This window comes from Streptomyces sp. NPDC090077 (assembly GCF_044747545.1).
Taxonomy (GTDB): Bacteria; Actinomycetota; Actinomycetes; order Streptomycetales; family Streptomycetaceae; genus Streptomyces.
Genome location: NZ_JBIVEG010000010.1, coordinates 1 through 54,715, shown reverse-complemented (window position 1 = coordinate 54,715; position 54,715 = coordinate 1). Strand labels below are relative to the sequence as shown.

General features: G+C 72.7%; 50 protein-coding genes and 1 tRNA gene (1 of these 51 cut by a window edge). 17 read left to right on the top strand and 34 right to left on the bottom strand.

Features of this window, described 5'->3' with window-relative positions:
- Together ACIPW5_RS18620 and ACIPW5_RS18615 are read left to right on the top strand one after the other, a co-directional pair.
- On the top strand, positions 1–737 hold the 3' portion of the coding sequence (locus ACIPW5_RS18620; protein WP_401245893.1) for a PTS transporter subunit EIIC. 565 nt of this gene lie to the left of the window's left edge; only the last 737 of its 1,302 coding nucleotides appear in the window; its start codon lies beyond the left edge, outside the window; it ends in the stop codon at positions 735–737.
- Between the two features lie 243 nt (positions 738–980).
- Positions 981–2,237 carry a PTS transporter subunit EIIC gene (locus tag ACIPW5_RS18615; protein WP_401245891.1) on the top strand — a complete coding sequence of 419 codons (1,257 nt, stop codon included), beginning with the start codon at positions 981–983 and terminating at the stop codon, positions 2,235–2,237.
- 95 nt (positions 2,238–2,332) lie between these two features.
- Here the strand turns inward: ACIPW5_RS18615 and ACIPW5_RS18610 are convergent, their stop codons facing one another.
- Positions 2,333–3,085, bottom strand: a complete 753-nt coding sequence (locus tag ACIPW5_RS18610) for an MBL fold metallo-hydrolase (protein WP_401245889.1) — start codon at positions 3,083–3,085, stop codon at positions 2,333–2,335.
- Positions 3,086–3,279: 194 nt separating this feature from the next.
- Here ACIPW5_RS18610 and ACIPW5_RS18605 point away from each other — a divergent pair, with 194 nt between their 5' ends.
- Together ACIPW5_RS18605 and ACIPW5_RS18600 are read left to right on the top strand one after the other, a co-directional pair.
- Positions 3,280–3,696 carry a hypothetical protein gene (locus tag ACIPW5_RS18605; RefSeq protein ID WP_401245887.1) on the top strand — a complete coding sequence of 139 codons (417 nt, stop codon included), beginning with the start codon at positions 3,280–3,282 and terminating at the stop codon, positions 3,694–3,696.
- Positions 3,693–4,061, top strand: a complete 369-nt coding sequence (locus ACIPW5_RS18600) for a DUF488 domain-containing protein (RefSeq protein WP_401245886.1) — start codon at positions 3,693–3,695, stop codon at positions 4,059–4,061. The genes ACIPW5_RS18605 and ACIPW5_RS18600 overlap by 4 nt, the downstream gene beginning before the upstream one ends.
- A 137-nt stretch (positions 4,062–4,198) precedes the next feature.
- Here ACIPW5_RS18600 and ACIPW5_RS18595 read toward each other — a convergent pair whose 3' ends face one another.
- The 8 genes from ACIPW5_RS18595 to clpS all read right to left on the bottom strand — a co-directional run bounded on the left by ACIPW5_RS18595 (position 4,199) and on the right by clpS (position 9,521).
- Positions 4,199–4,639, bottom strand: coding sequence for a hypothetical protein (locus tag ACIPW5_RS18595; RefSeq protein WP_401245884.1), 441 nt, complete (start codon positions 4,637–4,639; stop codon positions 4,199–4,201).
- A gap of 185 nt (positions 4,640–4,824) precedes the next feature.
- Positions 4,825–5,775: a PLP-dependent cysteine synthase family protein gene (locus ACIPW5_RS18590; protein WP_401245883.1), complete on the bottom strand. Its 951-nt coding sequence runs from the start codon at positions 5,773–5,775 to the stop codon at positions 4,825–4,827.
- Entirely contained in the window at positions 5,775–6,053 is a 279-nt protein-coding gene (locus tag ACIPW5_RS18585; protein ID WP_007264347.1) for a MoaD/ThiS family protein, read from the bottom strand. The genes ACIPW5_RS18590 and ACIPW5_RS18585 overlap by 1 nt, the downstream gene beginning before the upstream one ends.
- 81 nt (positions 6,054–6,134) lie before the next feature.
- Entirely contained in the window at positions 6,135–6,242 is a 108-nt protein-coding gene (locus ACIPW5_RS18580; RefSeq protein WP_312847437.1) for a putative leader peptide, read from the bottom strand.
- 77 nt (positions 6,243–6,319) lie between these two features.
- Positions 6,320–6,742: a Mov34/MPN/PAD-1 family protein gene (locus tag ACIPW5_RS18575; RefSeq protein ID WP_007264348.1), complete on the bottom strand. Its 423-nt coding sequence runs from the start codon at positions 6,740–6,742 to the stop codon at positions 6,320–6,322.
- 82 nt (positions 6,743–6,824) lie between these two features.
- Positions 6,825–8,282, bottom strand: coding sequence for an amino acid permease (locus tag ACIPW5_RS18570; protein WP_401245880.1), 1,458 nt, complete (start codon positions 8,280–8,282; stop codon positions 6,825–6,827).
- 319 nt (positions 8,283–8,601) lie between these two features.
- Positions 8,602–9,207 carry a DUF2017 domain-containing protein gene (locus ACIPW5_RS18565; RefSeq protein ID WP_401245878.1) on the bottom strand — a complete coding sequence of 202 codons (606 nt, stop codon included), beginning with the start codon at positions 9,205–9,207 and terminating at the stop codon, positions 8,602–8,604.
- Positions 9,207–9,521, bottom strand: a complete 315-nt coding sequence (clpS, locus tag ACIPW5_RS18560) for an ATP-dependent Clp protease adapter ClpS (RefSeq protein WP_362470342.1) — start codon at positions 9,519–9,521, stop codon at positions 9,207–9,209. Before clpS ends, ACIPW5_RS18565 begins: the two co-directional genes overlap by 1 nt.
- An 81-nt stretch (positions 9,522–9,602) precedes the next feature.
- On the opposite strand from clpS, the gene ACIPW5_RS18555 reads away from it, so the two are divergent.
- Positions 9,603–10,934: a nicotinate phosphoribosyltransferase gene (locus tag ACIPW5_RS18555; protein ID WP_401245876.1), complete on the top strand. Its 1,332-nt coding sequence runs from the start codon at positions 9,603–9,605 to the stop codon at positions 10,932–10,934.
- 310 nt (positions 10,935–11,244) lie between these two features.
- Positions 11,245–11,829 (top strand): nicotinamidase, encoded by a 585-nt coding sequence (locus ACIPW5_RS18550; protein WP_401245874.1) that lies wholly within the window; start codon positions 11,245–11,247, stop codon positions 11,827–11,829.
- Positions 11,830–11,845: 16 nt separating this feature from the next.
- Here ACIPW5_RS18550 and ACIPW5_RS18545 read toward each other — a convergent pair whose 3' ends face one another.
- Together ACIPW5_RS18545 and ACIPW5_RS18540 are read right to left on the bottom strand one after the other, a co-directional pair.
- Entirely contained in the window at positions 11,846–12,148 is a 303-nt protein-coding gene (locus tag ACIPW5_RS18545; RefSeq protein ID WP_042800953.1) for a hypothetical protein, read from the bottom strand.
- Between the two features lie 112 nt (positions 12,149–12,260).
- Positions 12,261–14,669, bottom strand: coding sequence for an immune inhibitor A domain-containing protein (locus ACIPW5_RS18540; protein WP_401245872.1), 2,409 nt, complete (start codon positions 14,667–14,669; stop codon positions 12,261–12,263).
- Positions 14,670–15,064: 395 nt separating this feature from the next.
- On the opposite strand from ACIPW5_RS18540, the gene ACIPW5_RS18535 reads away from it, so the two are divergent.
- Positions 15,065–15,406, top strand: a complete 342-nt coding sequence (locus ACIPW5_RS18535; protein ID WP_401245870.1) for a hypothetical protein — start codon at positions 15,065–15,067, stop codon at positions 15,404–15,406.
- A gap of 71 nt (positions 15,407–15,477) precedes the next feature.
- On the opposite strand, the gene ACIPW5_RS18530 is transcribed toward ACIPW5_RS18535, so the two are convergent.
- Together ACIPW5_RS18530 and ACIPW5_RS18525 are read right to left on the bottom strand one after the other, a co-directional pair.
- The gene (locus ACIPW5_RS18530; protein ID WP_401245868.1) at positions 15,478–16,212 is read right to left on the bottom strand and encodes an RDD family protein; all 735 of its coding nucleotides are present in this window, start codon (positions 16,210–16,212) and stop codon (positions 15,478–15,480) included.
- An 88-nt stretch (positions 16,213–16,300) separates the two neighbouring features.
- On the bottom strand, positions 16,301–17,770 hold the full coding sequence (locus ACIPW5_RS18525) for an RDD family protein (RefSeq protein WP_401245866.1): 1,470 nt from the start codon (positions 17,768–17,770) through the stop codon (positions 16,301–16,303).
- Between the two features lie 301 nt (positions 17,771–18,071).
- On the opposite strand from ACIPW5_RS18525, the gene ACIPW5_RS18520 reads away from it, so the two are divergent.
- On the top strand, positions 18,072–18,551 hold the full coding sequence (locus ACIPW5_RS18520) for an SsgA family sporulation/cell division regulator (protein WP_401245865.1): 480 nt from the start codon (positions 18,072–18,074) through the stop codon (positions 18,549–18,551).
- A gap of 23 nt (positions 18,552–18,574) precedes the next feature.
- Here ACIPW5_RS18520 and ACIPW5_RS18515 read toward each other — a convergent pair whose 3' ends face one another.
- Positions 18,575–19,945: an FAD-binding oxidoreductase gene (locus ACIPW5_RS18515; RefSeq protein WP_401245863.1), complete on the bottom strand. Its 1,371-nt coding sequence runs from the start codon at positions 19,943–19,945 to the stop codon at positions 18,575–18,577.
- A gap of 96 nt (positions 19,946–20,041) precedes the next feature.
- On the opposite strand from ACIPW5_RS18515, the gene ACIPW5_RS18510 reads away from it, so the two are divergent.
- Positions 20,042–21,589 (top strand): tetratricopeptide repeat protein, encoded by a 1,548-nt coding sequence (locus tag ACIPW5_RS18510; protein WP_401245861.1) that lies wholly within the window; start codon positions 20,042–20,044, stop codon positions 21,587–21,589.
- A gap of 134 nt (positions 21,590–21,723) precedes the next feature.
- On the opposite strand, the gene hppD is transcribed toward ACIPW5_RS18510, so the two are convergent.
- Positions 21,724–22,869 (bottom strand): 4-hydroxyphenylpyruvate dioxygenase, encoded by a 1,146-nt coding sequence (gene hppD, locus ACIPW5_RS18505; protein WP_401245860.1) that lies wholly within the window; start codon positions 22,867–22,869, stop codon positions 21,724–21,726.
- 129 nt (positions 22,870–22,998) lie between these two features.
- Between hppD and ACIPW5_RS18500 the strand changes: the two genes are divergently transcribed.
- The 4 genes from ACIPW5_RS18500 to ACIPW5_RS18485 all read left to right on the top strand — a co-directional run bounded on the left by ACIPW5_RS18500 (position 22,999) and on the right by ACIPW5_RS18485 (position 25,723).
- A complete protein-coding gene (locus ACIPW5_RS18500) occupies positions 22,999–23,469 on the top strand; it encodes an Lrp/AsnC family transcriptional regulator (protein ID WP_401245858.1) in 471 nt (156 codons plus the stop codon).
- An 88-nt stretch (positions 23,470–23,557) separates the two neighbouring features.
- Positions 23,558–24,184: an ArsR/SmtB family transcription factor gene (locus ACIPW5_RS18495; protein ID WP_401245856.1), complete on the top strand. Its 627-nt coding sequence runs from the start codon at positions 23,558–23,560 to the stop codon at positions 24,182–24,184.
- Between the two features lie 40 nt (positions 24,185–24,224).
- The gene (locus ACIPW5_RS18490; protein ID WP_401245854.1) at positions 24,225–24,431 is read left to right on the top strand and encodes a hypothetical protein; all 207 of its coding nucleotides are present in this window, start codon (positions 24,225–24,227) and stop codon (positions 24,429–24,431) included.
- On the top strand, positions 24,428–25,723 hold the full coding sequence (locus ACIPW5_RS18485) for an MFS transporter (RefSeq protein ID WP_401245852.1): 1,296 nt from the start codon (positions 24,428–24,430) through the stop codon (positions 25,721–25,723). Before ACIPW5_RS18490 ends, ACIPW5_RS18485 begins: the two co-directional genes overlap by 4 nt.
- Here ACIPW5_RS18485 and ACIPW5_RS18480 read toward each other — a convergent pair.
- Positions 25,653–26,450, bottom strand: a complete 798-nt coding sequence (locus tag ACIPW5_RS18480; RefSeq protein WP_401245850.1) for a S16 family serine protease — start codon at positions 26,448–26,450, stop codon at positions 25,653–25,655. The genes ACIPW5_RS18485 and ACIPW5_RS18480 overlap by 71 nt on opposite strands.
- A gap of 140 nt (positions 26,451–26,590) precedes the next feature.
- Complete coding sequence (locus tag ACIPW5_RS18475; RefSeq protein WP_007264382.1) at positions 26,591–27,232, bottom strand: IclR family transcriptional regulator; 642 nt, start codon at positions 27,230–27,232, stop codon at positions 26,591–26,593.
- Between the two features lie 369 nt (positions 27,233–27,601).
- Between ACIPW5_RS18475 and ACIPW5_RS18470 the strand changes: the two genes are divergently transcribed.
- Positions 27,602–28,606 carry a hypothetical protein gene (locus tag ACIPW5_RS18470; protein ID WP_401245848.1) on the top strand — a complete coding sequence of 335 codons (1,005 nt, stop codon included), beginning with the start codon at positions 27,602–27,604 and terminating at the stop codon, positions 28,604–28,606.
- Positions 28,607–28,685: 79 nt separating this feature from the next.
- Here the strand turns inward: ACIPW5_RS18470 and ACIPW5_RS18465 are convergent, their stop codons facing one another.
- From ACIPW5_RS18465 to ACIPW5_RS18450, 4 genes are all read right to left on the bottom strand, one after another.
- A complete protein-coding gene (locus ACIPW5_RS18465) occupies positions 28,686–30,473 on the bottom strand; it encodes a DEAD/DEAH box helicase (protein ID WP_401245846.1) in 1,788 nt (595 codons plus the stop codon).
- Positions 30,474–30,659: 186 nt separating this feature from the next.
- Positions 30,660–31,055 carry a type II toxin-antitoxin system death-on-curing family toxin gene (locus tag ACIPW5_RS18460; protein ID WP_401245844.1) on the bottom strand — a complete coding sequence of 132 codons (396 nt, stop codon included), beginning with the start codon at positions 31,053–31,055 and terminating at the stop codon, positions 30,660–30,662.
- Entirely contained in the window at positions 31,052–31,258 is a 207-nt protein-coding gene (locus ACIPW5_RS18455) for a hypothetical protein (RefSeq protein ID WP_401245842.1), read from the bottom strand. The genes ACIPW5_RS18460 and ACIPW5_RS18455 overlap by 4 nt, the downstream gene beginning before the upstream one ends.
- Before the next feature lie 60 nt (positions 31,259–31,318).
- Positions 31,319–32,785: an MFS transporter gene (locus tag ACIPW5_RS18450; RefSeq protein WP_401245840.1), complete on the bottom strand. Its 1,467-nt coding sequence runs from the start codon at positions 32,783–32,785 to the stop codon at positions 31,319–31,321.
- Between the two features lie 183 nt (positions 32,786–32,968).
- Between ACIPW5_RS18450 and ACIPW5_RS18445 the strand changes: the two genes are divergently transcribed.
- A tRNA-Cys gene (locus ACIPW5_RS18445) sits at positions 32,969–33,040 on the top strand.
- Between the two features lie 56 nt (positions 33,041–33,096).
- Here the strand turns inward: ACIPW5_RS18445 and ACIPW5_RS18440 are convergent.
- The 3 genes from ACIPW5_RS18440 to mycP are packed head-to-tail and all read right to left on the bottom strand — an operon-like array spanning position 33,097 to position 36,994.
- Complete coding sequence (locus ACIPW5_RS18440; RefSeq protein ID WP_401245838.1) at positions 33,097–35,448, bottom strand: hypothetical protein; 2,352 nt, start codon at positions 35,446–35,448, stop codon at positions 33,097–33,099.
- Between the two features lie 19 nt (positions 35,449–35,467).
- A complete protein-coding gene (locus ACIPW5_RS18435) occupies positions 35,468–35,881 on the bottom strand; it encodes a hypothetical protein (RefSeq protein ID WP_401245837.1) in 414 nt (137 codons plus the stop codon).
- A 30-nt stretch (positions 35,882–35,911) separates the two neighbouring features.
- Positions 35,912–36,994, bottom strand: a complete 1,083-nt coding sequence (gene mycP, locus ACIPW5_RS18430) for a type VII secretion-associated serine protease mycosin (RefSeq protein ID WP_401246185.1) — start codon at positions 36,992–36,994, stop codon at positions 35,912–35,914.
- A gap of 1,105 nt (positions 36,995–38,099) precedes the next feature.
- Here mycP and ACIPW5_RS18425 point away from each other — a divergent pair.
- Complete coding sequence (locus ACIPW5_RS18425; RefSeq protein ID WP_401245835.1) at positions 38,100–38,273, top strand: hypothetical protein; 174 nt, start codon at positions 38,100–38,102, stop codon at positions 38,271–38,273.
- 235 nt (positions 38,274–38,508) lie between these two features.
- Here ACIPW5_RS18425 and ACIPW5_RS18420 read toward each other — a convergent pair whose 3' ends face one another.
- The 7 genes from ACIPW5_RS18420 to ACIPW5_RS18390 all read right to left on the bottom strand — a co-directional run bounded on the left by ACIPW5_RS18420 (position 38,509) and on the right by ACIPW5_RS18390 (position 47,799).
- Positions 38,509–39,033 (bottom strand): DUF2563 family protein, encoded by a 525-nt coding sequence (locus ACIPW5_RS18420; protein ID WP_401245833.1) that lies wholly within the window; start codon positions 39,031–39,033, stop codon positions 38,509–38,511.
- A gap of 28 nt (positions 39,034–39,061) precedes the next feature.
- Positions 39,062–41,377, bottom strand: a complete 2,316-nt coding sequence (locus ACIPW5_RS18415) for a xanthine dehydrogenase family protein molybdopterin-binding subunit (protein ID WP_401246183.1) — start codon at positions 41,375–41,377, stop codon at positions 39,062–39,064.
- A 53-nt stretch (positions 41,378–41,430) separates the two neighbouring features.
- A complete protein-coding gene (locus ACIPW5_RS18410; RefSeq protein ID WP_401245831.1) occupies positions 41,431–43,785 on the bottom strand; it encodes a (2Fe-2S)-binding protein in 2,355 nt (784 codons plus the stop codon).
- The gene (locus tag ACIPW5_RS18405; protein WP_401246180.1) at positions 43,782–44,639 is read right to left on the bottom strand and encodes an FAD binding domain-containing protein; all 858 of its coding nucleotides are present in this window, start codon (positions 44,637–44,639) and stop codon (positions 43,782–43,784) included. The genes ACIPW5_RS18410 and ACIPW5_RS18405 overlap by 4 nt, the downstream gene beginning before the upstream one ends.
- Positions 44,640–45,088: 449 nt before the next feature.
- Positions 45,089–46,729 carry a beta-N-acetylhexosaminidase gene (locus ACIPW5_RS18400; protein ID WP_401245829.1) on the bottom strand — a complete coding sequence of 547 codons (1,641 nt, stop codon included), beginning with the start codon at positions 46,727–46,729 and terminating at the stop codon, positions 45,089–45,091.
- Between the two features lie 196 nt (positions 46,730–46,925).
- Positions 46,926–47,210, bottom strand: coding sequence for a DUF3039 domain-containing protein (locus ACIPW5_RS18395; protein ID WP_007264396.1), 285 nt, complete (start codon positions 47,208–47,210; stop codon positions 46,926–46,928).
- A gap of 28 nt (positions 47,211–47,238) precedes the next feature.
- Positions 47,239–47,799: a YqgE/AlgH family protein gene (locus ACIPW5_RS18390; RefSeq protein ID WP_401245827.1), complete on the bottom strand. Its 561-nt coding sequence runs from the start codon at positions 47,797–47,799 to the stop codon at positions 47,239–47,241.
- A gap of 262 nt (positions 47,800–48,061) precedes the next feature.
- Between ACIPW5_RS18390 and murA the strand changes: the two genes are divergently transcribed.
- Positions 48,062–49,399 carry a UDP-N-acetylglucosamine 1-carboxyvinyltransferase gene (gene murA, locus ACIPW5_RS18385; protein ID WP_007264398.1) on the top strand — a complete coding sequence of 446 codons (1,338 nt, stop codon included), beginning with the start codon at positions 48,062–48,064 and terminating at the stop codon, positions 49,397–49,399.
- Between the two features lie 147 nt (positions 49,400–49,546).
- Here the strand turns inward: murA and ACIPW5_RS18380 are convergent, their stop codons facing one another.
- The 3 genes from ACIPW5_RS18380 to ACIPW5_RS18370 all read right to left on the bottom strand — a co-directional run bounded on the left by ACIPW5_RS18380 (position 49,547) and on the right by ACIPW5_RS18370 (position 54,503).
- Complete coding sequence (locus tag ACIPW5_RS18380; protein WP_007264399.1) at positions 49,547–49,828, bottom strand: HU family DNA-binding protein; 282 nt, start codon at positions 49,826–49,828, stop codon at positions 49,547–49,549.
- A 307-nt stretch (positions 49,829–50,135) separates the two neighbouring features.
- The gene (locus tag ACIPW5_RS18375; protein ID WP_401245825.1) at positions 50,136–51,569 is read right to left on the bottom strand and encodes an NAD-dependent malic enzyme; all 1,434 of its coding nucleotides are present in this window, start codon (positions 51,567–51,569) and stop codon (positions 50,136–50,138) included.
- Positions 51,570–52,196: 627 nt separating this feature from the next.
- Entirely contained in the window at positions 52,197–54,503 is a 2,307-nt protein-coding gene (locus tag ACIPW5_RS18370; RefSeq protein ID WP_401245823.1) for a HelD family protein, read from the bottom strand.
- Positions 54,504–54,715 lie beyond the last annotated feature (212 nt).

Genomic DNA, 54,715 nt, shown 5'->3' with positions numbered 1-54,715 from the left:
CGTTCGTGGCGATCGGGTTCGCGGCGCTGTGCCTGTGGATCTGGCCGCCGGTCGGTGACGCGCTGGAGAGCTTCTCGGACTGGCTGGTGGGGCTGGGTTCGTGGGGTGCGGGCATCTTCGGCGTCGCGAACCGGGCGCTGCTGGTGATCGGCCTGCACCAGTTCCTGAACGTGCCGGTGTGGTTCCAGTTCGGCAGCTACACCAAGCCGGACGGGACGACGGTGCACGGGGACATCAACATGTTCCTGGCGGGCGACCCGGACGCGGGCATGTTCCTCTCGGGCTTCTTCCCGATCATGATGTTCGCCCTGCCGGCGGCGGCGCTGGCGATCACGCACTGCGCGAAGCCGCAGCGGCGCAAGGAGGTGGGCGGGCTGATGCTGTCGGTGGGCCTGACCTCGTTCGTCACGGGGATCACGGAGCCGCTGGAGTACTCGTTCCTCTTCGTGGCGCCGGCGCTGTACGTGATCCACGCGGTGCTGACGGGCGTGTCCATGGCGGTGACGTGGGCGCTGGGGGTGCACGACGGGTTCAGCTTCTCGGCGGGTCTGATCGACTACGTCATCAACTGGGGGCTGGCGACGAAACCGTGGCTGATCGTCCCGATCGGGCTGGGGTTCGCGGTCGTCTACTACGCGGTGTTCCGCTTCGTGATCACGAGGTGGGACATCCCGACGCCGGGCCGGGAGTCGGACGAGGAGATCGCCGCGATGGAGGTGGAGAACACCAAGGCGTAGCGCTCCTCGTGACAGCGGGCCAGGGCCTTCGGATCCAGCGATCCGGAGGCCCTTCGTCCTGTGGCGTAGGCCACACAAAATCGAAGGTTCCTTATCTAACCCCGACCGTGCTACAACTGGTCTACACCACCCAATGGTGTAGACCATGCAGCTGCCGAGCAGCCAGTGGTCCCCCATTTCCGAGACGCCGCCACCCCCATTTTTCCATGTCCCCAGGCAGCGCCTTGTCCTCTGGAGGAACCCATGTCCACAGCGACCGCTGCGGAGAAGAAGAAGGGCGCTGGCGTGATGGCCGTCATGCAGCGCATCGGCCGGAGCCTCATGCTCCCCGTTGCCGTGCTGCCGGCCGGCGCTCTGCTCATCCGCCTCGGCCAGGACGACATGCTCGGCAAGGCGTCGCTGCCGGACTTCATCAACAAGATCGCCACCTACATGGCGGCCGGTGGTGACGCGATCATCGGCAACATGGCGCTGCTGTTCGCCGTCGGCATCGCGATCGGCTTCGCCAAGAAGGCCGACGGTTCGACGGCCCTGGCCGCCGTCACCGGCTACCTGGTCTTCCAGAAGGTGCTCGCCACCTTCACCGACCCGAGCCTGCCGAAGATCGCCAAGGTGGCCGACGGCAAGATCGTCATGGTCGAGGCGCCCGTGGACGCCAAGGTCCTCGGCGGTGTCGTGATGGGCATCGTCGTCGCCCTGCTGTACCAGAAGTTCTACCGGACCAAGCTGCCGGACTGGGCGGGCTTCTTCGGCGGCCGCCGCCTGGTCCCGATCCTCTCCGCCTTCGCGGGTCTGTTCATCGGCATCGTCTTCGGTCTGATCTGGCCGGTCCTCGGCAAGGGCATCCACGGCTTCGGCGAGTGGCTGGTCGGCTCCGGCGCCGTCGGCGCGGGCATCTTCGGTGTCGCCAACCGTGCGCTGATCCCGGTCGGCATGCACCACCTGCTCAACTCCTTCCCGTGGTTCCAGGCGGGCGAGTACAACGGCAAGAGCGGCGACATCGGCCGCTTCCTCGCCGGTGACCCGAGCGCCGGACAGTTCATGACCGGCTTCTTCCCGATCATGATGTTCGCCCTCCCGGCGGCCTGCCTCGCGATCGTCCACTGCGCCCGCCCCGAGCGCCGCAAGGTCGTCGGCGGCATGATGTTCTCCCTCGCGCTCACCGCGTTCGTCACCGGTGTCACCGAGCCGATCGAGTTCACCTTCATGTTCATCGCCCCGGCGCTGTACGCGGTCCACGCGGTCCTGACCGGTGTGTCCATGGCCCTGACCTGGGCGCTCGGCATGAAGGACGGCTTCGGCTTCTCCGCCGGCGCGATCGACTTCTTCCTCAACCTGGGCATCGCGACCAAGCCGTGGATGCTCGTCCTGGTGGGCCTGTGCTTCGCGGCCCTCTACTACTCGATCTTCCGCTTCGCGATCACCAAGTGGAACCTCCCGACGCCGGGCCGCGAGTCCGACGAGGAGCTCGCCGAGCTGGCGAAGGCCGAGGCCAAGTAACCCCGCAGTTTCGTAGGCGGCAACTACGCGACGGAGCCCCCGCTCTCCCGGAAGGGAGGGCGGGGGCTCCGTCGTGTTCGGGGAGGGGCGGGGCCTCAGACCTCGTACACGGCGCCCGCGTGCGCGAGGTCGACGCGGCCGTCGAAGACCGCGCGGGCGTCCGCGAGGTTCTGCGCGGCGTCCGTCCACGGCGGGATGTGCGTCAGCACGAGCCGTCCGACCCGCCCGTCGCGCGCGTACTCGCCGGCCTCGCGGCCGTTGAGGTGGAGGTCCGGGATGTCCTCCTTGCCGTGCGTGAAGGAGGCCTCGCACAGGAACAGGTCGGCGTCCTGAGCCAGCGCCCCCAGCTCGGGGCAGACCCCGGTGTCACCGGAGTACGTGAGCACGCGCCCGCCGTGCTCGATGCGGATGCCGTACGACTCGACCGGGTGGCAGACCCGCTCCGTGCGGACCGTGAAGGGGCCGATCTCGAACACGGCGGACTTCAGGGTGCGGAAGTCGAACACCTCGCTCATCGACCGCTCGTCAGGGACGTCCTCGTACGCCGTGGTCAGGCGCTGTTCGGTGCCCTCGGGACCGTAGACGGGGATGGTTCCGCAGCGGCCGCCCTCGTGCCGGTAGTAGCGGGCCACGAAGTACGCGCACATGTCGATGCAGTGGTCGGCGTGCAGGTGGCTCAGGAAGACCGCGTCGAGGTCGTAGAGACCGCAGTGGCGCTGGAGCGCGCCGAGGGAACCGTTGCCCATGTCGAGGAGCAGCCGGAAGCCGTCGGCCTCGACGAGATAGCTCGAACATGCCGAATCCGCGGCCGGGAAGGACCCCGAACAGCCGACGACGGTGAGCTTCATGGAGCGTGAACCTCCGGGGACGGTCCGTGGACGGAATGCGGGCCGTGCGTGGGTCGAGCGTAAGGCGCGAAACCTCCGGTCGCTCCTCCGCGGCGGGCCGTTGTGGGGGGAATCACCTGTGCTGTCACCCGGGGGAGCGACGGGGGCACGGGCGTTGCCGCGCCGGGGGCCGCGTCCGCGGCTACGGTCGGAATATGGACACGTCGTGGTGGCCCGCCGTACTGGCGGCGGTCGCCGTGGCGGTGGTGGTGCTGCTCCCCCGGCGGGCCACGGCGGTGACGGTGGCGCCCCCGCCCCACGGGCCGGCTCCGCCGCCGCGGGTGCGGCCGGGTGAGCTGTGGCGGCTGGCGGACGGCCGGACCTGCCTGGTGCTGGCCGTACGGACGCACCGGGAGCGGGCGCGGGTGGCGTGGATCGTCGGGAAGTACGACGACCGGCGGGCCGGGGTGATCCCGCTGCCGCCGGGGCTGGCCGGCCGGCACGGGCGGGGCGGATTCCTGGAGGCGGACCGGCCCGAGGAAGTGTCGCTGTGGGAGTTCCGTGCGCCGGTGGGGACACTGGACCCGGTGTTGTGGGACGAGGCCAAGGGGCTGGGAGGCGGTACGGGGTGATCCGGCTGCGGCGTGTCTACGATCCCCCCGAGCCGGGGGCGGACGGCGTGCGGGTGCTCGTGGACCGGCTGTGGCCGCGCGGGCTGTCGAAGGAGGCGGCCGCGGTGGACGAGTGGCCGCGGGCGGTGACCCCGTCGGCGGAGCTGCGGAAGTGGTTCCACGCGGGGGGCGCGCCGGAGGAGTTCCGGCAGCGGTACGAGGCGGAGCTGGCGGATCCCGCGGCGCTGGCGGAGCTGGCCCGGCTGCGGGAGCTCGCCGCGGCGGGCCCGCTGACCCTGCTGACGGCGGTCAAGGACCCGGCCGGCAGCCATGCCGCGGTGCTGGCCGGGCTGCTGACCGCCGACGGGGGCCGGCCCGGTCGCTGACCCGGCGCGACCCCGCCCGACGTGCCGCCTCCGCCCGACGCGCCGCCCCGTCCGACGCGCCGCCCCGTCCGACGTGCCGCCGCGCCCGGCGGGGTGCGGCGGGCGCGGCGGAGGGGCCGGGGGCTCGGGGGCGGGCGTCAGATCACCGTGTGGGACCGGTCGTCCGTGCACAGGGCCCAGATGATGAAGACGCCGAAGGCGATCGAGATCAGCCCCCACAGGGGCTGGTAGGGCAGCCACAGGAAGTGCAGGAGGATCGAGAGGGCCGCCACGACCACACCGGCGACGCGGCCCCAGTGGAGGCCCTTGAGGATCGCGACGCCGACGATGAAGACGATCACGCCGAGGATGATGTGGATCCAGCCCCACGAGGTGAGGTTGAACTTGAACGTGTAGTCGCCGATGGGGACGTAGATGTCGTCCTTGGCGAGGGCCGCGATGCCCTCGAAGACGCTGACGACACCGCCGACCGTCATCAGGACGCCGGCGAAGATCACGCCCCCGCCGGCCCACGCGCTCGTCGAGCCCTGCCCCTGGACAGGGGCTGAGGGGGTCTTTCCGCCCGGGGTGGTGGTCATGGCGACGACCTTCCTGCTGCTGGGAAACCGGTCGGTTCCGAGCGTGCGGGAGCGCGTCCGGCCGGGCGACCCGTGGGGGCCGAACGGGTGAATCCCGGGGGGACGCGCAGAGCCGGGGGACGCGGTGTGCGTCCCCCGGCTCCGGGGCGTGCGTGCGGCGGGCGCGGGGTGTGCGGCGGGGCCGTTCAGGCCCAGAGCTGCCCCTGGAGGACCTCGATGGCCTCCTCGGTCGTCGCCGCCGTGTAGACGCCGGTCGACAGGTACTTCCAGCCGCCGTCGGCCACGACGAAGACGATGTCGGCGGACTCCCCGGCGGCGACCGCCTTGCGGCCCACGCCGATCGCGGCGTGCAGGGCGGCTCCGGTGGAGACGCCCGCGAAGATGCCCTCCTGCTGGAGGAGTTCGCGGGTGCGGGTGACCGCGTCGGCCGAGCCCACCGAGAAGCGGGTGGTGAGCACCGAGGCGTCGTACAGCTCGGGGACGAAGCCCTCGTCGAGGTTGCGCAGGCCGTAGACGAGGTCGTCGTAGCGCGGCTCGGCGGCGACGATCTTCACTCCGGGGACGTTCTCGCGCAGGTAGCGGCCGACGCCCATGAGGGTGCCGGTCGTGCCCAGGCCCGCCACGAAGTGGGTGATCGACGGGAGGTCGGCGAGGATCTCCGGGCCGGTGGTGGCGTAGTGGGCGCCCGCGTTGTCCGGGTTGCCGTACTGGTAGAGCATCACCCAGGAGGGGTTCTGCTCGGCCAGTTCCTTCGCCACCCGCACGGCGGTGTTCGAACCGCCCGCGGCCGGCGACGAGATGATTTCGGCTCCCCACATCGCGAGAAGGTCGCGGCGCTCCTGCGAGGTGTTCTCCGGCATCACGCACACGATCCGGTAGCCCTTGAGCTTCGCGGCCATCGCGAGCGAGATGCCCGTGTTGCCGGAAGTGGGCTCCAGGATGGTGCAGCCGGGGTACAGGCGGCCGTCCTTCTCCGCCTGCTCGACCATGTGGAGCGCGGGGCGGTCCTTGATCGAGCCGGTCGGGTTGCGGTCCTCCAGCTTGGCCCAGATCCGGACGTCCTCCGAGGGGGACAGTCGCGGCAGGCGCACGAGCGGGGTGTTGCCGACCGCCGCGAGCGGGGAGTCGTAGCGCATTACTTCGAGCCGCCGGCCACGGCCGGGAGGATGGTGACGCTGTCGCCGTCCTTGAGGGCGGTGGAGATGCCGTCGATGAAGCGGACGTCCTCGTCGTTGAGGTAGACGTTCACGAAGCGGCGCAGCTTGCCGTCCTCGACGATGCGCGCCTCGATGCCCTGGTGACGGGTGTCCAGGTCCGCGAACAGCTCGGAGAGGGTGGCGCCCTCGCCGTTCACGGCCTTCTCGCCGTCGGTGTAGGTGCGGAGGATGGTCGGGATGCGGACCTCGATGGCCATGGCGGGCTCCAGTGTCGTGAAGGGGCGAAGAAGTGTGCGGGCGCGCGTTGGTGCTGCCCCCGCGCGGAAGGGGCCCGGTGCTCAGACGGCAGGACAGATGGCGCTGGCGAGGCGGCACAGGTCGACGTGCAGCCGCGCCACGAGCAGCAGCCTGCCGGGCGTCTCGATGCTCACGTCGTGGGAAACCATGCGGTCATGTTAACGATTCCCGGTCCGGTGTTTGGAGTGTGATCCCGCATCGTGGACGCCGTCGGCTCACATACTGGTCAGTAGGCGGCCACGACCTGCACTTCTTCCTCCGTGATCACGCCGTCGACGATCCGGTAGGAGCGGAACTGGAACTCGCCGAGGCCGTCCTGGTCGGCCGTGGAGACGAGGACGTAGTGGGCGCCGGGCTCGTTCGCGTAGGTGACGTCCGTGCGCGAGGGGTAGGCCTCGGTGGCGGTGTGCGAGTGGTAGACGATCACGGGCTCCTCGTCCCGGTCGTCGAGCTCGCGGTAGAGCTTGAGCAGATCCTTCGAGTCGAACTCGTAGAACGTGGGCGAGCGGGCCGCGTTGAGCATCGGGATGAACCGCTCGGGACGGCCGGTGCCCGCCGGGCCGGCCACGACGCCGCACGCCTCGTCCGGGTGGTCCTTGCGGGCGTGCTCGACGATCTGGTCGTACAGGGCCTGGGTGAGGGTCAGCATGGGCCACAGGATAAGCAGACGGGCCCTCCCGTACCGAGGACTGGTACGGGAGGGCCCGAATGGTGGACAGGAGCCGGTGGCGTCAGACGTCGACGCTCAGCGAAACCTTCGTGGAGGTGCCGCCGTCCTCGCCGCGGCGCTTGGACGCCAGGTAGGTCAGGCCCAGCAGCAGACCCCACAGCGGGGCGCAGTAGAGCGAGACGCGGGCGTCCTTGTCCATGCCCATCATCACGATGACCATGCCGATGAACAGCAGGGCGAACCAGCTGGTCCACGGGGCGCCGGGGGCCCGGAAGGCCGACTGCGGGAGCTCGCCGCGGTCCGCCTTGGCGCGGTAGCGGATCTGACAGACCAGGATCATGATCCAGGCCCACATGCCGGAGATGGTGGCGAAGGAGACGACGTAGTCGAAGGCCTTGCCCGGGGCGACGTAGTTGATCCAGACGCCCACCAGCATCAGCGAGGCCGAGAAGGTGGTGCCGACCAGCGGGGTGCCGTTCTTCGTGAGCTTGGTGAAGAACTTGGGGCCCTGGCCGTTGAGCGCGAGGTCGCGCAGCATGCGGCCGGTGGAGTACATGCCCGAGTTGCAGGAGGACAGGGCTGCGGTCAGCACCACGAAGTTGACGATGGCGGCGCCGATGCCGAGGCCCATGCGCTCGAAGGCGGCCACGAAGGGCGAGACGCCCGGCTGGAAGTGCGTCCACGGGACGACCGACAGGATCATGATCAGCGCGCCGACGTAGAAGACGGCGATGCGCCACGGCACGGTGTTGATGGCCTTGGGGAGCGTCTTCTCGGGGTCCTTGGACTCGCCGGCGGTGACGCCGACCAGCTCGACCGCGAGGAAGGCGAACATCACGATCTGCAGGGTCATCAGCGTGCCGCCGATTCCCTTGGGGAAGAAGCCGCCGTCGTTCCACAGGTTGCTGACCGTGGCGGTGTCGGCCGCGTCGGAGAAGCCGATGGTGAGGATGCCGGCGCAGATCAGGATCATGCCGACGATGGCGGTGACCTTGACCATGGAGAACCAGAACTCCAGCTCGCCGAAGAGCTTCACGGAGATCAGGTTGGCGCCGTACAGGATGACGGTGAAGATCAGCGCGTAGGCCCATTGCGGGAAGCTGTCATGGGTCCAGTAGGACATGTACTGCGCGGCCGCCGTGACCTCGGTGATGCCGGTGACCACCCAGAACAGCCAGTAGGTCCAGCCGGTCACGTAGCCCCAGAACGGGCCCAGGAACTCGCGGGCGTAGTCCGAGAAGGAACCGGAGACGGGCCGGTACATGAGCAGTTCGCCCAGGGCCCGCATGATGAAGAAGATGACCAGTCCGGCGATGGCGTAGGCCAGGATCAGGCTCGGTCCGGCCTTGGAGATCGCCTTGCCGGCGCCCAGGAACAGGCCGGTGCCGATGGCTCCGCCGATCGCGATCATCTGGATCTGGCGGGCTCCGAGCGCCCGGTGGTAACCCTCCCCGTCGCCCTCGCCCTGACCGCCCTCGCCGGGCGTCATGTCGTGCTGCTCGACCTGCACAGAGGTCATGTTTGGTGCGCCTTTCTCCACGCCGACCCGCGCCTGGAACGGCTGCGGATCGGGTTCCTCGATCCCCCCGGATACGGATGGAGTTGCACGCCGGCGGTCAGCCGGTTCAAGCGGGCCGGAGGACATGGGTGGCGTCCCGTCGGCGGTCGTGAAGATCTATCACGTGCCCGTGGGCCGGAGAAGGGCGGAAAAGTGGCGCAGGGCACGGCAATATCAGGACATGGCGGTGGAAATGCGTCAGATCACCGCATGGTGGTGATCTGATCGTTATCCGGATTTGAGCGTCCGCTGAGCGAACGCTCACCTCCCCTTGACGTCCTCAGAGGGTCTCGATGAGCGTCTCCTGGAGCCCGCCCAGCCAGAGGTACGCCATGACCATCGGCTTGCGCGGGTCGTCGTCCGGCAGCCGGAACAGCACCGCGCTCTCGTCGTCCTCGGTGATCTCCAGCCGGGCCGCGATGGTCAGCCGGAGGTCGTTGAGCGCGCCGAGCCAGCGCAGCGGCAGCTCGCCGGTCAGCTTCAGCACCGCCGCACCGTCGCCGGCCGGGGTGAGGGAGTCGAGGCTGCGCACGACGGCCAGCGCGTCCTCCCGCTTGCGGGTGCGCAGGTCGTTCTCGGTGAAGCGGCGGAACTCCGCCGAGCGGGCCCGCAGCTCCTCGGGGTCCTCTTTCTGCCCCGGGCCGCCGGGGCCGCCGTAGGCGTCGGGGAAGAGCCGGGCCAGCGCCGGGTCGGACGGGGGCTCGGTGGGGCCGTCGGAGGCGGCGAACAGCACCGCGAGGGGGTCGGCGTCCGGCTCGGGCTCCGGCTCGCCGGGGCCGATCAGCTCCAGCAGCTGCACGGCCAGCGAGCGCAGGATGGAGATCTCGATCTCGTCCAGGGCCACCGCGGCGCCGCCGCCCTTCAGCGACTCGAACACGCCGCCCATCAGTTGCGGTCCTGCGAGAGGGTCGCCCAGAGCCCGTAGCCGTGCATCGCCTGCACGTCGCGCTCCATCTCCTCACGCGTGCCGCTGGAGACGACCGCCTTGCCCTTGTTGTGGACGTCCATCATCAGCCTGGTCGCCTTGTCCTTGGGGTAGCCGAAGTACGCCTGGAACACGTACGTCACGTAGCTCATGAGGTTGACCGGGTCGTTGTGCACCAGGGTCACCCACGGGACGTCCGGTTCGGGGACCGCGAAGGTCTCCTCGGCGGATTCGGTGCGTTCGATCTCAATGGGAGCAACACTCACTCGTCCCATGCTGCCACTGTGACGGGCCTGTCGCACAAACGGGCCCCTACATCTCGTCACTTTGACGAAATGTGCGCTAGCATCCGTGGCATGAACCCTGCGGACCTGGGCCTGCCGGTGGACGTGCCGTCGACAGCGCTCTTCACGGATCACTACGAGCTGACGATGCTGCAGGCCGCCCTGGCGAACGGCACCGCCGAACGCCGCTCGGTCTTCGAGGTCTTCACCCGGCGGCTGCCCGAGGGGCGGCGCTACGGGGTGGTGGCCGGTACCGGGCGCGTCCTGGACGCCGTGGAGAACTTCCGGTTCGACGCCGCGGTGCTGGAGTTCCTGCGGGAGCGGGCCGTCGTCGACATGCGGACGCTGGACTGGCTGGCTTCGTACCGCTTCTCGGGTGACATCTGGGGCTACCCGGAGGGGGAGGTCTACTTCCCCGGTTCGCCGCTCCTGCGGGTCGAGGGCAGCTTCGCCGAGTGCGTGCTGCTGGAGACGGTGATCCTCTCGATCCTCAACCACGACTCCGCGATCGCGGCGGCCGCCTCCCGGATGGCCTCGGCCGCCGGCGACCGCCCGCTGATCGAGATGGGCGCGCGCCGCACCCACGAGCTGGCCGCGGTCGCCGCCTCGCGGGCCGCCTACGTGGGCGGCTTCACCTCCACCTCGGACCTCGCGGCCGGCTTCCGGTACGGCATCCCGACGGTCGGGACCTCGGCGCACGCCTTCACCCTGGTGCACGACACCGAGCGGGACGCCTTCACCGCACAGGTGGCCTCCCTGGGCAGCGGGACCACCCTGCTGGTGGACACCTACGACGTCGCGGAGGCCGTACGGACGGCCGTCGAGGTCGCCGGGACGGACCTGGGCGCGGTGCGCATCGACTCCGGCGACCTGCTGCTGGTCGCCCACCGGGTGCGGCAGCAGCTGGACGAGCTGGGCGCGACGCGGACCCGGATCGTGGTCACCTCCGACCTGGACGAGTACGCCATCGCCTCGCTGGCGGCGGCGCCGGTGGACGCGTACGGGGTGGGCACCCAGCTGGTGACCGGCAGCGGGCACCCGACCTGCTCGATGGTCTACAAGCTGGTCGCGCGGGCGGCCTCGGCCGACCCGAAGGCGCCGCTGGTGCCGGTGGCGAAGAAGTCCTCGGGCGGCAAGACCTCCGTCGGCGGCCGCAAGTGGGCGGCGCGCCGGCGGGACGCCGAGGGGATCGCGGAGGCCGAGGTCGTCGGCACCGGACCGGTTCCGGCCGCGCTGGCCAGCTCGCAGCTGCTGGTGCAGCTGGTGAAGGCGGGCGAGGTGGTGGCCCGCGAGCCGCTGGAGGCCGCCCGCGACCGCCACCGGGCGGCCCGGGCCGGGCTCCCGCTCTCGGCGACCCAGCTCTCCCGCGGCGAGGCCGTCATCCCGACGGAGGCCGTTTCCTGACCCGCCGCCCGCGCCCGGCCCGGCGGGCCGCTCCTCCGTGACGCGCGGCTCTGCGCCGGGGCGCCTCCCGGGGTCCGGGCCCGCAGCACCGGGCTCCGTACGGCGGGCCCGGGGCTGCGCCCGGACCCCTTCCCGGGGGCTCCGCCCCCAGACCCTCCCCCAGCGCCTCGAACACCGGCGGGGCCGGATTCGGCCGCCGGGGTCCGGGGCGGAGCCCCAGTTTCGGGTGGGGGCGGGGTGGGGGAAGAGCACCCGCAGGGCCCGCCGCACCGCACCGCACCACCGGACACCGACCCGAAGGACACGCGACATGCACCGCGCACTGATCGTCGTCGACGTACAGAACGACTTCTGCGAGGGCGGCAGCCTCGCGGTCACCGGCGGGGCCGACGTCGCCGCCGCCATCACCGAGCTGATCGGCAACGCCACGGCCGGCTACCGGCACGTCGTGGCGACCCGGGACCACCACGTCGACCCGGGGTCCCACTTCGCCCGGCCCCCGGCCGAGCCGGACTACGAGACGTCCTGGCCGGTGCACTGCGTCGCCGGGACCGAGGGCGTCGGGTTCCACCCGAACTTCGCTCCCGCCGTCGCCTCCGGGGCCGTCGCCGCCGTCTTCGACAAGGGCGCCTACGAGGCCGCGTACAGCGGTTTCGAGGGCACCGACGAGAACGGCCAGGGCCTCGCCCAGTGGCTGCGCGAGCGGCAGGTGGACGAGGTCGACGTGGTCGGCATCGCCACCGACCACTGCGTGAAGGCCACCGCCGTCGACGCCGCCCGCGCCGGGTTCACCACCCGCGTGCTGCTGGACCTGACGGCCGCCGTGGCCCCCCACACCACCGAGAAGGCGCTGGAGGAGCTCCGGGCGGCCGGCGTGGCCCTCCTGGGCGGCTGAGCGCGGCGGAGCCCGCTCAGCCGCCCAGGAGGGCCCGGATCGGGTGCCAGAGCTCCTGCCCGGGGTCCGGGGCACCCCGCCACAGCAGGCCGTCGGGGTGGTGCAGGACGGCGGTGATCTCGTCCGGGGTGGGGGGCTGCGCGTTGCCCCTCAGGTACACCGCCCGCATCCCGAGGTTCCGCAGCCTGGTCAGGGCGCGGGCCCGGTTCACGGCGTGCACCAGCACGCGCACGTCGCCGCCGTCGCCGGACGGCCTCGGCAGCGTGAGCGCGACCACCACGCTGCCGCCTGGCAATCTGACGAAACCTCCACCGGGCATGATCCTCAGCTCCCCCGTCAATAAGAACAGTCGCCCCCGCATCTAAACGCGATCGGCCGCCGCCCGCTAGAGGGCGACGGCCGATCATGCTTTGACCTGCGGCTTTACCGAATTACTTGGCGGCGGGGCCGACCTCGATCGTCATCTGGAGACCGTCGTAGGTCTCCTTGGCGATCTTGATCTTGGTGTTGGTGTCAGTGACCTTCACCGAGCCGGTCGGGTTCTCGTCGTAGTAGTACTTGCCCTTGTGGTCGTCGAAGACCAGGTTCGCGGGCTTCGGCTTGACGAAGAGCGACTCGCCCTTGTTGTGCAGGGTGAACGCGTCCGTCGAGTACGCGCTGAAGGTGGCGTCGTACGGCTGGATCTTGTTGCGCAGCAGGGTGCCGTCCGACCACTTCATCGGCTTGGCGTTGGCGTCGATCGGCAGGATCAGGCCCTGGCCCGGGTGCTGGCTGGTGTTGTTGTCCTTCTGGGACTTGTCCCACAGCCAGATCAGCAGGCCGTCCTGGTACGGGTAGTGCTCGACCCAGCCCGGCTTGGTGTTGGCCCAGCCGAAGTTGTACGGGCCCACCTTGAGGGTGGAGTCGTACGAGACGTAGCGGCGGTTCTCCGCGATGTAGTACTGCGGGTACTCCTTGGTGAAGCCCGAGCCGATGCGCTCGAAGCCCTTGCCGGTCCAGCCGTTGTCGCCGTTCTCGGCGCCGTCGGTGAACAGCGCGGTGCCGTCCGCGGTCAGGGTGACGGCGTCGGCCGTGAAGCCCTTGCCGCCCGCGCCGCCGTCCGTCTGGTAGCGGAAGCGGAGGTCGACCTTCTTGCCCGCGTAGGCGTCCAGCGGGAAGTTCAGGGACTTCCAGGCGCCGGAGGTGCCGGTCAGCGACGGGCTGCCGGAGGCGTCGGCCGGGATGGCCGCACCGTCGGCGGTGCCGGCCAGCGCGTGCCAGGTGGCGCCGCCGTCCGTGGACACCTCGGTGTAGAGGAAGTCGTACTCGGCCTCGATGTCCCACCAGCCCTTGAGGGAGAGGGCGGCGGACTTCTTGCCCGTCAGGTCGACCGTGCGGGTCAGGGTGTTCTTGAGGTCGTCGCCCATCTGGCTCCACCACTGCGAGGAACCCTCGGCGGGAGCGACGATGTCGGTCTTGACCTGCTTCTTCGGCAGCTCGACGACCAGCGCCTGCTTGTCCTTGGTGTTGTACTCCGAAACGCCCAGCTTGTGGGTGGACTTCGTCGCGGCCTTGGCCGTGTCGTAGTTCAGCCAGCCCAGCTGGAGCTTGTCCCAGGCGGTCATGTCGCCCGGGAGGTCGCCTATGGAGTCCTTGCCGTTGCCGAGCCAGGAGCCCGCCGACATCAGGGACCAGAAGCCGACCGAGTTCTCGCCGCCGCCGGAGGTGTCGTAGAGGTCCGGCAGACCGAGGTCGTGGCCGTACTCGTGCGCGAAGACGCCGAGGCCGCCGTTCTCCGGCTGCATCGTGTAGTCGCCGACCCAGATGCCGGTGTTGCCGATCTGGGTACCGCCGGCCTTGTTGTTCTCCGGACCGGTCTTGCCGAGGTCGGTGCCGTACGCGTACCAGCGGTGCGCCCACAGCGCGTTCTTGCCCTGCGCGCCGCCGCCGGCCGACTCGTCCTCGCCCGCGTGGACGATCTGGAAGTGGTCGATGTAGCCGTCGGGCTCGTTGAAGTTGCCGTCGCCGTCGAAGTCGTTGCGGTCCCACTGGTCGTACTGCGCCAGCTGGGCCTTGATCTGGGCGTCGGTCTTGCCGGCCTTCTTCTGCGCCTCGGTCCACGCGGTGACGCCGTCGCGGACGGTGTCCCACACGTTGTTGCAGTTGGTCTGCCGGCACCAGTTCGAGCCGTAACGGGCCTCGTTGTACGGGACCTTGACCCAGTCGGCGACCTCGCCCTCGACCGAGTAGCGGCCCGAGGAGGTCTTCTCGTAGTAGGTCTTGAGCGAGTCCTTGCCCTGGCCCGTACCGAAGTACAGGTCCTGGAAGTAGTCGCGGCTGAAGTCCTTGCGCCAGGCCGTGCTGTTGTTGGTCGCGCGGTCGGGCTGCGCGATCGTGTTGTGCAGCGGACCGGGGGTGCCGCCGTACTTCGGCTCGGCCGGCAGCGGGCCGGGACCGTCCGGGTCGATCATGGTCGTGTTGTCGACCTGGTCGCCGAACTCGACCAGGATCGTGAAGATCTTGTCGGTCTTCTCGCGGCCCAGCTCGACGTACTTCTTGTCGTCGAGCTTGACGACCTTCGAGGCACCCCGCTGCTCGACGTTCTTCTTGCCCGCCAGCACCTGGTCAAGGGCGGCTTCACGCGCCTGCGCGTTCTGCTTGCTGAACGGGGTTTCGAGGTTGTGCTGGACCTGCTCCTTCGCGGGGGAGCTCGGGTCCTGCTTGTCCGCGGCCGGGGCGTTGCCCGAAGCGGTGGTGGCCTGGGCCGTGGTGAAGAAGGCGCCGGTGGCCGCGGTCGCGGCCAGGGTCACGCCGACGGCGGCGGCGCGCAGCGCGCGACGCCTGGTGGAGTTTCCGGTCACTTGATGTCGTTCCCCTCCCGCGGCCGCGACGTAGGTCGGAACATCTCCGTAGGAGTGGGGGGTTCCGCGCGGCGCGCGTCTCAAGTGACGACATTTGACCGGAGAGTCTAAAGAAAAGACAGACCTTGACTTCTTCCTTACAACTGCACTATGCGGTCAGCGAGTTCCGCTATTCGGACGTTCCGTCGCCATACGGGCCCATCCGGGGCGAAGGCCTCCGCTTGCGGGGTCCCGCGACCGGGTGTGCGACGCCGTGCGCCCCCCGTGCCCCGACACCGTGAGTAAGGCCACGCTTACCTGTTGCTCCGTCCGGGCATCCCTTTCGGGAGTCACTTGACGCGTGCGCGATCTGTCGATGCGACTCCCCCCTCCACGCCTTGAGGACGGAAAACGCCATGCCGCGTCCGACTGCCGCACAGCTCGCCTACGGCTCCGCCACCGTCGTCGTGTCCACGATCGCCATGCTGCTGCTCTCGCAGACGAGCACCGGGATCGGAGTCGCCGTCATCTCCGCCGCCGCGCTCGCCCTCGGGCTGCTGGTGGCCCTCACCGTGCCGATCCCGCGGCGGCGCGGCCGGCACGCGGCGCGGCGGGGCGGCGCTCAGGCGGCCGCCGCGGGCTCGCCCGGGGGGCCGGCGGCGGCTTCCGCCGCGCGGGGCGGGTCGGCGGCGGGGGCGGGTGCCTCCCGGGTGCCCGAGCCCCGGACGGCCTCCGCGGACCACCCCGTCCACCACTGAGCGCACACCGGCGCGGGCGGCCGCCCCCCACCGGGGTCGGCCGCCCGCGCGTGCCCTCGTAGGACGTCGGCTCAGGTCGCGGTGACCACCACCGTCTTGGCCACCTTGTCGTGGAGCGCCTGCCGGTACGGCTTGTCGACGAGCATCGACACGATCAGCGCGAGCGGCCACAGGCAGAAGCAGCACACCAGCGTCGGCACCCAGAGCACGGCGGCGCGGCCGAGGGCGGGACCGGACGGCGGCACGCTGCCGTCGTTGAGCATCGCGACGCGCAGGCCCATCGCCTTCTTGCCGACGGTCTGGCCGTTCTTCTTCGTCAGCCACCAGTCGTAGCCGACGTACGCGATGATCGCGATCAGCGTCCACACCAGACCCGAGCCGCCGTACGACTTCGAGATGACCTCGGTGACGTCCTCGCCCTTGTCGGTGTCCACGACGTAACGCCGGTTCCCGAAGGGCAGTTGGACGAGGAACAGCGGTACGCCGACGATCAGCGTGTCGATCACGCGCGCGGCGAGCCGCTTGCCGAAGTCGGCGAGCGGGGGCATCCCGGCGAGCGGGTCCGGCATGCCGTAGCCGCCCCCGCCGCCGTACGGGTCTCCGGGCCCGCCGCCGTACGGGGGCGGGGGCGGAGGCGGGGGCGGATATCCGCCGCCGCCGGGAGGCGGGGGCGGGGGGTAGCCGCCGCCACCGGGGGGCGGCGAGCCGTACGGCGAACCGCCCGGCGGAGGCGTCGGCTCCGGGGGCTTCTTGAGGAACGGGTCGTCCTCGGGCCGGTCGCCCGGCGGCGGCTGGTCGGTGCTCATGGCCCGAGTCGAACCCGGCTCCGCCCGCCCCGCAACGCGGCCGCGTCCGTCCGGGGCACGGGCGCCGCCACCGGTACGCGCGGGCCGGTCAGCGGGTCACGAACGTCCCGGCCGCGCGGTCGTGCCAGGCCCGCCGACGGGGGCGGTCCACCAGGCACCACAGGCTGCCCGGCAGCCCCAGGAGGGCGAACACCAGCCAGCGGCGCAGGGCCGCGCCGAAGGTGGGCGGACGCAGGGTCGCGGCGGCCAGCACGCGCACGCCGAGCAGCTTCTTGCCCGGGGTGAGGCCCCAACGGGCGGTGGGCAGCGCCTCGTAGAGGACGCCGAAGAGCAGGACGGCGGCGAGCAGGGCACCCAGGTACCCGGCGGTGGTGGCGTCGAGCAGGTACACGGTGGTGGTGCGCCCGCTCGCCTTGGCGGCGGCGACCTTCGCCTCCAGATGGGCCGTCACGCGGGGTACGACGGGCACCAGGGCGGCCGCGGCGAAGGCGGCGTGCACGAGGGAGTCCAGCACCCGTGCCGTCCCCCGCCGCCCCAGCCCGGCGGGCCGCGTCGCCCGCTCCGCCATCCGCTCGAAGACGGCCCGGCCGTCCTCCCGGACGGGCGGCTCCGCCGCGGCCTCCGGCGGGGGTGCGGGAGCGGCGGCGCGGGACCGCGGGGGCGCCCCGTACGCCCCGGGGGCGCGCCGGTCCGGGGCGGGGGTCCGTGCCGGGCCCGGGGCGCGGGCCTCCGGATCCGGGGCCCAGCGGTCCCGCCCGGGGGTCCGCACCGGGTCGGAGGGCCAGGGGTCGGGGTCCCGGCGGTCGGGGTCCCAGCGGTCGGGCTCCGGGGCGCGGCGTGCGGGCTCCGGGGCCGGGGTGCGGTCCGCCGGCCCGGGGCGCGTGGCCCGGCGGGCCGGCTCCGGCGCGGGCCCGGGGTGCGGCTCCGGATGCGGCTCGGGTTGCGGCCGCCGCGGCGGGGCCTCCGGGGCGGCCTCCGGCCAGCTGGAGGTGAGGCCCGAGGCGCCGGCGCCCGGGGCGTCGGGCCAGGCCGGCGGGCGGGCCGACAGGATGCCGATGCTCTCGGCGGCGGCCTGCGCCGGGAGCCGCTGCGCGGTGGCGGCCGGGGCGGGGGCGGCGGCCGGGGCGGCGGGCCGGGCCAGGGAGATCCCGGCGGGCCGGCCGGGCTCGGGCTCCGCCGGGTCGCCCCAGGAGACCCGCGCGTCGCGGGGCCCGCCGAAGCCGGCCTGGTGGACGGGGTCGACCTGCCACCCGCCCTCCCCGGACCCGGGCCCGCCGCCCGGGGCCGGACCGCGTTCCCGGCCCGCCCCCGCGTCCCCGTGGCCGGCGGCGCCCCACGCGGGGGCCGGGGCCGGGGCCCGGAGGGCCTCCGTCATCGAGGTGTCGTCGAGGAACACCGGCCCCGTCTCCTCCACCCGGACGGCAGCGGGAACGGCGGGACGGCTCGTACCCGGAACCCAGGACGCGCCGTTCCAGTACCGGACGTACCCGGGGATGGACGGGTCGGGGTAGTAGCCCTCGCGGGCCGCGTGCTCTCCGTCACCAGGGGAGGCCGTCAATGTCCCCAACTCCGATCGTGGCTTGAGGCTTGTGCAGGGGAGGACCCAAGGGGAGGACCATAGCCAAGAACCCCCGCCCGGCAGGTCCGGTAACGGGAGATTCCAAGCCTTCGGGCGAACCTCGCCCCACCTCCGCCCCGCCTCCACCCCACCCGACCGATTCCGGACAGCCGACAGGTTTCGGCCAACCTGACATTCGGTGCGGAAACCCGCGTCATAGCCGGGCAGCAGCGGGCTCTCTCCTCCTGCGGGGCGAGAACCGTCCCGCGTCCGCAGACGAACGCACCGAAGTGAGGCCGCGATGCACCACCCCGTCATCGAGCGCGAACTCGAACTGAAGCTGGTCCTCTCCCCCGAGCGCAGCGTCCCCGTACCCGCGAAGCTGCTGTACCTCACCGACGACCCCTACGCCGTCCACGTCACCTTCCACACCGGCTCCAGCGCCCCGGTCAACTGGACCTTCGCCCGCGAGCTGCTCGTGGAGGGGGTGTTCCGCCCGTGCGGCCACGGGGACGTCCGGATCTGGCCCGTGAAGATCGACAACCAGTCCGTCCTGTGCATGGCACTCAGCTCCCCCGACGGCGACGCCCTCCTGGAGGCCCCGGCGGGCTCGGTGTCGGCCTGGCTGGAGCGCACCCTGCGGGTGGTTCCGCCCGGCACGGAGGCGGAGCGGCTCGGCCTGGACGCCGCCCTGGCCGCGCTGCTCACCCCGACCCCGGCCGACGAGCTGTGGCTGCGCGACCCGTGGCCCTCCGACGAGTCCGCGGACGGCGACCTGTGACCGGCGCCCCGCACGGAGGGGCCTCAGAAGAGCTTGCCGGGGTTCAGCAGCCCGAGCGGGTCGAAGGCCTGCTTGACGGTGCGCTGCATCTCCAGCCCGACCGGGCCGAGTTCGCGGGCCAGCCACTCCTTCTTCAGCATCCCCACCCCGTGTTCCCCGGTGATCGTCCCGCCCAGGGACAGCCCCAGGGCCATGATCTCGTCGAAGGACCCGCGGGCCCGCCGCGCCTCGTCCTCGTCGGCGGGGTCGAAGCAGACCACCGGATGGGTGTTGCCGTCGCCGGCGTGCGCGCAGACGCCGATGAGGAGGTCGTACCGGTCGGCGATGGCGGCCGTCCCGTCCAGCATCTCGGCGAGCCGCGACCGCGGTACGCACACGTCGTCGATCATCGTCGCCGGCCGCAGCGCCTCCAGGGCGGTGAGGGACATCCGGCGGGCCTGGAGCAGGAGTTCCGACTCCGCCTCGTCCTCGGCGGGCACGACGGCGGCCGCCCCGGCGGCGGTGCACAGCCGGGCCACGGCCTCCAGGGCGGCCGGCGCGTCCGGGGTGTCGAAGGCGGCGAGCAGCAGCGCCTCCGTGGTCTCGGGCAGGCCCATCTTCCCGAGGGCGTTGACGGCGCGGACGGTCGTACGGTCCATCAGTTCCAGCAGGGAGGGCGTCAGGCCCGCCTCCATGACGGCGCAGACGGCCTCGCAGGCGGCCGCGACCGAGGGGAACTCGGCGGCGAGCGCCAGCTGCCGCGGCGGCGCCGGCCGCAGCGCGAGGACGGCCCCGACCACCACCCCGAGGGTGCCCTCGGAGCCGACGAACAGCCGCGTCAGGTCGTACCCGGCGACGCCCTTGGCGGTACGCCGCCCCGTGCGCAGCAGCCGCCCGTCGGCCAGCACCACGTCCAGCCCGAGCACGTACTCGGCGGTGACCCCGTACTTCACGCAGCACAGCCCGCCGGACGCGGTGCCGATGTTGCCGCCGATGGTGCACTGCTCCCAGCTGGAGGGGTCGGGCGGGTAGGAGAGGCCCTGTTCGGCGACGGCCCGGGAGAGGACGGCGTTGACCACGCCGGGTTCGACGACGGCGATCCGGTCGACGGCGGAGACCTCCAGGATCCGGTCCATCTTGACGAGGGACAGCACGATGCAGCCGTCGGAGGCGTTGGCGGCCCCGGAGAGGCCCGTACGGGCGCCCTGCGGGACCACGGGGACCCGTAGGGCGGTGGCGGTCCGCATGACGTGCTGCACCTGCTCCACCGTCCGCGGCAGGACGACGGCGGCGGGGGTGCCGGCGGCGCAGAAGCCCGCGGTGTCGCGGGCGTAGGAGGCGGTCACCTGAGGGTCGGTCAGCAGCGCCCCGGGCGGGAGTCCTTCGCCGAGTCGCGCGATGAGATCGTCAGCCATGGGGCCACAGTGACAGCCGGGGCCATCGGTGTGAACACGGCCGCGACCGGCTTCGGACACCTCGGCGGGCTCTTCATATTGACGCACAGTGAGCGCATGCACGGTTTCGACGAGCAATCCCAGCAGCCCGCGCCGCCCGTGACCTTCACCGGACGCAAGACGGTCGTGGCGGCCGCGGTCGCGGTGGTCCTGATCGCCGGGGCCCTGCTGATCCGCCCGGCCCGCACCGGTGACGACGCGCGCCCGCCCGGGCCGAGCGAACGGGCCGCCTCCGCGGTCGGCATGGGAGCCCCCGCGGCGGCGGTGGACCTGACGGCGCTGGTGGCGGACCGGGAGAAGTGGGTGGCCGCGCACGCCGACGACGACGCTTCGTGGGCGGTGCTCGGCTCGGCGTACCTGGAACAGGCCCGGCGGACGGCCGATTCCGCCTGGTACCCGAAGGCGGAGAAGGCGCTCAAGCGGTCGCTGGAGGTCCGCCCGGCCGAGAAGGGCAACTTCGACGCGATGACGGGCATGGGCGCGCTGGCCGGCGCCCGGCGGGACTTCGCGACGGCCCGCAAGTGGGGCGAGCTGGTCCGGGCGCAGGCGCCGCGGCGCTGGACGGCGTACCCGGTCCTGGTGGACGCGTACACGGGCCTCGGCGACTACAAGGCCGCGCAGCGGGCGATGGACCGGCTGATGGAGCTCCGGCCGGGCCTGGCGGCCCATCTGCGGGCGGCCCAGGTGTACCGGGACCGGGGCTGGCGCGAGGACGCGGTGGTGGCGCTGGAGGCGGCGGGCGGGGAGGCGAAGTCCCCGGCGGAGAAGGCGTACGTGCTGTTCCGGCTCGGGGAACTGGCGTGGGAGCGCGGCGACCCGGCCGAGGCGCTGCGCCAGTACGAGGCCGCGCTGCGCACCGACCCGGCGCAGGGCGAGGCGCTGGGCGGCCGGGCCAGGGCGCTGGCCGCGCTGGGGCGGGGCGGGGAGGCGGTGCGGGACTACCGGCTGGCGCTGGGCCGCACCCCGGTGCCGCGGCTGGCGCTGGAGCTGGGCGAGCTGCTGGACTCGCTGGACCGTCCGGAGGAGGCGCGTGCCCCGTACCGGTCACTGTCCGTCCTGGCGGCGGCGGGCGGCGCGAACGGGGTGAACGAGGAGGTCGTCCTCGGCCTGTACGAGGCGGACCACGGCGATCCGGCGCAGGCGGTGCGGCGCCTGTCGGCGGAGTGGGAGCGGCACAAGAGCGTGCAGGTGGCCGACGCGCTGGGGTGGGCGCTGCACAAGGGCGGCGAGGACGCGCAGGCGCTGGAGTACGCGAAGAAGGCGACCGACCTGGGCCTGCGGAGCGCGGAGTTCTCCTACCACCGGGCGGTGATCGAGCGCGGGCTGGGCGACGAGGCGGCGACCCGCCGGAGCCTGCAGACGGCGCTGCGCACGAACCCGGTGTTCTCCCCGGTCCGGGGGCCGCTGGCGAAGGACGCCCTGGCCTCGATCGGACAGCCCCCGTCGGGCGGCCCGGAGAACATGCAGCCGCGCACGCCGTGGGTGGCGCCGGAACTCCCGAAGCCGAGGCCTGCGGCGCCGAAGCCGAAGCCTGCGGCGGCCCCGAAGCCGAAGCCTGCGGCGGCCCCGAAGCCGAAGCCGAAGCCCTCCGCTGCGCGGGGCTGACCCTCTACGGCGCTACCGCGCCCGTCGCCTCAAACGCCGGCGAGGCTGGATTGTCCAGCCTCGCCGGCGTTTGAGGCGCGGGGGTCTGGGGGCGGAGCCCCCGGGGAACGCCCCGCGCACCGGGACCGCGCGACCTACAGGTTGCCCCGCTTCTCCTGCTCCCGCTCGATCGCCTCGAACAGCGCCTTGAAGTTGCCCTTGCCGAAGCCCATCGAGCCGTGCCGCTCGATGATCTCGAAGAACACCGTCGGGCGGTCCTGCACCGGCTTGGTGAAGATCTGCAGCAGGTAGCCGTCCTCGTCGCGGTCCGCGAGGATCTTCAGCTCGCGCAGCTCGTCGATCGGCACGCGCGTGTCGCCGACCCACTCGCCGAGGGTGTCGTAGTACGTGTCCGGCACGGACAGGAACTCCACGCCCGCGGCCCGCATCGTGCGCACGGTGGCGACGATGTCGTTGGAGGCCAGCGCGATGTGCTGGACGCCGGGGCCGTTGTAGAAGTCCAGGTACTCGTCGATCTGCGACTTCTTCTTCGCGATCGCCGGCTCGTTGATCGGGAACTTCACCTTCTTGGTGCCGTCCGCGACGACCTTCGACATCAGCGCCGAGTACTCGGTGGCGATGTCGTCGCCCACGAACTCCTTCATGTTCGTGAAGCCCATGACCTTGTTGTAGAACGCGACCCACTCGTTCATGCGGCCCAGCTCGACGTTGCCGACGCAGTGGTCGATCGCCTGGAAGGTGCGCTTGGCCGGCGGGGTGCCGATCGGCTGGGCGGCGACGTAGCCCGGCAGGTAGGGGCCGTCGTAGTCGACGCGCTCGACGAGGGTGTGGCGGGTCTGCCCGTAGGTGGCGATGGCGGCGAGCACGACGGTGCCGTTCTCGTCCTTGACCTCGTACGGCTCGTCCAGGCCGCGCGCGCCCTGCTCGACGGCGTACGCGTAGGCGGCGCGGACGTCCGGGACCTCGATGGCGAGGTCGATGACGCCGTCACCGTGCTCGGCGACGTGCTCCGCGATGAAGCGGCCGTGGTCGGTGGTCGCCTTGATGACCGAGGTCAGGACGAACCGCGCTGCGCCGTTGGTCAGGACGTAGCTGGCGGTCTCGCGGCTGCCGTTCTCCGGTCCGGAGTAGGCGACGAGCTTCATGCCGAAGGCGGAGGAGTAGTAGTGCGCTGCCTGCTTGGCGTTGCCGACGGCGAAGACGACCGCGTCCATTCCCTTCACCGGGAAGGGGTCTGCCTCACGCGCGGTCTGCGGGGTGGTGTCCAGGGTCTCAGTCATGAGCGCAGATTCCCGCTCTTCCACAAGCTGCGCAATAGTTTCCATTTCTGCTGTACAGAATGCCCAGCGAGATCCGAGGATGACTGAGAGATCTGTGCAGTATGACCAGCTGACCGAGGGAAGGCTTCCATGGGTATCGACGAACTCGACGGGCGGCTCATCGTCCTGCTGGCGCGCGAGCCCCGCATCGGCGTCCTGGAGGCCTCCCGCCGGCTGGGCGTCGCGCGCGGGACGGTGCAGGCCCGGCTGGACCGGCTCCAGTCGAACGGGGTCATCCGCGGGTTCGGCCCGCAGGTCGACCCGACGGCGCTCGGCTATCCGGTGACGGCGTTCGCCACGCTGGAGATCAAGCAGGGCCAGGGGGCGGACGTACGGGCGCACCTGGCGGGCGTCCCGGAGGTGCTGGAGCTGCACACGACGACCGGGCACGGGGACATGCTGTGCCGGCTGGTGGCGCGGTCGAACGCCGACCTCCAGCGGGTGATCGACCGGGTGGTGGCCTTCGAGGGGATCGTGCGGGCGTCGACGGCGATCGTCATGGAGAACCCGGTCCCGCTGCGGATCATCCCCCTGGTGGAGCAGGCGGCCGCGGACGACTGACCCCGGGCCCAGGCCCGCACCGGACTTCCAAAGAAATGGTTGCAAAGAAACCCTTGCAGAGAACTCTTTGCAACTCTACTGTTGAGGCATGCCCGAGAAGAACGCCGGAACCCCCTCGGGACCGCCGCCGCAGCCGACGGTCCGCACGCTCGACGCCCGCTCCCTGCGCGGCCTCGCCCACCCCCTGCGCATGCGCATGCTCGCCGCCCTGCGCCGCGACGGGCCCGCCACCGCCTCCCAGCTCGCGGAGCGGCTCGGCGAGTCCAGCGGCTCGACCAGCTACCACCTGCGCCAGCTCGCCGCGCACGGCTTCGTCGAGGACGCGCCGGGGCACGGCAAGGGCCGGGAGCGCTGGTGGAAGGCCGCCCACGACGGCACGGCCTTCGACGAGTCGCTCATGTACGACGACGACCCGGAGACCCGCGGCGCCGCCGGCACCTTCCTCCACGAGATCGCGGCGATCCACGCCCAGGAGACCAACACCTGGCTCGGCGACGCCCACAACTGGCCCAAGGAGTGGCGGAGTTCTTCGGACCTCAGCGACTTCACGCTGCGCCTGACGCCCGCCCAGAGCCACGAGCTGATCCACCGGGTGCACGAGCTGGTCAACAGCTACCGCGACCTGCCGCAGACCGAGGACGCCGAGACGGTCCGCTTCCACACGCACGCCTTCCCGCGCCGCGGCACCGCCTGCCCCCCGCCTGACCCCGCCTGATTCCCGCACCATCTCGCGTTCACCCAGAAGGAGTCCCGCCATGCACGCCTTCCCGCACGCCCGGACACACGCCGCCCGCACCGCCGAACTCGCCGCCGAGGCCGCCGCCTGGCGCCTCGCCCGGGAAGCCGCCCCCGCCTCCCCCGCCCCGTCGGCCCTCCCCGGCGCCCTGCGCAGCCGGCTCGGCGAGGCCCTCATAGCCGCCGGAACCCGCCTGGCGCATCCCGCCCACCACGCAGCCGCGTGAGCCGGCGGCCCTTCGCGGCGGTCCTGGCCGCCAACACGGTCTCCATCGCGGGCAGTTCGCTCACCCTGATCGGCGTCCCGTGGTTCGTGCTCCAGACCACGGGCAGCGCCGGCCGGGCCGGGATCGTCTCCTTCTGCGCCACCCTCCCGGTCGTCGTCGCCGCCCTGATCGGCGGCCCGGTCATCGACCGGATCGGCCGCCGCCGGGTCTCCGCGGCCTCCGACGCGATCTGCGCCGTGTCGGTCGGGGCGATCCCCCTCCTCCACCACGCGGGGCTCCTCGACTTCTGGATGCTGTGCGCGCTGATGGCCGTCGGCGGACTCGTGCACACCCCGGGGCTGACCGCCCGCTACGTGCTGCTGCCGAGCCTCGCCGAGCACGCCGGCACCACCGTCGCCCGGGCCGCGAGCCTCTACGACGCCGTCTCCCGCGGGGCCCGGATGATCGGGGCCGCGGTGGCGGGCGTCCTCATCGCGGTCTTCGGCGCCGAGAGCGTCCTCCTCCTGGACGCGGCCACGTTCGCCGTCTCCGCCCTCCTGGTCTCCGCCTTCCTGCGCGGGGTCCCGGCCGCGGAGCCCCAACGCGCCGCCGAGAAGCCCTCGTTCGCCGCCTACCGCGCCGACCTGGCCGAGGGCTGGCGGTTCCTGACCCGCTCCCGGCTCCTGCTGGGCATCACCCTCATGGTGATGGTGACCAACGGCCTGGACCAGGGCTGGTCCTCCGTGCTCCTCCCGGTCCACGGCCGCGAGGCCCTCGGCGGAGCCACCACCCTCGGCCTGATGGTCTCCCTGTTCGGCGGCTTCGCCCTGCTCGGGGCCCTGCTCTACGGGGCCGTGGGCGAGCGCTTCCCCCGCCGGGCGGTCTTCGCGGGCGCCTTCCTGCTCTCCGGGGCCACCCGCTACGTGGTCGCCGCCGTCACCGGCACCCCGCTGCCCCTCGCGGTGACCATGGCCCTGGCCGGCCTGGGCGCGGGGATGCTCAACCCGATCCTGACCACGGTCATCTCCGAGCTGGTGCCGGAGGAGATGCGCAGCCGGGTCTCCAGCGTGAGCATGGCGGGCGGTGAACTGGCCATGCCGATGGGCGGTCTCGCGGCGGGCCTGCTGGTCGACGCCCTCGGCGTGAACCCGGCCCTGCTGGCCTTCGCCGCCGTCTACCTGCTGGCGACGCTGACCCCGCTCGTCTTCCCGTCCTGGCGCGGCCTCGACCGGAAGCCCTCCGTCAGCAGGACGGAACGTCCTCGTTCCGGTTCAGCGCCCGCAGGGAGTTCACCGCGTCCGTCAGCGAAGTGACGGGGATCAGCCGGAGACCCTCGGGGAGGTCGGACTGCGCGTCCGAGCACTCCGCCTTCGGCACGAGGAACACGGTGGCCCCGTCGCGGTGCGCGGCCTGGGTCTTCAGGCCCACGCCGCCGACCGCGCCGACCGTCCCGTCGGCGCTGATGGTGCCCGTGCCGGCGATGGTGCGGCCGCCGGTGAGTTCGCCGCCGCTGCCGTCGCCGTCGAGCTTGTCGACGATGCCGAGGGTGAAGAGGAGTCCGGCGCTCGGGCCGCCGACGTCGGCGAGGTTGAGCTGGACCTTGACGTCCTTGGGGTCCTTCTTGAGGTAGCCGAGGGCGGCGGCCGCGGCGGCCGACTGCGACTGGGCCATCTCCTGCAGGTTGTGCTCCTCGATCTGCTGGTCGCTCCCGCCCGAGGGATACACCGACTCCCGGGGCATGACCGCGTGGTCGGTGCCGAACCAGTGGCCGATCAGTTCGGGCAGTTTCATCGTCGAGGAGGGGCCGGTCGCACGGATGGTGGTCATCCGGAGCTGGCCCTTGGTGTCGCGCACCGGGGCGCCGGTGACGGTGATCACCGGCTTGCCCTGGTCGGAGCCCAGTACGTCGGCCGTGGGGCCCGGCACGGCCACCACGAAGGGCAGCGGTGCGAGGGCGGCGACGGCGAACAGCGCGAGGACGGGCGCGGCGCAGACGGCCAGGGCGGCGGGACGCGGCAGACGTGTGAGGCGAGAGAGCACCCGGCCAATCTACCGACCCGGGCCTCCCCGCCCGTTCCGCCGGGCCCGGAGCCCGGCCGCCGCGGCCTCCCCGCGGCGGTCTGGCGGCCCGGCGGGAAGGCGCGTACGGCGGTGGGCCCGGTGGCGGCCCCGGTGGCGGCTCAGCGCAGGGCGTCGGCGACCTCGCGGGCCGCGTCGACCACGCGGGGCCCGACCCGCTCCGGCACGGCGTCGGCGAGCATCACGACGCCGACGCTCCCCTCCAGGCCGGTGATCCCGACGAGCGGTGCGGCGGCGCCGCTGGCGCCCGCCTCCAGCTCGCCGTGGGTCAGGGTGTAGCCGGGCTCGATGAGCGAGCCCTGACGGGCGGCCAGGATGGCCCGGCCGGCCGCGCCGCGGTCCAGGGGGTGGCGGAAGCCGGCCCGGTAGGCGACGTGGTAGTCGGTCCAGGTGGGCTCCACGACGGCCACGGCGAGGGCCTCGGTGCCGTCGACGAGGGTCAGGTGCGCGGTGGCCCCGATGTCCTCGGCGAGGGAGCGCAGGGCGGGCAGGGCCGCCTCGCGCACGAGCGGGTGGACCTGCCGGCCCAGGCGCAGCACGCCGAGCCCGACCCGGGCCCGGCCGCCGAGGTCGCGGCGGACCAGGGCGTGCTGCTCCAGCGTGGCGAGCAGGCGGTAGACGACGGTGCGGTTGACACCGAGGCGGTTGGAGAGCTCGGTGACGGTCAGACCGTGGTCGGTGTCGGCGAGCAGCTTGAGGACTCTGAGTCCCCGGTCGAGAGTCTGGGAGGTTTCCGCGGTCACGACGCCTCTCCCTCTTCTTTAGGTGGGCGGCGGTGACTCCCACGCGGTGCAGCGCTGCCGGTCCCTCGGCGACGCACGGAGAGGCCGCCGGTAGCGGCCAAGGCACCGGCTGCGCTCCCGCGGCGGCGCTGCCACGGGGCGTTCGATGCGGGGACAGTAGCGAGCGAGTCCGCTGAGCGAAAGACCTCGTCCAGAATCCGGGCGCCTACTGCCGGTTTCAGCCGTTTTCTGCGCGGGACTGTATCGATTCGTAATGTCCCCTGACCGAAAATCGGTTTACCCGCCCATTACTCTGATCGTGTTCAAAAAGATGTTGGGGGGGCGAGGCGCACCGTGCCTCGGATGCACACCAAGGGGAGAGAAGCAACAGTGAAGCTGAAGCGCATGGCCGTCGTGGCCGCCGCAGCTGTCGTCGGTCCGACGGTCCTCATGGCCACGCCCGCCATGGCGGACGAGGCCAACAACACCGCCGTGACGACGCCGGACTCGGCGCCGAAGGAAGACGCCGCGCCCGCCGCCGAGACCCCGGCGAAGCCGGCCGTCGAGACCCCGGCCAAGCCCGCCGCGGAGACCCCGGCGAAGCCCGCCCCGGCCCCGGCCAAGCCCGCCGCCGAGAAGCCGGCCTCCAAGCCGGCCCCGGCCCCGCAGGTGGAGGACGGCGACGAGTACAAGGAGGGCCCGAAGCTCGGCCTGAGCGGTCTGCCCGCGGGCGGCTTCAAGGCCGGCGGCGAGTGGACCGAGGTCACCCTCAAGGTCGACAACCGCGGCATCCAGGGCTTCGAGGACTACGGCTTCGCCGTTCTCGGCGGCAACGACCACGGCACGCTGAACGCCAAGCACCTCGACATCCAGATCTTCGACGGCAAGAAGTGGGTCGCCGCCGACAAGGACCCGTCGGGCCAGACCGCCGGCACCGTCTTCGACAGCTACGTCGACGAGGACGAGGTCTTCACGGTCAAGCTGCGGATGAAGTTCAGCAAGGACGCTCCGCTCGGCAGCATCGAGTTCGTCGTCGCCGGCGGCAGCAACAACATCGACGAGGAATTCGCGTCCGACGCGCAGTTCTACACGTCGAAGATCGTCAAGGGCTCCACCGGCGGTGGCAACACCGGCGGCAACACGGGCGGCCAGAACAACGGTGGCAACACCGGTGGCGGCAACGACACCAAGCCGAACGGCGGCGGCACCACGCCGATCGTCGACACCAACACCGGCTCCGGCAACAACGGCGGCAGCACCAACACCGGCGGCGAGCTCGCCGAGACCGGTGCCGACGCCGCCACCAGCTGGGCGCTCGGCGCCGGCGGTGTGGCGCTCGCCATGGGTGCGGCCCTGGTCGCCGGCACCGGCAAGCGTCGCCGCGTCACCGCCTGATCGAGGCACCACGAGAGCGGGGTCCGTGCGCACCGGCGCACGGACCCCGTTCCGCATCCTCAGCGGCAGCAGCAGCGGCTCACCGCATCCGGGTGGCCCACTCCTGCACCTTCTTGATCCGCTCCTTCAGCTGCCCGGCCGTCGCCTCCGCGCTCGGCGGCCCGCCGCAGACCCGGCGCAGCTCCGTGTGGATCACGCCGTGCGGCTTCCCGCTCTGGTGGACGTACGCGCCCACCATCGTGTTCAGCGACTTCCGCAGCTCCAGCAGCTCCTTGTGCGAGACCACCGGCCGCCGTTCGGCCGGCAGCTCCAGCAGGTCCGACTCCGCGTCGGGCTTGCGGCGGCTGTGCGCGATCTGCCGCGACTGCCGCTTCTGCAGCAGCAGCTGCACCTGGTCCGGCTCCAGCAGCCCCGGGATGCCGAGGTAGTCCTGCTCCTCCTCGCTGCCCGGGTGCGCCTGCATGCCGAACTCGGCGCCGTCGTACAGCACCCGGTCGAAGACGGCGTCGGACTCCAGCGCCTCGAAGGACATCTGCTCGTCCTCGCCGGTGTCCTCGTCCTCCTGCCGGTTCGCCTCCTCCATCTCCTTCTCGGACTCGGCGTACGGGTCCTCGTCCTCCCCCGCCTTCTTCGGCCGGTCGAGGACGTGGTCGCGCTCGACCTCCATCTCGTTCGCGAAGCCGAGCAGGTAGGGGATCGTCGGAAGGAACACGGAGGCCGTCTCGCCGCGCCTGCGCGAGCGCACGAAACGCCCGACCGCCTGCGCGAAGAACAGCGGGGTCGAGATCGTCGTCGCGTACACGCCCACCGCGAGGCGCGGTACGTCGACGCCCTCGGACACCATGCGGACCGCGACCATCCAGCGGTCGTCGTTCGCGCTGAAGGTGTCGATGTTCTTCGAGGCGCCCGTGTCGTCGGAGAGCACGACGGTCGCCTTCGTGCCCGTGATCTCCCGGATCAGCTTGGCGTACGCGCGCGCCGCGTCCTGGTCGGCGGCGATGACGAGCCCGCCGGCGTCCGGGATGCCCTTCCTGACCTCCGTCAGGCGCTGGTCGGCGGCGCGCAGCACGTTCGGCATCCAGTCGCCGCGCGGGTCCAGGGCCGTGCGCCAGGCCTGCGAGATGGCGTCCTTGGTCATCGGCTCGCCGAGGCGGGCCTCGATCTCGTCGCCGGCCTTGGTGCGCCAGCGCATGTTGCCGCTGTAGGACAGGAAGATCACGGGGCGGACGACGCCGTCGCCGAGGGCGTTGCCGTAGCCGTAGGTGTAGTCGGCGGAGGACCGCCGGATCCCGTCGTTCCCCTCCTCGTACGTGACGAACGGGATCGGGTTGGTGTCCGACCGGAAGGGCGTACCGGTCAGCGCCAGGCGGCGGGTCGCCGGGTCGAAGGCCTCCAGGCAGGCCTCGCCCCAGGACTTCGAGTCGCCGGCGTGGTGGATCTCGTCGAGGATCACCAGGGTCTTGCGCTGCTCGCAGCGGTTGCGGTGCAGCATCGGGCGCACGCCGACGCCCGCGTAGGTGACGGCGACCCCGTGGTAGTCCTTGCTGAGCGGCCCGGCCGAGTACTCGGGATCGAGCCGGATGCCTATCCGGGCGGCGGCTTCCGCCCACTGCTTCTTCAGGTGTTCGGTCGGCGCGACCACGGTCACCTGCTGCACCACGTGGTGGTGCAGCAGCCAGGAGGCGAGGGTGAGCGCGAAGGTGGTCTTGCCGGCGCCGGGGGTGGCGACCGCGAGGAAGTCCCGCGGCTGGGTCTGGACGTACTTGTCGAGCGCCCCCTGCTGCCAGGCTCGCAGCTTGCTGGCGGTACCCCAGGGGGCACGGCCGGGGAAGGCGGGTGAGAGGTGGTGGGAGGCGGTAGTAGTCACGGTCTCCGGTTCGTTGCTCTCGGCGGTCGTGGCAGTCGTGGCCGTCCCCGCCGACGTGGTGGTCGTACGTAGGACAACCGGGCCACCTTACCGGCGCGGGCCCGCCCCTCGCGGAGGGACAGGCCCGTGACCTCGGCGGGTGCGGCGAGCGTCACATCCGCCCGCGCACCCTCCGCCGTGCACACGTCACAGCGAGCGCAACCGCCCGGCGATCAAGGCGAGATCGGACTCGCGGCCCGACGCCACGTCGATGACCAGGTCGTACGCGCGGTCCTGGTCGGCGTCCGCGAGATCCACTCCGTTCACGGCGAGGAAGACCGCGGCGGCCAGCCAGGCCGTGCGCTTGTTCCCGTCGACGAGGGGGTGGTTCACCGCGATGCCGTGCAGCAGCGCCGCGGCCTGCTCGTACGGGTCCTCGTAGGCCGGTACCCCGAACATCCGGGCCCTCGGGCGGTGCACCGCCGACTCCAGGAGCCCCGGGGCGCGCAGCTCCACGGACTGCTCCCGGGCCAGGCAGGCGTGCCGGGCGAGGTCCAGGACCTCGGCGAGGGTCAGGTGCCGGACCCCGGCCCCGGCGCTCACCGGCCGAGCCTGTCCAGCAGCCCGGCGTGCCGCTCCGCCAGCCGTGCGGCCTCGGCCCCGACGCGCTCGCGCTCCCGGCGCAGGTGCGCGCGTACGGCTTCCAGCGCCAGGGCCTCGGGGGTCACCCCCGTGGCGTCGGCGAGGTCGGACAGCTCGGCGCGCTCGGCGTCGGACAGCGCGGGGACCAGCTCGTTCACGTTCACGGCCGGAGCGTAACGACCGGATCGGGCCCCACTCACCCGGTTTTCCGGGGGCGCCTGCCCTCAGACCGCGGCGGCCCCCGCCTTCTCCGGCACCGGATCCAGCCGGGTCGCCACCCACGCCCCCACCAGGGCCACGCAGGCCATCGGCAGGAAGACCACGAGGAAGGCCGCCGGGTGCGAGGCACCCGCCCCCGCCGTCGCCGCGTGCCCCGCGCCCACCGCTCCCCCGCCCAGCGCGGCGAACGCGGCACCCCCGGCCGCCAGCAGCACCACGTTCGCCAGGGCGTCCGAGATCTGCAGCGCGGCGGAGTTCGCACCCGCCTCCGTCGGCGCCGACAGCTTCAGCAGCAGCACGCTGGTCGAGCCGATCACCAGCCCCATCCCGAGCGAGCCCACGGCCCAGGCCAGGGCCAGCGTCCACACCGGCACCGCCTCGACCAGCACGGCCGGGGCCGCCGCGATGGCCACGGCCACCATCACCATCCCGGTGACCATCAGCCGCTCCCGGTAGGGCGCCGTCCGGCCCTGCGACTGCACCCAGGAGCCCAGCGCCCACGTCACCCCGCCCAGCGCCAGCGAGAAGCCCGCCCAGGTCGGGCTCAGGCCGCGCTGGGTCACCAGCATCAGCGGCACGAAGCTCTCGGCCCCGATGAACGCCCCCGCCGCCACCCCGCGCAGCAGCACCACCGACGGCAGCCCGCGCCGCGCCCGGTAGGTGCCGCGCGGCAGCAGCCCCAGTACCGCCGGCACCAGCAGGGCCGCGCCCGCGATCCCGGGCAGCAGCGACAGCCACCGCAGGTCCTGGGCGGCGTACTGGAGCAGCCCGGCGCCCAGCGAGATCCCGAGGGCCAGCCGGATCCGCCGCCGGTCGAAGGGCGGGGGCCCGCCGGCGGTCTCCACCGGCCCGGAAGCGGCGCGCCGGATGGCCGGCAGCGCCACCATCAGCGGGATGACGACCAGCGCGGGGATCCCGAGGAACACCCACCGCCAGCCGAGGTGCTCGGTGACCGTCCCCGCGGCCAGCGGCCCGACGATCGACGGCACCACCCAGCTCGCGGCGAAGGCCGCCATGATCGCCGGCCGCAGCCGCTCCTCGTAGGCCCGGCTGATCACCACGTACAGGGCGACGATCACCAGCCCGCCCCCGAAGCCCTGCACCGCCCGCCCCACCACGAACACGCCCATGAGCTGCGCGGTCCCGGAACACACCAGCCCGGCGGCGAAGGCCCCGATCCCCACCGTCAGCGGCCGCAGCGGCCCCTGCCGGTCGGCCCACTGGCCGGACAGCACCATGGCGAAGAGGCTGGTGGTGAAGTACGCGGAGAACCCGAAGGCGTAGAGCCCGATCCCGTCCAGCTCCCGCGCGGCGACGGGCATCGCGGTCCCGACGGCGGTGGCCTCGAAGGCGATCAGGAAGATCACCGAGATGATCCCGATGCTGAGCGTCCGGTACGCCGGCCCGAGGATGCCGCCCTGCGGCGGTGGGGCGGCGGTGGTCTCTGATATCCGGGGTTCAAGGGCGCTCATCGCCCCAGAGTAAGGTCCACGAGCCACTCTCGCCCCTGTCATTTCGACCGATCCCGCCTCGGCCCCGCGACCTAGGTCCCCGAGCCCGTGTGAACGCGGCATGGCAGTCACATTGCAGCCCCCGCGCCACCCTTCCCCCCCGCCCGGCGGCCCCCGTACGTTCGTACTCGTCACCACACACCCAGCCGTGTGCCCGAGTGGTTGAGGGACTCGCCTGCAAAGCGAGGCACGCCGGTTCAATTCCGGTCACGGCTTCTGCGCAGCCCGAAGGCCGTCCGGGGCCCCAAGCCCCCGGACGGCCTTCGCCGTCTTTACTCGGCGCCCTTCGTCTGCGCTTCGTGGCCCTGCTGCCGCGCGACGGAGTTCCCGGACACGTACCCGAGGCGCACCGACTCGGTGAGGTCGTTGCCGAAGTCGCTGTTGGGGTCGATGCCGTGGCGCTCCGCGAACTGCCTCATGGGCGCCTCGGCGCTGTGCTCCCCCGCCCGGAACATCGCCTTGTTGGAGTCGTGCGTCCGGCCGTCGACCTCGTCCTTGTGCTCCTGCTTGGCCTCGTCGGACCACTCTCCGATGACGCCCGAGGCGGCCTGCTCCACCGCCCCGCTGCCGGTGTCCACGGCGAGCGGGACGACGACCGCCGCCGCGCCGGCCGCGGCGGCCGTGGCGGGCAGGAAGGCCACACCGGCGGCGATCGCGGCGGTGGTGCCGAACTCGACCCAGTGGGAGCTCCGTTCGTGCGCCTTCTCGTACGCCTCGTGCTCCTTCTCGCCGACCGCCCGGACCTGCCCGGCGCGGGACTCGTCGAGGATCCCCTGCGCCTCGGCACCGGTACGGACGACCGCCCGGGCCCGGCCTTCGTCGACCGTGCCGTCGTGCACCGTCCGGCTCTCCAGAACGCTCGCGACATGGACGCGTTCGGCAGTGGACACGGTGGCGTAGGCGTCGGGGTGCTGCCCCAGTGCGGCAAGCAGGTCACGGGCCTCCTCGCGCTCCAGCTCCGCATGCGCTTGCCCCCCGCCGGCCCCCGGGGCGAAGACGCTCGCGTCCCCCTTGTCGTCCAGTGCACGGTTGACGTCGTCGACGTACCCGGCGGTCATGCGGCCCAGGCTGTCCGCGAGCACCTCGTGTCGCTTGAGCAGCCCCGCGTCGCCCCCGTACTTCACCGCGACGGCCTCCATGACCCGCGCACCGTCCTCGGTGCGGTCGAGCCGCGGCGCGGGATCGTCCCAGGCGTGGCCGAGGGCGGCTGCTTCCAGGGCGTGCCCCAGCGCGTCGGGCACGTACCTCCGGGCCTTCCTCACGTCGTCCGGGTTCATGCCCTCCGTGTCGACGGTGGGGCGGTACGTCTCGCTGGTGAAGAAGTCGAGGTAGTTCTTCACGACGCCCCCCTTCGCGTCCTTGCCCAGGTACGGGGCTCCGGACCGCTCCGTACCGTCCAGGTTGTAGGCCTGGTGCGGGTGCTCCGGGTTGAAGAACTGCGCCGAGGCCTGCGGGCTGTGCCCCAGCGCCTCCAGGAAGCCGACCACCGGGTCGTAGCCGGCGCCGTTGGTCCCGGAGGGGTTCAGCAGGTTGCCGCCGTAGCCGGCGCCCGGCCTGCGGCCCCGGTTGAAGAAGTCCGGGTCCTTGGCGTGGATCTGCGTGGCGTGCTCGGCGATCGGGACCAGGAACCTGGGGTCGTAGTTCCCGTAGCGCATGATCCCGCCGAGCAGCTGGTACCCGAACGGCGGGTTCTGCTCGTAGCGCCCGAGCGGGATCTGCTGGGTGCCGAGCCTGCGGAGCTCCTGGGCGTAGCCGTCGGGCAGGTGCGGCTCGGTCGTGGAGCGGGTGGCGGTGGCCAGGTTGAGGCCCAGGTTCCTCTGGAGCTCCCGGACGTCCGCCAGCCGCTGCTCGTCGAGGTGGCCGTAGGGGTGGGTGTCGGTCGCCATGGCGCCGAAGAACCGGAGCGCGCCCCGGGGGCCGAGGTTCCCGTAGAAGGAGGTGGCGAACTCGGGCTTCCTGGCGTTGTCGGCCAGCAGTTCGTTCAGCTCCGCCAGCTCGGCGTGCGAGAGGTTGCGGCCCTTGCGGGCGAGGTCGGTGGCGCGGCCGGCCTGTTCGGCGGTGAGACCGGCGTACTTCGGGGCGGTGAAGTCGTGGTCGTCGGCGACGTTGGCGTTCAGGAGGCGTGCGAGGGACCGGTCCACGTCGTCGCAGGCGTCGACGGCGGCGTCCACCTTCGCCTGCCACAGCGGCCGGTTGACGCGGAGGGACTCCTGGTAGTCGGGGTCGTGGCGCGCCGCGTGGCGGTCGGCTTCGGTGGCCAGGGGCAACGCCTCGACCTTCCCCTTGCCGTCGACCCGGAAGCCCGCGGCGGGCGCCTCCTCCTCGGCGATCCGCCTGAGCCGGTCGCGGGAGGAGCTGAAGGTGGCGTGGCCCTGGGCGAGGGCCTGGTGGATGCCCTTGGCCTCCTTGGCGGCGTCCTCGAACTCCTTGGCCGTCTTGTCCACGAACGGCCGTGCCACGCCCGCGGTGACCCCGCTCCATTCGGCCTTGTCGGACTTGGCCTTCATGCCGTTGCGGGCGGCCTCGGCCAGTTCCTCCAGCTTCGCGGCCATGGCCCGCCAGTCGCGGACGGCGGCGGCGAGCTTGTCGACGGGGGCGTTGAGCACGTTCTCGTACGTCGGCACGGTGGGTCTGCCGGCCCGGCTACTTGAGGTACGCGTCGAGCTTGGAGGCGGTGAACTCGGCGTAGAGGCACTGCTCGTCCCGGCGGTGGGAGGAGAGGGAGTAGTTCAGTCCGTTGGAGATCTGGGCGCAGGCGGCGGTGAGGGTCTTGACCTGGGACTCCCAGCGGCTGTTCGCCCTGGCGAGCGCGGCCCCGCTGCCGAAGCCCTCGCGCGACAGCGCGGCGGCGGCCTCGGCGGAGGCGGTGGCGGCGTGCCGGCCGTCGGCCTGGAGGCGGGAGTGCAGCTGGTACGCCTCGCTGCCGATGGCGCCGATGTGGTCCTGGTCGAGGGCGAGGTCGGCGGAGCCGGCGGTGGGGGCCGTCTGGTTGAGGCGCGTCGAGATGTTGGCCGCGGCGGCGGCGCGCGCGGCGGACCACTCCTGCTCGAAGGACATCAGGTGTGCTCCCGCTCCCCGCCTCGGCTCTCAGTGCCTGGACCGCCGTACGACGGTTGCGGCGACGGCCCCGCCGATGAGGACGCAGGCCGCCAGCCCGAGGGCGATCCAGGGGAGGCTGCCGTTGCCGTTGCCGTCGCCCTTGTCTACCGCAGCACCGGCCTGCGGCGCAGGGGTCGGGGTGGTCTTCCCCCCGGTCGGGGGAACGGAGGTGCCCGGTGTTGCCGCCGCGGCGAGGTCGGGCAGGGGGTACACGTCGGCCGGGCCGGGGTCTCCGGGGGTGGGGAGGGCGATGCGGGGGCGGACCACGCCGTAGCCGACGTAGTCGTTGCGCTCGACGCCGTCGACGGGCTTGCCGGCGGTGTTGAGGAGGACGCGGAGGATCTGGTTGTTGGTCCAGGTGGGGTGGGCGGACCAGAGGAGGGCGGCGGAGGCCGATGCGAGTGCGGCGGCGTCACTGGTGCCGTGGGTGGTGCACAGCCCCGTCCCACCTGCACAGGCCGTGACAATGTCCATGCCCGGGGCAGACAAATCAACCTGCGGTCCGTGCTGCGACTCCTTGGTCGAACCGCCATCGGATCCCACGGCTCCCACGCCAACGACTCCAGGCGTCGCCGCCGGATACTCCACCCGATTCACGGTGTCACCATCATTACCGACGGCGGCGAAGATCAATTTCCCCTTTGCGAGGGCATACTTAGCCGCCTCAGAGCGAGCGCGGTCATCCTCAACTGAACCGGACTTCCCCAAAGAGATGTTGATGACCTTGGCTTCAGAATCGGCCGCATAACGGATGGCGGAAGCCCAGGATGGAGTGGAGGGGCTCATCTCATGCGGCACCCGAATCGGGAGGATCTTTGCTGCTGGCGCCAATCCATAGGCTCCGTCACCGCTCGGATGCCTACCGGAACCAGCAATCATTGCCGCGATGCCAGTGCCGTGCTTCCCATAGTCGTTTCGCTCGTCTGACTCGTATCCCGTCTGACCTGCCGCAAAGTCCTTACCCGGTAGAACTTGGCCCTCAAGTTCAGGGATTCGCTCAACGCCGGTGTCGATCACGGCGACGGTCACACCTTCGCCACGGCTGATCCTCCAGAGGTCGTCGGCCTTCATGGCATCGAGATGCCACTGTTTTCCTCGGATGGTCTCCGCATGCGCAGGGGTCGCCGCGACCCAAGCCACTAGCAGGCCGACCAAGGCCGAGGTCACCTTCCGCGTGCGCATCCCGTGCAACGTCCGTCTCGCTCAGTCGATTACGGGTGGGACAACCCGACGGTTGCCCTGCCAGGTCTCTTCGTCCTCTGCCAGGTAGTCAGGACGCTCGCCCGTCTGGCCTCCCCGCCGTCGGCTCAGAGCCGGAGAGGCAGAACCACCATGGCCCATCGCGCCAACGCCCCCTCCACGCACGAGGCCCGAACCGCCTTGGGTAAACGGCTGACTGCCCCCTGCAGCCGGACGCCCTCCAACAACACCTCCGGGCTCCGCCGCCAGTCGCCGGCCGGTCGCAATGCTGCCCGGGGAGCCATGCGGCCCGCCGAACCCGCCGCCCATCACGCCGGGCATAGCGCGCCCACCAGCCGTCGGCGCGTCAGCGCCGATGACCGTGCCACGTGGGATACCTGCCCCGGACGTGCCAGCCGCAATTGGCCGACCTCCTACGATTCCGGTGTCGCGCGGAGCGAGTAGCGGAAGCCCTCCGGCTTTGTCCCCGATCCCGACTGGAGGCTTCGTCACTGGCAGGGTCCCACCAACCGGCGGAAGCATCAGAGGCGGAACAGGGCCGAGAGGACTGCTCCCACCCGGCCCGCTGGGTTCAGGCCCACTAGGCAGGCCAACGGGTGCAGGCCGAGTCCTATCCGGGAGCGTCACGACATGGTCCAGGCCTACGTCCACGCCAGGGCCCAAAACAGCCGGGGAAGGCACAGGCCCTACCGTCGAGTGCGGGAAGCGGTCGCGTTGAACTCCGCTAGTTGTACTTTCCGATCGGTACGAAGGCCCTGAAACCTCTGCCCCATCGACTGGGTTCGCCGTGTACCCCTCAGAACCCGCCCCGCTTGGCCGGTCAATGTACGACCCCCCATATCGGGTATCACCCGGCTCGAAGTCCGGCGGTGGTGGCGGGAACGTCGGCACGGTGGCCTTGTTCATCTCTGCCGACGCCTGCTCGTACGACTGTGCCAGCTTCGTCAGTTGCTGTACCGCGTGCTGGTGGTCCGTGGTGAGTTTCGCGTGGGCGGTGCGGCCGAGTTGTTGGGCGTCCGGGTCGTTGTGGAACTGGTGGGCCGACGCCAGGTTCTCCGCCGCCACCGTGTCGTACGCCGGGGTGTTGGCCTTCACCTCGATCATCGTCTGCGCCGCCTGGGTCATCCACCGGCCGCCCGCCGCGCTGTAGTCGGCCAGCAGCAGGGTCGCGCTGCCCGCGCGGCTCACCCAGTCGTGGAAGGCGTGGGCCGCCTCGCCCTCCCAGCCCTTCACCCGGTGCTTCTTGAGGCTTCCGCCGATCTCCTCGATCACGGCCGCCGCCTCCGTCAGCTGCGTCGCCCGTGCCTTGACCGTCTCCGGGCTGACGGACGCGATCATCGCGAGCAGCTGCTCGTGCGAGTAGCCCTCGAAGTTCGTCGGCGCCATCAGATCGTGCCCTTCGCCGTGCTCGGTGTCGGTGACGGTGTCGGTGTCGGGGCGGTGTGTTTCGCCGCTTCGCGCTCCTGCCGGACCAGGGGGTCGCGGTCCGCTACGTACGCGGTCTTCGAGTCCTTGACGAGGGCCCGCATGCGGGCCTGCGTCTCCTCGTCCACGCCGGCGTAGCCCTTGCCCGCCGTCAGGACGGCGATGCCCAGGGCCTCGATCTGGCCCGCCAGGCCCGCGGACAGCTTCTGCAGCTCGGCGTGGACCGTCGTGTACGCCGTGAACAGGGCGTCGGCCTCGGCGAAGCCCGTGCCCAGGGTGCCCGTCGGCAGGGTTCCGTGGGCCAGCCTGCGGGCGGCCGCCTCCGAGCCGTCGAGGGTCTTCAGCAGGGCGTCGACCCGGTTCTTGGCGTCGGTCAGCGACTCGTACTCGACCTCCAGGGCCCGCGCCTGGGCCGTCACCGCGTCCGCGACCGCGCCGGCGACGTTCGCCCCCGGCCGTCCCGGACCTGCGTTGTCCACCGACACGACGCCCTCCCGTTCGTCAGACGGCCGGCTAGGAGTTGGGCGCCGCCTGAACCGGGGCCGCGACCGCCGCCGACGGTCGGATCGGGATCCTGTTCACGGGCCGGCCCGTCGCCGCGCGGACCGCCGAGGCCACCGCCGCCGGGGTGGTCACCACCGGCACCGCGCTCGCCGCCTTCGCGCCGAACGGGGCCACCACGTCGCGCTCCTCCACCAGCCGGACGATGCGCACCGCCGGGGCGTCCAGGGACGTCGGCAGGGCGTAGCCCGTCAGGTCGGGGTGGCGGACCAGGCCGGCGACCGAGCGGAGGTTCTCGGTCAGGGCCGCGCCGACGCCCTGGGTGACGCCCGCTTCGATGCGGGCCTCCAGCTGGCGCGGGTTGAGGATGCGGCCCACGTCCTGGGCCACGGCCAGTTCCACGACCCGGACCGAGCCGAGTTCGATGTCCACGTCGACGACCGCGCGGATCGCGCAGAAGGCCAGGCCCACGAAGGCGTCGCCCTGGCCGTGCTCGTCGAGCGGTTCGGTGGGGTGGGGGCGGCACTGGGCCGTGGCCCAGAGCTCCTTGCCCTCTATGGCCTCCGCGACCGACATGGAGAAGGCGCCGTCGTACGACGTGATCCGGCCGTCCTGGATCTGGAGGAGTTCCGTCGACATGCCGAGCTTGTGGGCCATCGGCTGGAGGAGCTGCGTACGGACCATCTTCGCGGCCCGTTCGACGGCCCCGCCCGAGACCCAGGTGTGGCGGCCGTGGGCCGCGGGGCCCGCCGGCGGCTGGTCGGTGTCGACCGGGGCGCAGGCCACCTCGTCGATGCCGAGGACCTCCTGCACGATCTGGCGGGCGAGGGTGGCGAAGCCCTGGCCGGTGTCCACGGCCGCGCAGATGACGGTGGCGGCGCCGCCGACCACCTTCACCGTCGCGGTGGAGACCTCGTCGGCGCCCTCGGCGCCGAGCATGTGGACCATGCCCACGCCGTAGCCGACGCCGCGCCGCACCGCGCCCGGTTCGCCCGCGCCCTCGGGGCCGCCGGGCAGCAGCCACTCCTCCTCCGGGGTGTCCTTGGGGAGGGAGGGGAGGGGGAAGTCGCGGACCGAGCGGAGGAGTTCCGCCACGGGAGCCGGGCAGGTGACCGTCTGGCCGGTGGGCAGCAGGTCGCCGGTGGCCAGGACGTTGCGCAGGCGCAGCTCCGCGCCGTCGATGCCGAGGGCGGCGGCGAGCTTGTCCATCTGGCCCTCGTACGCGGCGCAGACCTGCATCGCGCCCTCGCCCCGGACGTGGCCGGAGGGCGGGTTGTTCGTACGGACCGCCCAGCCCTCGACGAAGGCGTGCGGAACGACGTACGGGCCGCAGGCGAAGGCCACGGCCGCCGCGAGGGACTCGGCGGAGGCGTCGGCGTAGGCGCCGGCGTCCATCAGGATCTGGGCTTCGACCTTGACGAGGCGGCCCTCGGCGTCCGCGTGGTGGCGGTAGCGCAGCAGGGTCGGGTGCCGGTGGGCGTGGCCGAGGAAGGACTCCTCGCGGGTGGCGGCCAGTTTCACCGGGCAGCCGGTGCGCAGGGCGAGGAGGCCCAGCGGCAGCTGGAACGCGGCGTCCTCGCGGTCGGCGGTCGCGCCGGGCACGCCGGTGACGACGACGCGGACGCGGTCGGGGTCGAGCCCGAAGCAGGCGGCGGCGAGGTCGCGGTCGGTGTGCGGGTCGGTGGAGGCGGTGTAGATCTCGACGCCGCCGTCGGGGCGGGGCACGGCGAGGCCGGCCTCGGCGCCGATGGGCGCGGGGTCCTGGCGGCCGATCCGGTACAGGCCCTCGACGACGACCTCGCCGGTCGCCTCGGGGTCACCGTAGCGCAGCGGGATGTGCCGGATCAGGTTGCCGTCCGGGTGCAGCGGGGCCGCGCCGAAGGACTGCTCGGGATCGGTGACGGCGTCGAGGAGTTCGTACTCGACGATGATCGCGGCTGCGGCCAGGCGTGCCGTGTCGGGGTGGTCGGCGGCCACGGCGGCGATGGGCTCGCCGTGGTGGCGCACGACGTCGTGGGCGAAGACGGGCCGGTCGGCGATGCGCCGGCCGTGGGTGGCCGCGCCGGGGACGTCGGCGTGTGTGATGACGGCGCGCACGCCGGGCATCTCGGCGGCGGCCGAGGTGTCGATGGACCGGATCCGGGCGTGGGCGTGCGGGGAGCGCAGCACGGCGGCCCACAGCAGGCCCTCGGCCCAGAGGTCGGCGGCGTAGGGGAAGGTGCCCTCGGCCTTGGCGCGGGAGTCCACGGAGGGGACGGAGACGCCGATCCCGCGCAGCGGGCGCGGCGGTCCGGCGTCGCCGTCGGGGCCGAGGCTGACCGTCGCCATGGTGGTGGTGGTCGTGGTGGTGCCGGCCGTCGCCGTGGCCGCGTCCTGACCGCTCACGCCATGCCTCCGTTGTGCTGGTCCCCGCCGAGTCCGTGCGGTCCGCCGTCGTAGCCGTCCGGGGTACCGGGGGCGTAGCCGTCCGGTGCGCCGGGGGCGAGGTGTCCGCCGAGTCCGTTCGTCGCGTCGGGGCCGGGCAGGCCGTCGGGGCCCGCATGGCCGCCGTAGCCGCCCTGGCCGGCGTCGTAACCGCCCTGGCCGCCGGCGTAGCCGCCCTGGCCGCCGTCGTAGCCGCTCGGGCCGCCGTCGAACACGCCGGATCCCGGGTTCGCGCCGAAGGGGTCGAAGCCGTCCGTGCCGTGTGCCGCCGGGTGGGCCGGGTGGGCCGGGTGGATCCCGCCCTCGCCGGGCTGCGCCTGGTGCGGGATGAGCGCCTCGGCTTCCGCCGCGCTCGCCTCGCGCTCGGCGACGACCTCGCGGACCGCCTCGATGACGCCCTTGTAGCCCGAGCAGCGGCAGAGGTTGCCGCAGAGCGCCTGGCGGGTCTCCAGGTCGCTGGGGGCGTGGTTGCCCTCCAGCAGGTCATGGATGGTCATGGCCATGCCGGGCACGCAGAACCCGCACTGCACCCCGCCCGACCTGCACAACGCCTGCTGCACGTCCGAGAGTTCCCCGCCGCTCGCAAGGCCCTCGACGGTGCGCACCTCGCTGCCGGCCGCCGTCGCCGCCGGGACCAGGCAGGAGGCGACGAGCCGCCCGTCGACCTGGACCGCGCAGGCTCCGCACTCGCCCTGCGAGCAGCCGTCCTTGGCGCCGGCCAGGCCGAGGCGCTCGCGCAGCACGTAGAGCAGGGACTCGCCGATCCACGCCCCGGTGACGGGCCGGTCGGCGCCGTTCACGCGCAGGACGTAGGAAGCCGCCGGGTGCTCGTGCTGGGCGACGGCGGGGACCCGCTCTTCTTCGTACGACGTCTCCTGCACCGGGAAGCTCCCGGTGTCGCCCTCGCCCGGGGGCGTGACAGCACGGTCGGCACCGCCGTCACCCGGCACGGGCGCGGCCTCCGCTCCGGCCGGACCGGCCGCGGGAGCCTCCGGAGCCGCCGGTTCCGCGGGAGCCGCCGCCGGGGGCTCCGCGAAGCCGTGGCCGACGCTCTCGCCGCCCTCCGCGCCCCCGTCGGCCTCCACCGGACGCGGCCGCTCGCCCTCGACCGGCATCTCGGCCGGGCCGTGGGAGGCCTCGATGTCCGGGGCGGCCGCGGGCACGGCCTCGGGCTCCGGCCCGGCCTGGAGGTAGCCCTCGGGCAGCGGGGTGCCCACACCGGGGCCGCCCAGCACCCTGGGACCGCGTCCCGGGGAGCCCGCGGGCGCGCCGGAGCCGCCGCCCGGGAGCACGCCGGAGCTCAGCAGCACCCCGGGAGCCGCCTCGGGCGCCACGGGCGGGGCCCAGGGGTCGGAGGCCCCGCCGGGCAGCACCGCCGGGGCGGGCCGGCCCCAGCCGCCGTCCAGGGCGGGGTCGCCCGCGCCGCCGGGCAGCGTCCACTGCCCCGTGGCCATCGCGTCCTCCGGACGGTGCACCGCCTCGGGGAAGTGCCACTCCGCGGTCGAGCCGGGATCCGGGTCGGCACGGGGGCCGGCGTAGGGGTCGGCGTGCGGGCCGGTGTGCAGCCCGCCGCCCAGCGTCCCGTGCGGCCCGCCGGCGGACGACTCCGCGTGCGGCGCACCGTGCGGCACGGCGTGCAGGGCGACACCCTGCCCGTCCGTGTGCAGGACGGCACCCTGCCCGTCCGTGTGCAGGACGGCACCCTGCCCGTCCGCGTGCAGACCACCGCCGTGCGCATCCGCGTGCGGCGTGCCCTGGGGCCCGGCGTGCAGCCCGCCCGAGGCATCCCCGTGCAGCGCACCGCCCGACGGGTCGAAGTGCAGCCCGCCGCCCAGCGTCCCGTGCGGCCCGCCGGCCGGGTCCGCGTGCGGCCCTCCGGTCTGCGGCTCGGCGTCCGCCTCTCCCGCGGGCGCCGCCGCGAAGGCGGCCGCCACCGACGCCGGGAGCGGGATCGAAGCCGGGATCGGCGCACGGGCGGCGGCCTCGGCGGCCGGGCCCGCACCGGGGGCAGCCCCCGCGCCGGCGTCCGGCCACTGCACCGGCATCGTCCAGGTCCCGGTGGCGGAGGGGTCCGCACTGCCCGAGCCCAGCGGCACGATCATCGGCGGCGGCACGAAGCCGTGCCCGGGCGCCGCCAGCGGCTCCCCGCGGTCGAGCGCGTCCAGCATCTCCTGCGGCAGCTGCACGAAGGCCGTGGCCTCGTTGTCGTACTCGCCGCCCTGCGGAACCGGCTCCCAGCCCCAGCCGTTGCCGGCTCCGGCAGCCTGCCCCGCGTTCCCCGTCGTTCCGCTCACGTTCTCGTTCTCGCTCATGAGGTCAGCGCCCTCCCCAGGGCCCTGCGCGCCAGCACGGCCACCGTCCGCCGCAGGTGCAGCACCGCCGAGGACACCTGCGGCCCCTGGTCGGGCACACAGGCGGCCGCGACGTACTCGCCGAAGGCCTCCAGTGCCTCGGGGGCCAGGCTGCGGTCCCCGTCCCAGTCGATCAGCGAGGCCACCCACTGCTCGGCCTCCAGCGGCCGCAGCGGCATCGGGGCCACCGCGCCGATCGCGCACCGCACACCGCGGCGGGCGGGGTCCAGCACGAGTCCCACGGACGCCACCGCGCGCCCCGGGCCGGTCCGCCCCGTGGCCTTCAGGAACACCTGCGGCGCGTGCAGCAGCGGGACCCGCACGAAGCCGATCAGTTCGCCCGGCCGCAGCATGTCGCGGCCGGCCAGCAGGTGGGAGACGGGGATCTCGCGCTGCGAGCTCCCCGTGTCGCCGAGGCTGCCGGGGCCGACGATCACCAGTTCCGCCTCCAGCGCGGCCAGCACCGGCAGGGCGTCACCGGTCGGCGCGGCCGAGGCGATGTTGCCGCCGAGGGTTCCGGCGTTGCGGATCTGCGGCGGGCCCGCGGCGCGCGCGGCGGCGGCCAGCGCCGGGATGAGAGCGGCGAAATCCGGCCGCCCCATCCGGGCGTGCGTCAGTCCGGCGCCGAGCAGCGCGTGCCCGTCCTGGTACTGCCAGCCGCGGATCTCGCTGATCCGGCCGAGGCCCACCAGGGCGGCGGGGCGCAGCAGCCCGGCGTTGACGGCGGCCATGAGGTCGGTGCCGCCCGCCACGGGAACGGCCGCGGGCATGGCGGCGAGAGCCTCGACGGCCTCGTCGAGCGAGGCCGGCAGCATCACGGACTGCGCCCGCTCCGCGTGCGGCTCCAGAGCCGAGTGCGGTGCGTGCGGCCCCTGAGCCGAATGCGGTGTGTGCGGTGCGTGCGTGGTCAACCCGGCTGCCCCTTCCCGATGTCCCGGTCCCGGCGCTCACGCCTGTCCGCCGTACGGTACGTGCTCACCGCCGGGACGTGGCAACTCTGGCACATCTTCGGGACCGCCCGGCGCGAGGGTCTCCCGCTCACCGGGGGCCGGCCCGCGCCCCGGCGCCGCCCGCGCGCGGCCGGGGCGGGAGCCCGGCGGGGCGTGCGGGCGGGGCCGGGCGACGGCCGCGGGAGGTGCCGTCCACCCTCTGCCCGAACGTCCGTTTTTCCCCGGATCGGCCTCCTTTGAGCGAGAGTTCCAAAGGTTCCCGAAGAGTTCCGCTTCCGGACGGGCGGCGCCGGAGCGCCCCCCGCGCCCCCGGGTCACACGATCGGGGGCGCGCCTTCGATCGGGCGTCCCACGACCCCGGGGCGCCGCTGCCACGGCAACGGTCCGGCCGGTGGCCGATAGTCGACCCCGAGGGCGTCCAGGCGCGCCAGATGGGCGCTCGCGCGGGCCTCGAACCCGGCCCAGTCACGGGATTCCGGTTCCGGCAGCCGCGACCACACCGTCTCGGCGAAGGCGGCCAGCCGGGGGAACACCTGGTAGTCCACCCGGGCCTGGTCCTCCATCACCTCGGTCCACACGTTGGCCTGGGCGCCCAGCACGTGCGCGGCGGCCTCCGGCGACAGCTTCGGCGGCACCGGCTCGAAGCGGTAGACGTCCTCCAGGGTGCGCACGTACCCGATGGGCATCGGCTCGTCGGGGCCGCCCGCCTGACGGTGGTCCAGGTACACCTGCTGCTCGGGGCACATCACCACGTCGTGCCCGGCCTCGGCGGCGGCGACGCCGCCCGCGTAGCCGCGCCAGGAGGAGACGGCGGCGCCTTCGGCGAGTCCGCCCTCCAGGATCTCGTCCCAGCCGATCAGCCGGCGGCCGCGGGCGGCGAGCCAGCCGTCGAAGTGCCGGATGAACCAGGACTGCAGCCCGTCCTCCCCGTCCACGCCCAGCTCGCGGATCCGCGCCTGGGCGGCCGGCGAGGCCCGCCACTGCGCCTTGGGGCACTCGTCGCCGCCGACGTGGACGAACGGCGAGACCTCGGCGGGGAAGAGCTCCAGCAGCTCCTCGAAGACCCCCTCGTAGAAGCGCAGTACCTCCTCGGTGGGGGCGAGGACGTTCTCGCTGATGCCCCAGTCGTCCCACACGCCGAGCGCGGAGGTGTCCACGGCGTCCGTGTTGCCCAGCCGGGGGTAGGCGGCGATCGCGGCCTGCGAGTGGCCGGGCACGTCGATCTCGGGGACGACCCGTACGTGCCGCTCGGCGGCGTACGCGACGATCTCGCGGATGTCGTCCTGGGTGTAGAAGCCGCCGTGCGGGGTCTCGTTCCACAGCGGGGAGGCGCGGTGGCCCCACCGGCTGCGGGGCCGCCAGGAGCCCACCTCCGTGAGCCGGGGGTGGCGCCGGATCTCGATCCGCCAGCCCTGGTCGTCCGTCAGGTGCAGGTGGAGCACGTTCAGCTTGTGGGCGGCGAGCAGGTCGATGTGGCGCAGCACCCCGTCCTTGGGCGTGAAGTGCCGGGCGGTGTCGAGCATCATCCCGCGCCATCCGAAGCGCGGGGCGTCGGCGATGGCCGCGTACGGCAGGCTCCAGGTCCGGCCGGGCCGCAGCGGCGCCTTCCGGTAGGCGTCGGGGCCGAGGAGCTGACGCAGCGTCTGGGCGCCCCAGAACAGCCCCGCGGCGTCCCCGCCGGTCAGCTCCACGCCGTCGGCGCCGATGTCGAGCCGGTACGCCTCGGGCCGGAGCCCGCCCGCCGCCCCGGCGTCGATCCGCAGCCGTACGTCGCCCCGCGCGCCGGCGGCGGGCGCGGGCAGGGCCCATCCGGTGGCGGCGCCCACCTCCCGGCGCAGCCAGCGCGCGACGCCCCCGGTACCGGGCCCGGCGTCGAGCACGGGCTCGGGGCCGAAGGCGAGGCGGCGTCCCTCCGGGTCGGGAACGGCGCTCTCGGGGAGCGGGATCAGGTCCATGCGTCAGCCCTCCGCGGCAGCCGGCCGGTCGCCCCCCGCACGGACGGCGGCAGCCGGCCCGCGGCGTGCCGCACGGCACCCGTCCCGCGGGGCGACGCTTCTCGCGCCGACCCTAACCCGCCCCGCGCACACGGCGAAGGCCCCCGGACGCGCTCGCGCGCAGCGGGGGCCTTCGGCGGCGGAAGTCAGGACCTTGCTACTTGTCCTTGCCGCCCTTGTCCTTGTCGCCGCCGGCGCCCATGGACTCGTAGATCTCTTTGCACATGGGGCAGACGGGGTACTTCTTCGGGTCGCGGCCCGGAACCCAGACCTTGCCGCAGAGCGCCACGACGGGGGTGCCGTCGAGCGCGCTCGCCATGATCTTGTCCTTCTGGACGTAGTGGGCGAAGCGCTCGTGGTCGCCGTCGCCGTGGGACACCTGCGGCGTCGGCTCTACGAGGGTCCCCGTACCAGTCCCGCGCTCGGGCTCAAGAGTGCTCATGCAGCCAGGGTACTGAACCCCGCCGGGCTCAGTTCAGCGACGGGTCGTCCAGATAGGTGGCGACCATCGCGAGCTCGCTGCGCTGGCGGCGCAGCACCGCCCGCCACAGCCGTTCGGGGTCCGGGAAGGAGACGTCGCCCGGTTCGGAGTCCACCACGTACCAGGCGCCGTCGCCCAGCTCGTCCTCCAGCTGGCCGGGGCCCCATCCGGAGTACCCGGCGAAGATGCGCAGGCCGCCCAGGGCGGTGGCGAGCAGTTCGGGCGGGGCCTCCAGGTCGACGAGGCCGATCGCCCCGTGCACCCGGCGCCAGCCGAGCGGGCCCTCCTCGCCGGGTATCACCGCGACCCCCAGGGCCGAGTCCAGTGCGACGGGGCCGCCCTGGAACACCACCCCCGGATCGCCGGCCAGCGGGGCCCAGGGGAGCAGGATGTCGCGGACGTCCACGGGGGTGGGCCGGTTGAGGACCACGCCGAGCGAGCCCTGCTCGTCGTGGTCGAGCAGCAGCACCACCGCGCGGTCGAAGTTCGGGTCCGCGAGGGCGGGGGTGGCCACGAGCAGCCGCCCTGTGAGGGAGGACACCTCGGTCATGGGCACATGATCTCGCACAATCGCCCTCCGGGGGGAGCGGGCGGCGGTACCGGATCACGCGCAGCTCAGGGCGCACGGCGGCAGAGAGAGGCGCGCGCCGCGCCGCGCGCCGGAACGCAACACTCCGCTACCTGGCGGATACCGACCGTGTTGTGCCGTATTCATGACAGTCCTACGGCCCCGTCACCCATACAAACATGGGGGTGGTGGCCCTTACCCTTACGTCTGGTCCCCTGCCCATCCACTCCGGAACGCGAGATCCATGACCGGCAACGATGTCCTGCTTGTCCACGGCGGAACCCCGCTCGAGGGCGAGATCCGTGTCCGCGGTGCGAAGAACCTCGTGCCGAAGGCCATGGTGGCCGCCCTGCTCGGCAGTGAGCCGAGCCGGCTGCGCAATGTTCCCGACATCCGTGACGTGCGGGTCGTGCGCGGTCTGCTCCAGCTGCACGGCGTGACCGTGCGCCCCGGCGAAGAGCCGGGCGAGCTGATCCTCGACCCGACCTACGTCGAGAGTGCGAACGTCGCCGACATCGACGCGCACGCGGGCTCCTCCCGCATCCCGATCCTCTTCTGCGGCCCGCTGCTGCACCGCCTCGGCCACGCCTTCATCCCGGGCCTGGGCGGCTGTGACATCGGCGGTCGTCCGATCGACTTCCACTTCGACGTGCTCCGCCAGTTCGGCGCGACCATCGAGAAGCGCGAGGGCGGCCAGTACCTGGAGGCCCCGCAGCGCCTCCGCGGCTGCAAGATCCGCCTGCCCTACCCCTCGGTCGGCTCGACCGAGCAGGTCCTGCTGACGGCCGTCCTGGCCGAGGGCGTGACCGAGCTCAGCAACGCCGCCGTCGAGCCCGAGATCGAGGACCTCATCTGCGTACTGCAGAAGATGGGCGCGATCATCTCCGTGGACACCGACCGGACCATCCGGATCACCGGTGTCGACCGCCTGAGCGGCTACAACCACAAGGCGCTCCCGGACCGCCTGGAGGCCGCCTCGTGGGCCTCCGCGGCCCTGGCGACCGGCGGCAACATCTACGTGCGCGGCGCCCAGCAGCGCTCGATGATGACCTTCCTGAACACGTACCGGAAGGTCGGCGGCGCCTTCGAGATCGACGACGAGGGCATCCGCTTCTGGCACCCGGGCGGCCCGCTGAAGGCCATCGCGCTGGAGACGGACGTGCACCCCGGCTTCCAGACCGACTGGCAGCAGCCGCTGGTCGTGGCCCTGACGCAGGCCACGGGCCTGTCGATCGTGCACGAGACGGTCTACGAGTCCCGGCTGGGCTTCACCTCGGCGCTCAACCAGATGGGTGCTCACATCCAGCTGTACCGCGAGTGCCTGGGCGGCAGCGCCTGCCGCTTCGGCCAGCGCAACTTCCTGCACTCGGCGGTCGTCTCCGGCCCGACCAAGCTGCAGGGCGCCGACCTGGTCATCCCCGACCTGCGCGGCGGCTTCTCGTACCTGATCGCGGCGCTGGCGGCCGAGGGCACCTCGCGCGTCCACGGCATCGACCTGATCAACCGCGGCTACGAGAACTTCATGGAGAAGCTCCAGGAGCTCGGCGCCAAGGTCGAGCTGCCCAACGGCGACCTGGTCTGATCTTCCCCCGCAGGGGGCCCCACGGGGCCTCCTGCGGGCCCTGGAAAGGCCTGAGGGCGGCCACCCCGTGCGGGGTGGCCGCCCTCGGCCGTTCTACGTACCACTGCCGTCCCGGGGGCCTGTGCGGCCCTCGGCACAAGGGCGGTACTACTTGCCCTTGGCGGCTTCCTTGAGCTTGGAGCCCGCGGAGACCTTCACGCTGTAGCCGGCCGGGATCTGGATGGGGTCGCCGGTCTGCGGGTTGCGCGCGGTGCGAGCGGCACGGTGGGTGCGCTCGAAGGTCAGGAAGCCGGGGATGGTGACCTTCTCGTCGCCCTTGGCGACGATCTCGCCGACGGTCTCGGCGAGGGCGGCCAGAACGGCGTCGGCGTCCTTGCGGGTCACCTCGGCGCGCTCGGACAGAGCGGCCACCAGCTCACTGCGGTTCATGTTGTACTCCCGTGTTCAACTTGCCTTAGAGGCGTGAGATCGAAGCCGATGCTGCCAGGGCCCTAGGACAGTGCCCGGACCCGGGTCTGAACGTCAGACCCTCTCGCCCGGTTACGCATCCTGCCCCCACCAGCGGCGGGAAAGCCAATCCGGCACCCGCCAGGGTCACACGAAAAGCGCCACAGTCACGCCTCCGTGACGCTCCGTCCGCACCAGGGGCTCCGGTGGATGCGGACCGCGGGCCACGCGGGCATCCCCGCAACCCTATGGGCGCCCCGCCGGGCCCGCATCCCGCGACGCGCCGGTATCAGACCGTGGGCCCCGTCACAGCGGGGGCCTGGGCGGCCTGCGCGGCCTTGCGGACGGCGCCCGCGACGGCTCCGGCGACCTTGTCGTTGAAGACGGACGGGATGATGTAGTTCGCGTTCAGCTCGTCCTGGCCGACGACGTCGGCGAGGGCGGCCGCGGCGGCCAGCATCATGTCGGTGTTCACGGTGCGCGACTGGGCGTCGAGCAGGCCGCGGAAGACGCCCGGGAAGACCAGCACGTTGTTGATCTGGTTCGGGAAGTCCGAGCGGCCGGTGGCCACGACGGCGGCGGTCTGGCGGGCGACGGCGGGGTCGACCTCCGGGTCCGGGTTCGCGAGCGCGAACACGATGGCGCCGTCGGCCATGGCGGCGACGTCCTCGCCCGAGAGCACGTTCGGGGCGGAGACGCCGATGAAGACGTCGGCGCCGACCACGGCCTCCTTGAGGGTGCCGGTGTAGCCCTCGGGGTTGGTGTTGTCGGCGATCCAGCGCAGCGGGGAGTCCGGCGCGGCGTCGACCAGGTCGGGGCGGCCGGCGTGCACGACGCCGTGGATGTCGGCGCTGACGGCGTTCTTGACGCCCGCGGCGAGGAGCAGCTTCAGGATGGCCGTACCGGCCGCGCCGGCGCCCGACATGACGACCTTGACGTCCTCAACTGCCTTGCCCACCACGCGAAGCGCGTTGGTCAGGGCGGCCAGGACGACGATGGCGGTGCCGTGCTGGTCGTCGTGGAAGACGGGGATGTCGAGGGCCTCGCGCAGGCGGGCCTCGATCTCGAAGCAGCGCGGCGCGGAGATGTCCTCCAGGTTGATGCCGGCGAAGCCCGGGGCCATGGCCTTGACGATCGCGACGATCTCGTCGGCGTCCTGGGTGTCGAGGCAGATCGGCCAGGCGTCGATGCCGGCGAAGCGCTTGAAGAGGGCGGCCTTGCCCTCCATGACGGGCAGCGCGGCCATCGGGCCGATGTTGCCGAGGCCCAGGACGGCGGAGCCGTCGGTCACGACTGCGACGGAGTTGCGCTTGATGGTGAGGCGGCGCGCGTCCTCGGGGTTCTCGGCAATGGCCATGCACACGCGGGCGACGCCCGGGGTGTAGATCATCGAGAGGTCGTCACGGTTGCGGATGGGGTGCTTGGACGACATCTCGATCTTGCCGCCGAGGTGCATCAGGAAGGTTCGGTCGGAGACCTTGCCGAGGCTGACGCCCTCGATGCCGCGGAGCTTCTCGACGATCTCGTCGGCGTGCGCGGTGGAGGTGGCGGCGATCGTGACGTCGATACGGAGCTTCTCGTGCCCGGAGGCGGTGACGTCGAGGCCGGTGACCGACCCTCCGGAAGACTCCACGGCGGTGGTGAGCTGGGAGACCGCGGTTCCGCTCGCGGGCACTTCCAGGCGGACCGTCATCGAATACGAGACGCTGGGCGCCGTTGCCATGGCCGTGTTTCCTCTTCTGTCCCTGGTTTCGCTGTACACGGATCCGGCCCGACACCGTCCAGCGATGGGCAGGCGGGCAGGACCTGTTGTCCGATCGTCCCACCTACCAGCCGGTACAAGGTAACCAGCTACAAATTTCGGAAAGACTCTTCCACCATACGAGAGAATCTCAGTGCTCGGAATGGTGTGTTAATACAAAACAGGTCCGCGCCCCCCACTCGGTGGAGGGCGCGGACCTGTTGATTGGACTAAAGACACCGACCCGCCATGCTCGCCTCGCGGCAAGTGGTCGCTCTAAGCGACGAAGGTTGGGCCCGGGGGCTTGGATCGAGCCGGTGTCGTACCCAGGCTAACAAAGGATCGCCGGAAGCGATCCCCCCTCCCGCGAGTTGGACGCGCCGGATCACGCACCTGGCCGCGGGCCGTCCGGGAACGGCCCGCGGAAGCCCCCTGGCGGGCCGGCGGACGGCCGGACGGGGGTCACGCACGGTCAACACCCGCCGGGCCCCGGCAGACCTCCACCACACCTCCGCCCGGCCTCCGCCGGGAGGCCTCCGGGGGCCGTGGCGGGTCCGGGCGGGTCCTCGGCGGGCCACCCGCCCGGACGCGCCGCCCGGACGCCCGGTGTCACGGCTTCAGCAGCTCCGGGACCCCGTCCGCGTCCGGCTCGTCACCCGCCGCCGAGACCACCGTCAGCTGCTGCGTCGCGCGCGTCAGCGCCACGTACAGCACCCGCAGGCCCGCCGGGGACTCCGCCGCGATCTCCGCCGGGGAGACCACCACGGTGGCGTCGTACTCCAGGCCCTTCGCCTCCAGGCTGCCCAGCGCCACCGCCCGCTCGCCCAGGTCCGCCAGCCAGCCCGCGGCCTCCGCGCGCCGGTCCATGGCCACGACCACGCCCACCGTGCCGTCCACCTGCTCCAGCAGCCGCCGGGTCTCCTCCCGCACCGCCGCGCCCAGGTCCTCCCCGGCCGCCGTGAAGCGGGGCTCCAGGCCCGTCGAGCGCACCGCCGTCGGCGGCTCCATGCCCGGCATCGCCAGCTCCAGCACCCGGGCGGCCACCTCGGCGACCTCGGCCGGGTTGCGGTAGTTCACGGTCAGCGTGAACCGCCTGCGCGGCCGCCTCCCCAGCGCCTCGTCCCGGGCCGCCGCCGCCTCCTCCGGGTCCGTCCACGAGGACTGCGCCGGGTCCCCGACCACCGTCCAGGTACCCGTACGTCCCCGCCGGCCCACCATCCGCCACTGCATCGGCGTCAGGTCCTGCGCCTCGTCCACGATCACGTGCGCGTACTCGGTCCGCTCAGCGGCGATCCGCTCGGCCCGCTCCCACTGGGTCTCCTCGCGGGTCGGCATCAGCTCCTCCAGCCCGCTGAGCTGGTCCAGCGGGTCCATCTCCCGCTTCCGCTTCGGCCGCGCGGGCGCACCGAGGAGCTGGTTCAGCTCGTCCAGCAGGGCCACGTCGTGCACCGAGAGCGGGCCGGAGCCGTCCGCACCGACCCGGCGCAGCGAACGCGCCAGCTGGCGCGTCTCGCGCGGGTTCAGGTCCCGCCGCGACCAGCGGCCCAGCCGCCGCTCGTCGGCCATGGCCGCCAGCACCCGGCGCGGGGTCAGCTCCGGCCACCAGGCGTTCAGGAAGCCGAGGAAGTCGTCCTCGGTGGAGATGTCCTCGTCGAACGCGCTGCGCAGCTCGGCCGCCAGCTCCGGGTCGCTGTGCCGGCCGGACGCGCCCGTCTTCGCGTACAGGGCATCCAGGAGCAGCTTGCGGGCGCGCGGACGCAGCAGGTTCACGGGGGCGGTGCCGCCGAGCACGTTCTGCCGGATCCGGTTCAGCTCCGGCGCCTCCAGCTCGACGCGGCGGCCGAACGCCACCACCCGCAGCCGCTCCGGCGCGCCGCCCAGCTCCAGGGCGCCCCGGACGGCCTTGCGGAGCACCTTCAGCATCCGGGAGGAGCCCTTCACGCGGGCCACCTGCGGCTCGTCGTACGTACTCGCCTCGGCCCCGTCGACGAGCGACCCGAGCGCCCGGATGGCGACCTGGCCCTCCTCGCCGAGCGAGGGCAGGACGCCCTCGGTGTAGGCGACGAGCAGGGGGGTGGGCGAGACGATCAGGATGCCGCCCGAGTAGCGGCGGCGGTCCTGGTAGAGCAGGTACGCGGCCCGGTGCAGGGCCACCGCCGTCTTCCCGGTGCCCGGCCCGCCCGCCACCTCCGCGACGGAGGCGGCGGGGGCGCGGATGACCAGGTCCTGCTCGGCCTGGATGGAGGAGACGATGTCCCGCATGGTGTGCGTACGGGCCCGCCCGAGGGCGGCCATCAGCGCGCCGTCGCCGATGGCGGGCAGCTCCCGGCCGTCGAGGGCGGCGGTGACCTCGGGACGCATCAGGTCGTCCTCGACACCGAGCACCTTGCGGCCCTTGGAACGGATCACCCGACGGCGGATGACGCGGCCCGGGTCCTTCGGGGTCGAACGGTAGAACGGCGCGGCCGCCGGGGCCCGCCAGTCGATGACGAGGGGCGAGTAGTCGGAGTCGAGCACACCGATGCGGCCGATGTGCAGGGTCTCCGCGATGTCGGCGGTGAGGTCGGCGCGGATCGCGTCGTCGGCGGGCTCGACGGAGGTGTAGGCCCCGTCGGGCCCCCGCTCCCCGTCCTTGCCGAGGACGAGGTCGATCCGTCCGAAGAGGAAGTCCTCGAACTCGTTGTTGAGCCGGTTGAGGTGGATCCCGGCGCGGAACACCTGCGCGTCCCGCTCGGCGAGCGCCCCGGGCGTGCCGACCTGGCCGCGCTTGGCGGCGTCGTTCATGAGGAACTCGGCCTCGTGGATCTTCTCCTCAAGGCGTCGGTACACCTGATCGAGATGCGTCTGCTCGACCGCGATCTCCCGATCGCGGACGGAATCCGCCGTGCTGTCGACAGCGGCATTCTGCGCGGCCACCAAGGCCCCCTTCTGACGTGCATGGGCGACCGTCAACCGTACGCGAATCCGCCCGCTCTCCGCACGCCGGTCCCGGTGCTGGGCGGGTTGCGGGTTTGATCGGGGCGGGGGTGGGGGTGGCGGGGCGGGGTGCCGGGGGGGGGGCGGTAGCCCCTTGGGCGGTCTCAGGGAGGGTTGGGGGGTTTTGGGGGGGGGGGGGTGGGGTTGGGTGT

Excerpts from the sequence above, each read along its gene's own strand:
- ACIPW5_RS18400 (WP_401245829.1), bottom strand. The coding sequence starts at position 46,729 with ATGGACCTGATCCCGCTCCCCGAGAGCGCCGTTCCCGACCCGGAGGGA.
- ACIPW5_RS18490 (WP_401245854.1), top strand. The coding sequence starts at position 24,225 with ATGCACGCCTTCCCGCACGCCCGGACACACGCCGCCCGCACCGCCGAA.
- murA (WP_007264398.1), top strand. The coding sequence starts at position 48,062 with ATGACCGGCAACGATGTCCTGCTTGTCCACGGCGGAACCCCGCTCGAG.
- ACIPW5_RS18580 (WP_312847437.1), bottom strand. The coding sequence starts at position 6,242 with ATGGTTTCCCACGACGTGAGCATCGAGACGCCCGGCAGGCTGCTGCTC.
- ACIPW5_RS18520 (WP_401245865.1), top strand. The coding sequence starts at position 18,072 with ATGCACCACCCCGTCATCGAGCGCGAACTCGAACTGAAGCTGGTCCTC.
- ACIPW5_RS18615 (WP_401245891.1), top strand. The coding sequence starts at position 981 with ATGTCCACAGCGACCGCTGCGGAGAAGAAGAAGGGCGCTGGCGTGATG.
- ACIPW5_RS18605 (WP_401245887.1), top strand. The coding sequence starts at position 3,280 with ATGGACACGTCGTGGTGGCCCGCCGTACTGGCGGCGGTCGCCGTGGCG.
- ACIPW5_RS18500 (WP_401245858.1), top strand. The coding sequence starts at position 22,999 with ATGGGTATCGACGAACTCGACGGGCGGCTCATCGTCCTGCTGGCGCGC.
- ACIPW5_RS18575 (WP_007264348.1), bottom strand. The coding sequence starts at position 6,742 with ATGCTGACCCTCACCCAGGCCCTGTACGACCAGATCGTCGAGCACGCC.
- ACIPW5_RS18530 (WP_401245868.1), bottom strand. The coding sequence starts at position 16,212 with ATGAGCACCGACCAGCCGCCGCCGGGCGACCGGCCCGAGGACGACCCG.
- ACIPW5_RS18590 (WP_401245883.1), bottom strand. The coding sequence starts at position 5,775 with ATGCGCTACGACTCCCCGCTCGCGGCGGTCGGCAACACCCCGCTCGTG.
- ACIPW5_RS18515 (WP_401245863.1), bottom strand. The coding sequence starts at position 19,945 with ATGGCTGACGATCTCATCGCGCGACTCGGCGAAGGACTCCCGCCCGGG.
- ACIPW5_RS18595 (WP_401245884.1), bottom strand. The coding sequence starts at position 4,639 with ATGACCACCACCCCGGGCGGAAAGACCCCCTCAGCCCCTGTCCAGGGG.
- ACIPW5_RS18565 (WP_401245878.1), bottom strand. The coding sequence starts at position 9,207 with ATGGGCGGCGTGTTCGAGTCGCTGAAGGGCGGCGGCGCCGCGGTGGCC.
- ACIPW5_RS18415 (WP_401246183.1), bottom strand. The coding sequence starts at position 41,377 with ATGGCGACGGTCAGCCTCGGCCCCGACGGCGACGCCGGACCGCCGCGC.
- ACIPW5_RS18550 (WP_401245874.1), top strand. The coding sequence starts at position 11,245 with ATGCACCGCGCACTGATCGTCGTCGACGTACAGAACGACTTCTGCGAG.
- clpS (WP_362470342.1), bottom strand. The coding sequence starts at position 9,521 with ATGGGACGAGTGAGTGTTGCTCCCATTGAGATCGAACGCACCGAATCC.
- ACIPW5_RS18545 (WP_042800953.1), bottom strand. The coding sequence starts at position 12,148 with ATGCCCGGTGGAGGTTTCGTCAGATTGCCAGGCGGCAGCGTGGTGGTC.
- ACIPW5_RS18375 (WP_401245825.1), bottom strand. The coding sequence starts at position 51,569 with ATGGCAACGGCGCCCAGCGTCTCGTATTCGATGACGGTCCGCCTGGAA.
- ACIPW5_RS18380 (WP_007264399.1), bottom strand. The coding sequence starts at position 49,828 with ATGAACCGCAGTGAGCTGGTGGCCGCTCTGTCCGAGCGCGCCGAGGTG.
- ACIPW5_RS18555 (WP_401245876.1), top strand. The coding sequence starts at position 9,603 with ATGAACCCTGCGGACCTGGGCCTGCCGGTGGACGTGCCGTCGACAGCG.
- ACIPW5_RS18495 (WP_401245856.1), top strand. The coding sequence starts at position 23,558 with ATGCCCGAGAAGAACGCCGGAACCCCCTCGGGACCGCCGCCGCAGCCG.
- ACIPW5_RS18610 (WP_401245889.1), bottom strand. The coding sequence starts at position 3,085 with ATGAAGCTCACCGTCGTCGGCTGTTCGGGGTCCTTCCCGGCCGCGGAT.
- hppD (WP_401245860.1), bottom strand. The coding sequence starts at position 22,869 with ATGACTGAGACCCTGGACACCACCCCGCAGACCGCGCGTGAGGCAGAC.
- ACIPW5_RS18390 (WP_401245827.1), bottom strand. The coding sequence starts at position 47,799 with ATGACCGAGGTGTCCTCCCTCACAGGGCGGCTGCTCGTGGCCACCCCC.
- ACIPW5_RS18395 (WP_007264396.1), bottom strand. The coding sequence starts at position 47,210 with ATGAGCACTCTTGAGCCCGAGCGCGGGACTGGTACGGGGACCCTCGTA.
- ACIPW5_RS18570 (WP_401245880.1), bottom strand. The coding sequence starts at position 8,282 with ATGACCTCTGTGCAGGTCGAGCAGCACGACATGACGCCCGGCGAGGGC.
- ACIPW5_RS18435 (WP_401245837.1), bottom strand. The coding sequence starts at position 35,881 with ATGTCCTTCGAGCAGGAGTGGTCCGCCGCGCGCGCCGCCGCCGCGGCC.
- ACIPW5_RS18510 (WP_401245861.1), top strand. The coding sequence starts at position 20,042 with ATGCACGGTTTCGACGAGCAATCCCAGCAGCCCGCGCCGCCCGTGACC.
- ACIPW5_RS18585 (WP_007264347.1), bottom strand. The coding sequence starts at position 6,053 with ATGGCCATCGAGGTCCGCATCCCGACCATCCTCCGCACCTACACCGAC.
- ACIPW5_RS18410 (WP_401245831.1), bottom strand. The coding sequence starts at position 43,785 with ATGAGCGAGAACGAGAACGTGAGCGGAACGACGGGGAACGCGGGGCAG.
- mycP (WP_401246185.1), bottom strand. The coding sequence starts at position 36,994 with ATGAAGGCCGACGACCTCTGGAGGATCAGCCGTGGCGAAGGTGTGACC.
- ACIPW5_RS18535 (WP_401245870.1), top strand. The coding sequence starts at position 15,065 with ATGCCGCGTCCGACTGCCGCACAGCTCGCCTACGGCTCCGCCACCGTC.
- ACIPW5_RS18450 (WP_401245840.1), bottom strand. The coding sequence starts at position 32,785 with ATGAGCGCCCTTGAACCCCGGATATCAGAGACCACCGCCGCCCCACCG.
- ACIPW5_RS18405 (WP_401246180.1), bottom strand. The coding sequence starts at position 44,639 with ATGCTGCCGGCCTCGCTCGACGAGGCCGTCGAGGCTCTCGCCGCCATG.